The sequence below is a fragment of the Halopseudomonas laoshanensis genome (assembly GCF_008365385.1).
GTDB classification, from domain to species: Bacteria; Pseudomonadota; Gammaproteobacteria; order Pseudomonadales; family Pseudomonadaceae; genus Halopseudomonas; species Halopseudomonas laoshanensis.
In genome coordinates this window covers 286949-342839 of the sequence record NZ_QOVF01000003.1, presented here as the reverse complement: position 1 = coordinate 342839, position 55891 = coordinate 286949, and the positions used below count along the sequence as shown (strand labels likewise).

General features: G+C 59.2%; 58 protein-coding genes (2 of these 58 cut by a window edge). 32 read left to right on the top strand and 26 right to left on the bottom strand.

Annotation, left to right across the window (positions count from 1 at the left end; all coding sequences use genetic code 11):
* The 7 genes from DT594_RS12400 to DT594_RS12370 all read left to right on the top strand — a co-directional run.
* Positions 1-712, top strand: partial view of an ATP-binding protein gene (locus DT594_RS12400; protein ID WP_149332950.1) — the 3' portion only. The gene continues 314 nt to the left of window position 1, outside the view; only the last 712 of its 1026 coding nucleotides appear in the window; its start codon lies off the left edge, out of view; it ends in the stop codon at positions 710-712.
* Positions 713-1028: 316 nt separating this feature from the next.
* The gene (locus tag DT594_RS12395) at positions 1029-1685 is read left to right on the top strand and encodes a Fe(II)-2OG oxygenase family protein (RefSeq protein WP_149332949.1); all 657 of its coding nucleotides are present in this window, start codon (positions 1029-1031) and stop codon (positions 1683-1685) included.
* Between the two features lie 10 nt (positions 1686-1695).
* Positions 1696-2670, top strand: coding sequence for a hypothetical protein (locus DT594_RS12390; protein WP_246164629.1), 975 nt, complete (start codon positions 1696-1698; stop codon positions 2668-2670).
* Positions 2671-2977: 307 nt separating this feature from the next.
* Complete coding sequence (locus DT594_RS12385) at positions 2978-3418, top strand: MaoC/PaaZ C-terminal domain-containing protein (protein WP_178091516.1); 441 nt, start codon at positions 2978-2980, stop codon at positions 3416-3418.
* A gap of 72 nt (positions 3419-3490) precedes the next feature.
* A complete protein-coding gene (locus tag DT594_RS12380; protein ID WP_149332947.1) occupies positions 3491-4204 on the top strand; it encodes an NAD(P)H-binding protein in 714 nt (237 codons plus the stop codon).
* Between the two features lie 17 nt (positions 4205-4221).
* Complete coding sequence (locus DT594_RS12375; RefSeq protein ID WP_149332946.1) at positions 4222-4818, top strand: class I SAM-dependent methyltransferase; 597 nt, start codon at positions 4222-4224, stop codon at positions 4816-4818.
* 85 nt (positions 4819-4903) lie between these two features.
* Positions 4904-5677: a TSUP family transporter gene (locus DT594_RS12370; protein ID WP_149332945.1), complete on the top strand. Its 774-nt coding sequence runs from the start codon at positions 4904-4906 to the stop codon at positions 5675-5677.
* A gap of 122 nt (positions 5678-5799) precedes the next feature.
* Here DT594_RS12370 and DT594_RS12365 read toward each other — a convergent pair whose 3' ends face one another.
* Positions 5800-6867 (bottom strand): class I SAM-dependent methyltransferase, encoded by a 1068-nt coding sequence (locus DT594_RS12365; protein WP_149332944.1) that lies wholly within the window; start codon positions 6865-6867, stop codon positions 5800-5802.
* 148 nt (positions 6868-7015) lie between these two features.
* On the opposite strand from DT594_RS12365, the gene DT594_RS12360 reads away from it, so the two are divergent.
* Together DT594_RS12360 and DT594_RS12355 are read left to right on the top strand one after the other, a co-directional pair.
* Positions 7016-8065 carry a GlxA family transcriptional regulator gene (locus DT594_RS12360; RefSeq protein WP_149332943.1) on the top strand — a complete coding sequence of 350 codons (1050 nt, stop codon included), beginning with the start codon at positions 7016-7018 and terminating at the stop codon, positions 8063-8065.
* Positions 8066-8220: 155 nt separating this feature from the next.
* On the top strand, positions 8221-8544 hold the full coding sequence (locus DT594_RS12355; protein WP_149332942.1) for a hypothetical protein: 324 nt from the start codon (positions 8221-8223) through the stop codon (positions 8542-8544).
* 37 nt (positions 8545-8581) lie between these two features.
* Here the strand turns inward: DT594_RS12355 and DT594_RS12350 are convergent, their stop codons facing one another.
* The gene (locus DT594_RS12350) at positions 8582-10195 is read right to left on the bottom strand and encodes a methyl-accepting chemotaxis protein (RefSeq protein ID WP_149332941.1); all 1614 of its coding nucleotides are present in this window, start codon (positions 10193-10195) and stop codon (positions 8582-8584) included.
* Positions 10196-10403: 208 nt separating this feature from the next.
* Between DT594_RS12350 and DT594_RS12345 the strand changes: the two genes are divergently transcribed.
* Both DT594_RS12345 and DT594_RS12340 read left to right on the top strand, forming a co-directional pair.
* Positions 10404-11180, top strand: coding sequence for an SDR family oxidoreductase (locus tag DT594_RS12345; RefSeq protein WP_149332940.1), 777 nt, complete (start codon positions 10404-10406; stop codon positions 11178-11180).
* A gap of 60 nt (positions 11181-11240) precedes the next feature.
* Positions 11241-11891: a cytochrome b/b6 domain-containing protein gene (locus tag DT594_RS12340; RefSeq protein ID WP_149332939.1), complete on the top strand. Its 651-nt coding sequence runs from the start codon at positions 11241-11243 to the stop codon at positions 11889-11891.
* A gap of 2 nt (positions 11892-11893) precedes the next feature.
* Here the strand turns inward: DT594_RS12340 and DT594_RS12335 are convergent, their stop codons facing one another.
* From DT594_RS12335 to DT594_RS12320, 4 genes are read right to left on the bottom strand one after another with little or no spacing between them, the layout of a single operon-like run.
* On the bottom strand, positions 11894-13639 hold the full coding sequence (locus tag DT594_RS12335) for a SulP family inorganic anion transporter (RefSeq protein ID WP_178091515.1): 1746 nt from the start codon (positions 13637-13639) through the stop codon (positions 11894-11896).
* A complete protein-coding gene (locus tag DT594_RS12330; protein WP_149332937.1) occupies positions 13639-14058 on the bottom strand; it encodes a YeeE/YedE family protein in 420 nt (139 codons plus the stop codon). Before DT594_RS12330 ends, DT594_RS12335 begins: the two co-directional genes overlap by 1 nt.
* A 3-nt stretch (positions 14059-14061) precedes the next feature.
* A complete protein-coding gene (locus DT594_RS12325; RefSeq protein ID WP_149332936.1) occupies positions 14062-14496 on the bottom strand; it encodes a YeeE/YedE family protein in 435 nt (144 codons plus the stop codon).
* Positions 14493-14822, bottom strand: coding sequence for an ArsR/SmtB family transcription factor (locus DT594_RS12320; RefSeq protein WP_149332935.1), 330 nt, complete (start codon positions 14820-14822; stop codon positions 14493-14495). The genes DT594_RS12325 and DT594_RS12320 overlap by 4 nt, the downstream gene beginning before the upstream one ends.
* A gap of 94 nt (positions 14823-14916) precedes the next feature.
* On the opposite strand from DT594_RS12320, the gene DT594_RS12315 reads away from it, so the two are divergent.
* The 5 genes from DT594_RS12315 (at position 14917) to fhuF (ending at position 19261) form a co-directional block, all read left to right on the top strand.
* Positions 14917-15381, top strand: a complete 465-nt coding sequence (locus DT594_RS12315; protein WP_149332934.1) for an OsmC family protein — start codon at positions 14917-14919, stop codon at positions 15379-15381.
* A gap of 117 nt (positions 15382-15498) precedes the next feature.
* Positions 15499-16272 carry an SDR family NAD(P)-dependent oxidoreductase gene (locus DT594_RS12310; protein WP_149332933.1) on the top strand — a complete coding sequence of 258 codons (774 nt, stop codon included), beginning with the start codon at positions 15499-15501 and terminating at the stop codon, positions 16270-16272.
* Between the two features lie 15 nt (positions 16273-16287).
* Entirely contained in the window at positions 16288-16668 is a 381-nt protein-coding gene (locus DT594_RS12305; protein WP_149332932.1) for a response regulator, read from the top strand.
* An 82-nt stretch (positions 16669-16750) separates the two neighbouring features.
* Complete coding sequence (locus tag DT594_RS12300; protein ID WP_149332931.1) at positions 16751-18403, top strand: multidrug ABC transporter permease/ATP-binding protein; 1653 nt, start codon at positions 16751-16753, stop codon at positions 18401-18403.
* Between the two features lie 96 nt (positions 18404-18499).
* A complete protein-coding gene (gene fhuF, locus DT594_RS12295; protein ID WP_149332930.1) occupies positions 18500-19261 on the top strand; it encodes a siderophore-iron reductase FhuF in 762 nt (253 codons plus the stop codon).
* 4 nt (positions 19262-19265) lie between these two features.
* Here the strand turns inward: fhuF and DT594_RS12290 are convergent, their stop codons facing one another.
* Both DT594_RS12290 and DT594_RS12285 read right to left on the bottom strand, forming a co-directional pair.
* The gene (locus DT594_RS12290; protein ID WP_149332929.1) at positions 19266-20303 is read right to left on the bottom strand and encodes an NAD(P)H-dependent flavin oxidoreductase; all 1038 of its coding nucleotides are present in this window, start codon (positions 20301-20303) and stop codon (positions 19266-19268) included.
* Positions 20304-20338: 35 nt separating this feature from the next.
* Complete coding sequence (locus DT594_RS12285; RefSeq protein ID WP_149332928.1) at positions 20339-21238, bottom strand: LysR substrate-binding domain-containing protein; 900 nt, start codon at positions 21236-21238, stop codon at positions 20339-20341.
* Between the two features lie 99 nt (positions 21239-21337).
* On the opposite strand from DT594_RS12285, the gene DT594_RS12280 reads away from it, so the two are divergent.
* Positions 21338-22534: an MFS transporter gene (locus tag DT594_RS12280; RefSeq protein ID WP_149332927.1), complete on the top strand. Its 1197-nt coding sequence runs from the start codon at positions 21338-21340 to the stop codon at positions 22532-22534.
* 35 nt (positions 22535-22569) lie between these two features.
* Positions 22570-23370 (top strand): 2,5-didehydrogluconate reductase DkgB, encoded by an 801-nt coding sequence (gene dkgB, locus DT594_RS12275; protein WP_149332926.1) that lies wholly within the window; start codon positions 22570-22572, stop codon positions 23368-23370.
* Here the strand turns inward: dkgB and DT594_RS12270 are convergent.
* The 6 genes from DT594_RS12270 to DT594_RS12245 all read right to left on the bottom strand — a co-directional run bounded on the left by DT594_RS12270 (position 23367) and on the right by DT594_RS12245 (position 31498).
* Positions 23367-24248 carry a DMT family transporter gene (locus tag DT594_RS12270; RefSeq protein WP_149332925.1) on the bottom strand — a complete coding sequence of 294 codons (882 nt, stop codon included), beginning with the start codon at positions 24246-24248 and terminating at the stop codon, positions 23367-23369. The genes dkgB and DT594_RS12270 overlap by 4 nt on opposite strands.
* A gap of 401 nt (positions 24249-24649) precedes the next feature.
* A complete protein-coding gene (locus DT594_RS12265) occupies positions 24650-25660 on the bottom strand; it encodes a zinc-binding alcohol dehydrogenase family protein (protein ID WP_149332924.1) in 1011 nt (336 codons plus the stop codon).
* Between the two features lie 85 nt (positions 25661-25745).
* Complete coding sequence (gene fhuB / locus DT594_RS12260) at positions 25746-27725, bottom strand: Fe(3+)-hydroxamate ABC transporter permease FhuB (RefSeq protein WP_149332923.1); 1980 nt, start codon at positions 27723-27725, stop codon at positions 25746-25748.
* Positions 27718-28626, bottom strand: a complete 909-nt coding sequence (fhuD, locus tag DT594_RS12255; protein ID WP_246164628.1) for a Fe(3+)-hydroxamate ABC transporter substrate-binding protein FhuD — start codon at positions 28624-28626, stop codon at positions 27718-27720. The genes fhuB and fhuD overlap by 8 nt, the downstream gene beginning before the upstream one ends.
* A gap of 24 nt (positions 28627-28650) precedes the next feature.
* The gene (locus DT594_RS12250; protein ID WP_149332922.1) at positions 28651-29421 is read right to left on the bottom strand and encodes an ATP-binding cassette domain-containing protein; all 771 of its coding nucleotides are present in this window, start codon (positions 29419-29421) and stop codon (positions 28651-28653) included.
* Positions 29422-29539: 118 nt separating this feature from the next.
* Complete coding sequence (locus DT594_RS12245; protein ID WP_149332921.1) at positions 29540-31498, bottom strand: acetoacetate--CoA ligase; 1959 nt, start codon at positions 31496-31498, stop codon at positions 29540-29542.
* A gap of 122 nt (positions 31499-31620) precedes the next feature.
* On the opposite strand from DT594_RS12245, the gene DT594_RS12240 reads away from it, so the two are divergent.
* A complete protein-coding gene (locus DT594_RS12240; RefSeq protein WP_149332920.1) occupies positions 31621-32571 on the top strand; it encodes an adenosine deaminase in 951 nt (316 codons plus the stop codon).
* An 8-nt stretch (positions 32572-32579) separates the two neighbouring features.
* On the opposite strand, the gene DT594_RS12235 is transcribed toward DT594_RS12240, so the two are convergent.
* Positions 32580-33476 (bottom strand): LysR family transcriptional regulator, encoded by an 897-nt coding sequence (locus tag DT594_RS12235; RefSeq protein ID WP_149332919.1) that lies wholly within the window; start codon positions 33474-33476, stop codon positions 32580-32582.
* Between the two features lie 100 nt (positions 33477-33576).
* Between DT594_RS12235 and trpB the strand changes: the two genes are divergently transcribed.
* Positions 33577-34788, top strand: a complete 1212-nt coding sequence (gene trpB, locus DT594_RS12230; RefSeq protein WP_149332918.1) for a tryptophan synthase subunit beta — start codon at positions 33577-33579, stop codon at positions 34786-34788.
* Positions 34785-35597 carry a tryptophan synthase subunit alpha gene (trpA, locus tag DT594_RS12225; protein WP_149332917.1) on the top strand — a complete coding sequence of 271 codons (813 nt, stop codon included), beginning with the start codon at positions 34785-34787 and terminating at the stop codon, positions 35595-35597. Before trpB ends, trpA begins: the two co-directional genes overlap by 4 nt.
* A gap of 39 nt (positions 35598-35636) precedes the next feature.
* On the opposite strand, the gene aroE is transcribed toward trpA, so the two are convergent.
* From aroE to DT594_RS12200, 5 genes are all read right to left on the bottom strand, one after another.
* Positions 35637-36443, bottom strand: coding sequence for a shikimate dehydrogenase (gene aroE / locus DT594_RS12220; RefSeq protein ID WP_149333148.1), 807 nt, complete (start codon positions 36441-36443; stop codon positions 35637-35639).
* Between the two features lie 2 nt (positions 36444-36445).
* Positions 36446-37369, bottom strand: coding sequence for an oxygen-dependent coproporphyrinogen oxidase (hemF, locus tag DT594_RS12215; protein WP_149333147.1), 924 nt, complete (start codon positions 37367-37369; stop codon positions 36446-36448).
* Positions 37370-37387: 18 nt separating this feature from the next.
* Positions 37388-37945, bottom strand: coding sequence for an L-threonylcarbamoyladenylate synthase type 1 TsaC (tsaC, locus tag DT594_RS12210; protein WP_149332916.1), 558 nt, complete (start codon positions 37943-37945; stop codon positions 37388-37390).
* Between the two features lie 75 nt (positions 37946-38020).
* Complete coding sequence (dprA, locus tag DT594_RS12205) at positions 38021-39133, bottom strand: DNA-processing protein DprA (RefSeq protein ID WP_149332915.1); 1113 nt, start codon at positions 39131-39133, stop codon at positions 38021-38023.
* Between the two features lie 69 nt (positions 39134-39202).
* The gene (locus tag DT594_RS12200; protein ID WP_149332914.1) at positions 39203-40228 is read right to left on the bottom strand and encodes a LysM peptidoglycan-binding domain-containing protein; all 1026 of its coding nucleotides are present in this window, start codon (positions 40226-40228) and stop codon (positions 39203-39205) included.
* A 139-nt stretch (positions 40229-40367) separates the two neighbouring features.
* Between DT594_RS12200 and def the strand changes: the two genes are divergently transcribed.
* From def to DT594_RS12175, 5 genes are all read left to right on the top strand, one after another.
* Positions 40368-40880 (top strand): peptide deformylase, encoded by a 513-nt coding sequence (gene def / locus DT594_RS12195; protein WP_149332913.1) that lies wholly within the window; start codon positions 40368-40370, stop codon positions 40878-40880.
* Between the two features lie 63 nt (positions 40881-40943).
* A complete protein-coding gene (gene fmt / locus DT594_RS12190) occupies positions 40944-41897 on the top strand; it encodes a methionyl-tRNA formyltransferase (protein ID WP_149332912.1) in 954 nt (317 codons plus the stop codon).
* Positions 41894-43246 (top strand): 16S rRNA (cytosine(967)-C(5))-methyltransferase RsmB, encoded by a 1353-nt coding sequence (gene rsmB, locus DT594_RS12185; protein ID WP_149332911.1) that lies wholly within the window; start codon positions 41894-41896, stop codon positions 43244-43246. The genes fmt and rsmB overlap by 4 nt, the downstream gene beginning before the upstream one ends.
* Entirely contained in the window at positions 43243-44616 is a 1374-nt protein-coding gene (gene trkA / locus DT594_RS12180; protein WP_096345500.1) for a Trk system potassium transporter TrkA, read from the top strand. Before rsmB ends, trkA begins: the two co-directional genes overlap by 4 nt.
* A 39-nt stretch (positions 44617-44655) precedes the next feature.
* On the top strand, positions 44656-46104 hold the full coding sequence (locus DT594_RS12175) for a TrkH family potassium uptake protein (protein WP_096345501.1): 1449 nt from the start codon (positions 44656-44658) through the stop codon (positions 46102-46104).
* Positions 46105-46106: 2 nt separating this feature from the next.
* Here the strand turns inward: DT594_RS12175 and DT594_RS12170 are convergent, their stop codons facing one another.
* The 4 genes from DT594_RS12170 to DT594_RS12155 all read right to left on the bottom strand — a co-directional run bounded on the left by DT594_RS12170 (position 46107) and on the right by DT594_RS12155 (position 48866).
* Positions 46107-46391 carry a PilZ domain-containing protein gene (locus DT594_RS12170; protein WP_149332910.1) on the bottom strand — a complete coding sequence of 95 codons (285 nt, stop codon included), beginning with the start codon at positions 46389-46391 and terminating at the stop codon, positions 46107-46109.
* 40 nt (positions 46392-46431) lie between these two features.
* On the bottom strand, positions 46432-47319 hold the full coding sequence (locus DT594_RS12165) for a lysophospholipid acyltransferase (protein ID WP_149332909.1): 888 nt from the start codon (positions 47317-47319) through the stop codon (positions 46432-46434).
* Between the two features lie 83 nt (positions 47320-47402).
* Positions 47403-47990 (bottom strand): DNA-3-methyladenine glycosylase I, encoded by a 588-nt coding sequence (locus DT594_RS12160; protein WP_246164627.1) that lies wholly within the window; start codon positions 47988-47990, stop codon positions 47403-47405.
* Positions 47991-48029: 39 nt separating this feature from the next.
* A complete protein-coding gene (locus DT594_RS12155) occupies positions 48030-48866 on the bottom strand; it encodes a CvfB family protein (RefSeq protein WP_149332908.1) in 837 nt (278 codons plus the stop codon).
* 201 nt (positions 48867-49067) lie between these two features.
* On the opposite strand from DT594_RS12155, the gene glyQ reads away from it, so the two are divergent.
* The 5 genes from glyQ (at position 49068) to DT594_RS12130 (ending at position 54623) form a co-directional block, all read left to right on the top strand.
* Positions 49068-50015 carry a glycine--tRNA ligase subunit alpha gene (glyQ, locus tag DT594_RS12150; protein ID WP_096345508.1) on the top strand — a complete coding sequence of 316 codons (948 nt, stop codon included), beginning with the start codon at positions 49068-49070 and terminating at the stop codon, positions 50013-50015.
* Positions 50015-52069, top strand: a complete 2055-nt coding sequence (gene glyS, locus DT594_RS12145) for a glycine--tRNA ligase subunit beta (protein ID WP_149332907.1) — start codon at positions 50015-50017, stop codon at positions 52067-52069. Before glyQ ends, glyS begins: the two co-directional genes overlap by 1 nt.
* Before the next feature lie 65 nt (positions 52070-52134).
* Complete coding sequence (gmhB, locus tag DT594_RS12140) at positions 52135-52683, top strand: D-glycero-beta-D-manno-heptose 1,7-bisphosphate 7-phosphatase (protein WP_149332906.1); 549 nt, start codon at positions 52135-52137, stop codon at positions 52681-52683.
* Positions 52671-53408: a lysophospholipid acyltransferase family protein gene (locus DT594_RS12135; protein WP_149332905.1), complete on the top strand. Its 738-nt coding sequence runs from the start codon at positions 52671-52673 to the stop codon at positions 53406-53408. The genes gmhB and DT594_RS12135 overlap by 13 nt, the downstream gene beginning before the upstream one ends.
* Before the next feature lie 48 nt (positions 53409-53456).
* Positions 53457-54623 (top strand): PilT/PilU family type 4a pilus ATPase, encoded by a 1167-nt coding sequence (locus DT594_RS12130; protein ID WP_149332904.1) that lies wholly within the window; start codon positions 53457-53459, stop codon positions 54621-54623.
* Between the two features lie 36 nt (positions 54624-54659).
* Here the strand turns inward: DT594_RS12130 and DT594_RS12125 are convergent, their stop codons facing one another.
* Complete coding sequence (locus DT594_RS12125; protein WP_149332903.1) at positions 54660-54863, bottom strand: hypothetical protein; 204 nt, start codon at positions 54861-54863, stop codon at positions 54660-54662.
* Between the two features lie 38 nt (positions 54864-54901).
* Complete coding sequence (locus tag DT594_RS12120; RefSeq protein WP_149332902.1) at positions 54902-55300, bottom strand: 3-phosphoshikimate 1-carboxyvinyltransferase; 399 nt, start codon at positions 55298-55300, stop codon at positions 54902-54904.
* A 338-nt stretch (positions 55301-55638) separates the two neighbouring features.
* Between DT594_RS12120 and DT594_RS12115 the strand changes: the two genes are divergently transcribed.
* Positions 55639-55891: the 5' portion of a hypothetical protein gene (locus DT594_RS12115; RefSeq protein WP_149332901.1), read on the top strand. The gene runs 155 nt beyond the window's last position; only the first 253 of its 408 coding nucleotides appear in the window; it begins with the start codon at positions 55639-55641; its stop codon lies beyond the right edge, outside the window.

Genomic DNA, 55891 nt, shown 5'->3' with positions numbered 1-55891 from the left:
AGTAGGCGGTGTAAATCTCGGTGTTTTTAGAATATATGAATCCGCAGCGAAACCCGTAATAGCTAAGAAAGACGAAGGGAAAGACCAAAGCATAAAAAACGGCGAAATATATTATAGGTACGGCGGCAGGACTCAGAAAATACAATCTGCTGAGTTAGAAAATATCATCAATAAACGTATTGAACAAAACAATCAACAGTGGCTTGACTTAATGTCAAAAATTGGACAGGCAGGCCCCCAAAATGCAGCGATCCTCGATACAGAAAGAGCTTTAATCGAAAAAGGCGATTCAAGAGTTCTTGTGTTAGATGAGGTGCTTGCCAGTAAACTTAAATTTGTTAAAGAAGGGCAGTTCGTCGAAAAAGGCGGTGCAGCGACTCTCAAGCTCGTAGGTGATGTTGTGCCAATAGATAGAGTAGAGGTCGTTCGTCGTGTAAAAGAGAATCTAACAAAACTCTACCCACTTTCAGCCATGGAGCTCATCCCAGAGGTCCAGAAAATGTATCCACCTGCAAAGCAATCTGATGTTTGGAAAGTAATAGCTGAAACTGATCTTAAAAACAACGCTGATTACTCTGCATATAATTTTAGAAGCAAAAAGCAGGAGGACACTTTTAATGAAACTGGAGTATTACCCAAAGCAATGCCGAGTATTTATAATGACAAAGCCGTGTCATTTATCGCTAAGGTAATACGTGATGGCGGCATATAAAAACGCGTCAAATGCGACGATCCTACCTCGCGCGCTTTACGCGGTCGTTAGGCCCGCCACCGAACATTGGATTATCGAGAATTAACCTATGAGCGTTCCACAGAACATAAAGGGAAGGCATGTACAAAATCGGCAAAATCGGGGTCAGATGAAGTTTTTTGCATTAATATTCATCTGACCCCAATTATATTCGGGACGGTATTCGGAAAACAATTCAATCGAGCATGTTTAATCAGTCGCGAAAAATCATAACAGAGCATTTCAGCGAGCAATTTGGTAATCGCGATGCCAGGGATAAAAATTTACTTGAGCGCATATGGATATAAAAAAAGAATTAGCAGAAAACGGGTTCGTATTCATTCCGAAGTGGAAGCCGGACTGCTCAATCAAATCATTAGCGGCGTCGCTTGGAACAATTGTAAAAATTTCCAGTTATTTTAATCATTCGATGATCTCTGATGTTCAAGTGATTTACCCAAAAGATATAAGCTTTTCTTCTAATAACCAATACAGCGGTAAATTCGGGCTAAATGCTTTCCCATTGCACACAGATCTCGCGCATTGGTCTACACCTCCAAAATACTTAATGTTAAGGTGTGTATCGGGCTACGAAGAAGTGTCTACTAAAGTCTTACCGCTAAATCTCGTTGCGGACCTAATGTTTGATCAAGGTTTAAGGCGCGCTGTAGCAAAGTCTCGTGGCAAACAAAGCGTCCTCCTTCCCCTGCTGTTTACAAATGAGGGCGAGAATTGCATTCGTTGGGATTCATTATTTTTAGAGCCTGTCAATGAAAACGCTAAATCGATTAAAAACTTAATGTCGGATTACAATTTTTGGAATATGGCTATCGATTTAAAGCTAATTAACTTTGGTGATACGCTTGTTATAAACAACCACCTGAACTTTCACGCTCGATCTAGCGTTCCATTGGAACTTATTGATCGTCAAATTGAACGAATTTATTTTAACTAGAGTAATATAAATGCTAAGCAAAATAACGAATAGCCCTTGGGAAGCCGACTCTCTTTTTGCTAAATCCTTAACTTATGTACAGCAAATGGAAGCAAGTGTGGCTGATGACTGGCAATATGGGCTCTGGTCTTCATTGAGTCTCGAGCTATTGGCAAGAGCTGCTTTGTCAAACATATCTCCCGTACTATTGGCTGATTCAAAGAATTGGAGAAATATTACTTTTGCCCTAGGTAATGCACCTACAGCAAAGAAATTCAATCCGATTTCGATTTCAACAAAAGAAGTGTTGGCTAGACTGACAGAGCTTTTGCCAGAGTTCACAGAAGAAATGGCTGGTTTTTGCTCTAAGCACACAGATGACCGTAACGCAGAGCTCCACACGGGTGAAGTTATCTTCGGTCAAAATGGGACTGCACGTTGGCTGCCCCGTTTTTATCAATCGTGCGACACTTTGCTTAGATCTATTGGGAAAAATTTGTCAGACTTTGTTGAAGATGCTAAACATGCTGAATCATTAATTCAATCATTGGGTGATGATGCCGCAAGAAGTGTTAGCCAAGACATTTCGGCTCACTCCAAGGTTTGGGCAAATAAACCAGATACAGATAAAAAAGATGCCGTACTCCAAGCTACTACCTGGGCTACAAGACAGTCAGGCCACCGGGTAGAGTGCCCGTCTTGTGCTTCCGTAGCGTTACTTCATGGTGCGCCAGTCGGAGCTGTTTCTACAGAAATCAACGATGAAGAAGATGAGGTTGTTCAAAGGCAATCTATGCTGCCATCAAGCTTTGAGTGTATTGCATGCGGACTTAAAATCTCAGGTTTTTCCAAGCTATCCGCTTGTGACCTGGGAGATACATTTTCGGCTAAGACTATTTACACTCCTGCCGAATATTTTGGATTGTACACCGAAGATGAGCTGCAAGAAGCTAGAGACGAGGTAGAAGCGTCTTATACATATGAACCTGATTTTAACGAATATTAAAGCCACAAGAGGTCAATCAAGCCAACCGCTAACCACTCGGCTGACTAGGGTGTTCAGAACCTAACCGGAATTTGGGCAAAAACAAAGAGGGTGATTGGGGTCAGTTAAGATGAACTTAATTCTTCTGATCCTGCTACCTCGCTAACCGATCTAATTCCCTTCACTGACTGATTGCCAGCTCAGAGTCACTATTTCGCGCTTAGACTTGTCGTTACCCTGGGTAGTTGGGGTCAGATGAATATTACCTCTTCTGAACCGTATGGAAACAGGGTGTGAGTCGCTTGCCATCAGGCAGAGTGAGGAATTTATGAGGTACTTCGACGACATCAGCCCGGGTGAGATGCTGACGCTGGGCCCAAGGCCATTGACCGAAGAAGACTCCTTGCGCTTCTGCAACGAGTTTGATCGTCTCCCGGTCCAACTCGATCCGACGCAGGCTGATAACTCGATCTACGGTCAACTGATTGCCAGCGGTCTGCATACGCTCTCGCTCACCGCGTCCATTGTTGTCGACGGCTTTCTGATGCAAACGTCCATGACTGGGGCATCAGGAATGGAGAACGTGCGGTGGCATCGCCCGGTTACGCTCCCCAACTCTCTTAGCGTGCGAGTATCCGTGCTGGAGAAGAAACCACCAAAGCCGGGCAAGAGCTACGGCGTGGTCAAATGCAAGCTTGAGACATCGGATCAGAACGGCGAGCTTGTCATGTCTGCAACGGTTGATTATCTCTTGGCGGTGAGAGCGTGACGCTTTGAATGTGGCCTATGATGGACGTTGAACGACTCCTCCCCGGATCAACATCAGAGCACAAGCCACAACATGAGCAATAAAACCACCATCATTCTCGGCGCCTCCGGCTCAGTCGGCCAGGCGCTCCTCGACGAGCTAATCCGCTGCAGCGCTTTTAGCCACATCATCGCCCTCACCCGTCAGCCCCTCGACGTGCTAGCAGAGGCGAAAGTGAAGCAGCGGCTAGTACCCGATATGACCCCAACCCACCTTGAGCAAGCCGTTATTGAAGCGCTCACCGAGTGCAAAAATGACGCGGTGGGCTTCAGCGTTCTGGGCGTGGGTGCCGGTACGGCAAAGCTATCACTTGAGCAGCACCGAGCGGTGGATGTTGAGCTTAACGCAGCTTTTGCGCAGGGTTTGAAAGCCTCCGGCAAGGTGCAGCACTTTGCGTTTATGTCGGCTATAGGCGCGAATATCAAAGCCAGAACCAGCGGCTCTGGCGCACCGGGGTTGCCGCGTTATGCGCGCGTCAAAGGCGAGGCAGAAGCGGCGGTGCTGGAACAAGGCCCAGCGGTGGTGAGTATTTTCCGGCCGGCGATGATTATTGGCTCGCGGCATACGCCGCAATTGCTATCATCGGCTCTGTCCCTTTTCACCCCATTGATGCCCGCAAAGTATCGCTCCATTCGCACAACCGAAATCGCACAGGCTATGGTCGCGGCTGCGCTGCAGGCACCGAAGAAAAGTGCGATATACAGCTACCCGGAAATGATGGAGCTGATTGAGACAATCTCTCCATAGAACAGAGCTTTTGCATCATGGATAACAACACCGACGTCTGGCAGCAGTATTACCAGAAGGCCTTGAACCGCCCTCACTCTGCTCGTACCGAACTGGCCGTGAACTTGAATACTTCGGGCCTGCAAGTGGCTGTTGATTGCGGCTGTGGCACTGGAAGCGATATCGCCTTTCTCTCGGCGCACGGTTACCAGGTGCATGGCTTTGATGTGAACTCCGATTCGGTTTCGCTATGCCGGGAACGTTTTGCCGGTGACGCGCAGGTGAGCATTTCCCAGGCGGCGTTTGAAGACTTTGCCTACCCGCGATGCGGGGTGATGATCGCCCACTCCAGTCTGTTCTTTGCTGATCCGGCGCGCTTTGCCGCTACCTGGCAGGCGATGGCGTCGAGCCTAGCAGCTGGCGGTGTATTTTCCGGTGACTTTATGGGTATGGATGATAGTTGGGCCACCGGTTACCGGACCGCGACGGCACCGATGACCCGGCAGCAGGTTACCGATCTGTTTGCGGGCTTTGACATCATTCAGCTGCATGAGCGAAACGAGCAGGGTATAACTGCGCTGGGCAGAACCAAGCAGTGGCATATTTTCTCGGTGGTCGCGGTGAAGCGCAGTTAAGCAGGCCTTTGCCACCCTGGGTATCCGCAGCGGAATATCCAGCACCTTGCCGGGGCATCAGTAGTTCAAAGCATATCGAGCGTATATGGAAATCTCATTCGAGCTGATCGGGTTGCTGTTTGCTGTGGCGGTAGTAGCGGGAACCATTGATACGCTGGCGGGGGGAGGCGGGTTAATTACCATTCCGGCGTTGATGCTCTCGGGCATGTCGCCGATCAATGCGCTGGGCACCAACAAGTTGCAGGGTTGCCTGGGCACTGGCACAGCCACTGTGCTGTTACTTAGAAAATCCAAGATCCGTCTGCGGCACATTCGCCCGCTGGTGATCGGCGCCTTTCTGGGCTCGGCACTGGGTACGGTAGCGGTGCATTTTGTAGATCAGCAGTACCTGTCCCTGGCCGTTCCGCTGGTGCTGACCTTTATTGCGGTCTACTTCATCCTGTACAAACCCGGCAAAGCCGCGAACCTGGGCACCAAGGTCACTGGCAAAACCTTTACCTACGCGGTGATTCCCGGCATCGGTTTTTATGACGGCATGTTCGGGCCGGGCACGGGGTCTTTTTTCACCCTGGCCAATGTGATGCTGCGCAGGGCCAAACTGATTGCCGCCACGGCCACCGCAAAGCCGCTGAATTTCGCCACCAACTTTTCATCGCTGATCGTCTTTACCCTCTACGGCAACGTGGTGTGGCAGGTGGGGCTGGTGATGATGGTCGGGCAATTTATCGGCGCCTGGACCGGCGTGCACTTTCTCTACAAGATCGACCCCAACAAGCTGCGTTTGCTGGTGGTGATCATGTGCGTCGTTATGCTGGGCAAATACTTGGAGTCCAGTGGCTGGATCACGTTTGCCTTTTGACCGGGCGGGGCTGGGCAGTCAGACAGGCGACACTCCCTGAGTAGGTAATGCGCAACTTCAAGTCCAACTGCCTGGCCATAGGGACGCATGTGCAATTAACTGCCGCACCAACGGGACCCACCTTAGCGCCGCGCCTCCAGAATCAGATTGAAAGGCGTTTCAGCCGCGCGCCGGAAATGCTTGAAGCCGGCCTTGCAGAACACCTCGGCCAAGCGTGCCTCTCCGGCCTGCGCACCGAGCACCTCGGTACCACCCTCCGAAATTGCATGGGCGCAGCAGATGCAGGTGGAAGCGGAGTAATAAAGCTGGCCGACGGTCGATATGTTCTGCTCCAGCCGATCATTGGCGAAGGGCTCGACCAGCAATACCGCGCCATCCGGGGCCAGTACCTTGGCCGCGTACTGCGCCGCTGCCAGCGGGTCGCCGAGATCGTGCAAGCAGTCAAAAAAGCAGATTAGGCCATATTGCTTGTCCGGATAGTCCACCGCCTTGGCTACCTGAAACTCGACATGATCAGTGACCCCAGCTTTTATCGCATTTTGCGTGGACTCCTGGAGTGACGGCGCGTGCACGTCATAGCCGTAAAAGTGCGAGTTCGGAAAGGCCTTGGCCATCAACACGGTGGAATGGCCGTGACCGCAACCCACATCCGCCACGTTAATGCCTGCTTCGAGCTTCTCCACCACGCCTTCGAGCGCCGGCAGCCACTCAGGCACCAGGCTGCTGCGATAACCGTTGCGGTAGAACGCTGCTACGCCGCATTGCAGGCGATGATCATGCTCGCCCCAGTTCACGCCCTTGCCAGTGCGAAAGGCTTCCAGCGACAGCTCTTCATCGAACCACATGGACGCGGGCACCTGCCAGGCAGGCGGCAAGAACACCGGGCTTTCGTCATCCGCCAACACCATGGCCTGCTCGGGTGCCAGTTCATAGGTGTCGCTGGCAGGGTGATAATCCACATAGCCCGAGGCGGCCTGGGAATTCAGCCATTCGCGCACATAGCGTTCAGCACAGGTGCTGCGCTTGGCCACCTCCGCTGCGCTGAGCGGGCCGGCACCGGCCAGGGTTTTGTACAGGCCCAGTTTGTTGCCCAGGGTGATCATGATGCCGCCATAGCCGGCAGCCAGATCACCCATCGCTCGCATCACAAAGGCCTCCAGTTTACTTTCATCGATAACAGGCATATTCATGGTATTGCTCCTTCAGAGTTTGTTCACAGGGAGATTGGATTGCCCGCACATGATCGCTGCCGCTAGCGAGGTAACTGAAGAGCTGGAACGACCTGAAAACGGTCCATTTATGCCACGATGCTTGTGTGTAACGGCGAGGATCACCGCCATGAACGACACAACTCCCATTGATGAACGAAACGACCTGGCTGCGGGCGCCCCACAACATGTGAGCCTTGTGGCTTTTCCTGATGCGGTGATGTCGACCATCGCCGGCATCTACGACGTGTTGAACGCGATAACGCTGATGGGGATGGGCGACCCGGACTCGCCGCCACCCTTTCATATCGAGTTAGTGGGAGAAGCAGCAGGTACGATGACGCTGGCCAGCGGCGTGCCGATCACGGTGCAGCGCGCGGTCGACGCAATACAGTCCACTGACATTGTCATTGTTCCCGCCGTGCTGCTACGGGCAGAAGGCTGGCGGCAAAAGCGCTATCCAAAATTGGTTACCTGGCTGCAGTTGATGCATAGCCGCGGAGCGCTACTCTGCTCAGCTTGCTCCGGTATGTTTTTGCTGGCCGAAACCGGTCTGTTCGACGGTAAGGATGCGACCGTGCATTTTGGCTACGCCCAGACATTCGCCGCGAGCTATCCCGGCATCCCGATTCACCCTGAGCGGGTGCTGGTGGTATCAGGAGCGCATGAGGAACTGGTGAGCTCTGGCGCTTCCATGAGCTGGCACGATCTGGTGCTGTATCTGATTGTGCGCTTCGCCGGCGCCGCCACTGCGCAGGACGTGGCGCGCCTGTTCGCCTTGCAGTGGCACCAGGATGGCCTGACGCCTTACATCATGTTCGAGGGCAACCTGGAGCACGGTGATGGTGAGATTCTGGATGCGCAAAAGTGGTTGGCCGAGCATTTTTCCGTGGCGCATCCGGTAGAAGAAATGATCCGTCGTTCACGGATGGCTGAGCGGACCTTCAAGCGGCATTTCGCCAGCGCTACCGGCCTGACGCCGATTGCTTATGTGCAACGGCTGCGCATCGAGGATGCGAAACGGCGCCTTGAGCGCACAAGCTGTTCAGTTGACGAGATCAGTTGGCGCATTGGCTATGAAGATGCTGCGTTCTTCCGCCGCCTGTTCAAACGCATCACCGGCCTAACGCCCAGCGCCTACCGCAAGCGCTTTCGCATTCCGGGTTTTGCCCAGCGCTGAGTCAGGCGATTAGATAGCGTGTACTGCGGCGGCATGATTCGGAAGACCCATGGCTGCATGATATTCTCCAGGCCTGAACGCAGATAAAGCCTGTGCAGGCTTGTCTGCGATAGCCACCCGATACCCTTTATTGCAACCGGAGCAGGCCAGCCCCTATGACAGAAGCCCCGCTGAAAACCCTTTCAGATCTGGTTAGCGATGCTCATGCCCGGATTCAGGCGGCGCACGAGCATATCAACCCGGTAGTGGAAGTACGCCAGGGGATGCGTGATAGCGGCATACCTGCCGACGTTATATCCATCGATTGCCTGCGCACGCAGCGGCGCATCACTCTGGTTCTGCATGATCAGCAGCCGGGCACTGTGCTCTACCAGTTCGTTACCCGTGAAGAAGAAGTCAGCGGTGACTTCAAGCAGATCGATGTCACCGCACTAAGCAGCGATACCTTGTTTGACTGGATGCAGGATTACTTCGGCTGAGAGCTGGCAGGTACAAGGGCAGAGACGCCCCCCCCGTTTAGATCACAGCCGAACGAAACCGCTCAGTCAATTGGCGCATCGACAGCGACTCCTGGCGTAGCGATTCGCTGATCTCCCGGGACTGATTGACGCTGCCCATCAGCAGCACCGAGCTTTCTCTGAGCATGGCCGAGCGTTGCTTGATCAGGTTGAGTTCATCGCGCTGCAATGAGACGGAGTGCGAGACTTGGTGGCTGCTGGTTTCCATTTCTACAAACTGATCCGCCAGACGCGTGAGGTGGGTTTTCAGTTGGTCGAGATTGGTTCGGTTGTCGGCGCCGGCGGCGTGCATTTCGCCCAGTAGCGCATCCACGTCGCTGACCCCTTCGACCAGATCCATGACCCACTGACGAATATTGCGGGTGGAGTCGGCGGTGCGCTGGGACAAAGTTCTTACCTCATCGGCGACCACCGCAAAGCCGCGACCATGTTCGCCGGCACGTGCAGCTTCAATCGCCGCATTCAGCGCCAGCAGGTTGGTCTGGTCGGCGATGGCGGCAATCACGCCGATCACCTGCTCGATCTTGCTGGTGGATTCGCCCAGCGCCTGGATGGAAGTGGAGACCCGCACGATAACGTCAACAGCATTATTGGCGGCCGCCTCGCTGCTTTGCAGGCCCTGTTGAACCTGAGCGTTGGCCAGCACCGCTTCGCGTATTTTGGCGGCCGACAGCTCGGTGACCGACTCGATTTCCGACGCCTGACCGGCGATGGCGCCCATCGAGTTATTCACCTCTTCAATCTGCTCACGGGTGGCTTCGGAGGCGGCTTGCACTGCCTCCGCTTCGGCGTCCAGAGTGGCGGAGCGTTGATTCAAGCTGGCGGCGGAATGGCGGATATCGCCGACAAACTGATCAAAGCGCCCGACCAGACCATTGAGCGCGCGGGCCACGCCGGCAACTTCATCCTTGCCGGTGACCACCGGCGTGCGGCTGAGATCCGAGGTGGCGTCCATCTGCTTGATATCGCTTTCAATGTTCTGCAACCGGACGATCACCGTGCGCCTGAGCCACAGCGTCATCAGAATAATGGCGATCAGGAACACCGCAGAGCCGACAATCAGGAACGCCTGTTGCTCGCTGAGATAGGCCAGCAACTGCGATGAGTCCTGCTGAATCATGCTGCGGCTTGCGCGCTTTCGCTCTTCGATGGCGGCGAGCATCGGCTCCAGGGCCGGAAACAGCGAGAAGTCCACCACCTGGCCGACGCTGTAATAGCTCTGCTCACGGATCCCGGGCTCCAGCTTGGCCAACAACGCCAGCACTCCCTGAAAGTGCTCGCCATGGGTCACTGCCCACTCGCCCAGCTGCGGGCTCTGCTCGATCACCTGCCAATGCTCGGGCAGCGACACTGCCAGCTCTTCGAACGCCGGGGTAATCTCATTCCAGAGCAGCAGCTGCGCCTTGACCTTGTAGGCCAGATCCTGCAATTGCCGGTGATCCTGCTCCAGGTCCTCAAGCATCCAGGACTCCTGCAGGCCGGCAGTAATCAGGCGCTTGGAGGCCGTTTCCGCCTCGTTGATAATCAGCAGTGACAACACCGCCAACGCAGCCAGAGCGCTCACGGAAATAAAGGCAAAGCAGAGGATGCGCGTACGAACGGTGGAAAACATGGTCACCTCACAACAGGATAGGCTCACGCAGGCTAGTCCCGTGATGTGACATTGCCATGACAGGCCGTCTGGAATGGCCCTTTACTGCTCATAATCAGAATGATTGCCACCCAATCAGCTTAACTAGCGCTTGGCTCCCAGACTCGCCAGACAGTGCTAACGTGCTGGCAATCCCCACTCTCGCCGTTCAGATAAAAGGAAATCTCGCATGTCACAAGCCGCAGGTCGTCAGTCGATTTTCATTACCGGTGCTGCTTCCGGTATGGGCCGGGAAACCGCGCGTCTGTTTCAACAGCAGGGTTGGTTTGTCGGGGCCTTTGACTTGAATCAGAGCGGGCTGGAAGCGTTACAGGCTGAGTTGGGCGCCGAGAACTGCATGACCGGGCAACTGGACGTAAGCGACAAAGCGGCCTTCGAGCGGGCGGTCAACGCCTTCAGCGAAGCGACCGGCGAGCGCATGGATATTCTCTTCAACAATGCCGGGATCGCGATGCGCGGTTTCTTTGATGAGATGCCCTTCGACGAGCAGATGCGCATCGTGCAGGTGAACTTCATCGGCGTGTTGAACGGCATCTACACCGCGCTGCCGCTGCTCAAGGCCACGCCGAATGCGCTGTGCTTCACTACCTCTTCCTCCTCTGCGACCATGGGCATGCCGCTGATCGCGGTGTATTCCGCCACCAAGCATGCGGTCAAAGGCCTGACCGAGGCGTTGTCCAACGAATTCCGCCGCCATGACATTCGTGTCGCCGATGTGCTGCCTGGGCTGATCCGCACCGGCATGCCGGATGAAGCGTTATTGGCAGCCGCTGCCGAGACCGGTGCCTTCCGCGTGATCGAGGCGGTGGAAGTGGCGAAGGTGGTGTGGCAGGCCTACCAGGCCGACACTCTGCACTGGTATGTGCCGGAAGAACTGGCCGAACTGGACAAGGCCGCCGGCAACCATCCAGAGAAGCTCCGCGACAAGTTGGCGCGCCAGCTCTAGAGTTCTTGCTGCAACGTACTGCCAGCGTTAGCCTGCGCACTCATTCTGCGGAGGTGCGCTGTGCGGGTTACTGTCTGGGATCTGCCTACAAGGCTGTTTCACTGGCTGCTGGTGCTGGCGATCAGCGGCTCATTGATTAGCGCACAACTAGGCGGGGACTGGATGCTCTGGCATGGCCGCTTCGGCCTGAGCGTGTTCGGCTTGCTGGTGTTCCGCCTGCTGTGGGGCCTGCTGGGGAACCATTATGCGCGCTTCGCCAGCTTCTTCCCCACACCGAGCCGGATCAGCGCTTACCTGAAGGGCAGTTGGTCGGGGCTGGGTCACAATCCGCTAGGCGCACTCTCGGTTTTCGCGCTGCTGGGGCTGCTCGGCTTTCAGGCGCTGAGCGGCTTGATCAGCAGTGATGATGTCGCTTTCAGCGGCCCCTTGGCCTGGCAAGTGCCGGCGTGGCTGGGACGGCTAGCAAGCGACTGGCACCGCAGCACCGAGCTGTTTATCTATCTGCTATTAGGGCTGCATATACTGGCGGTGCTGGTGTATCAGTACCGCGGCCGGCCGCTGCTGGGCAGCATGATCCACGGCCAGCGCGAAGTATCCGTCGCAGCTGAGCCAGCGCGGCCTGCTAGAACCCGTGCGCTGATTGTGGCACTGCTGCTGACGGCGCTGGCCGTGTGGGCCGCCAGCGGCGTGTGGATAGCGCCCGTGGTTTAGCCTCAAGCTTGCTCGGGCAGGGCGCCGGGGCGTTTCAGGCTACCTAAGGTATTAAAGGCGATATGCGTGCTGGGGAAGACTTCACGCACCTGCAGCTTGAGCCAGTCGGTACTGTCCAGCCGATCCATCAATGGGCCTTTCACCTCGGCCAGATGTACGTGCACATCCCGCTCCAGCAAACCCTCGGTCAACTCGCTCAACATATCCAGCCCGGTACCATCGATATGGTTGACCGCCGAGAGAATCAGCAGAACCTCGCGGGTATCCGGGTAGTCGCGCAGGGCCTTCTGAATTGAAAACTCAATGGCCTTGGTATTGGCGAAGAAAATGTTCTCATCAATGCGCAGTGCCAGCGTATGCGGCGCCGTTTCCACCAGGTGGCGCTTGGTGTTGCGGAAATACTGCGTGCCCGGCACCCGGCCGACCACGGCCACATGCGGGCGACTACCGCGCCACAACTGCGCGGCAATCGACAGACAGATACCCAGCACGATACCGCCCTCAATACCCAGCAACAGCACGCCCGCAGCGGTGCTGAACAGCGTCAGCCCTTCGGCACGGTCATAGCGCCAGGCGCGTCGCAAGCTGGCCACATCGATCAGCGGTGTGACCGCTACGAGGATGATAACTGCCAGCACCACCAGCGGAAGATGAGCGAAAATCGGCGCAATAGTTAACAAAATCAGCCCAATTATCACTGCCGCCACAATTCCCGCCAGCGGCGTATTGGCGCCTGCTTCGACATTCACTACAGATCGGGAAAAGCCGCCGCACACCGCAAAGCCGCCGGTCAGGCCCGAGCCCAAGTTCGCAGCGCCCAGCCCAAGCAGTTCCTGGTTCGCATCGATACTCTGGCGCTTGTGCCGGGCCAGTGATTGGGCGATAGAGACACTCTCGACAAAGCTGACCAGACTGATCAGTGCCGCCGGTAGCAACAGCGAGCGCAGATTACCCAGATCCGGCGTGACCCAATACAGCGACGGCAGGCCCAGCGGCAGACTGCCCACCACTGGCACCCCGCGCTCGGCCAACTGACCCAGCACCGTGACCGTCATGGCCAACCCGACCACCACAATCGGTGCCAGCCGCGCCAACAGCGTCGCCAGCTCCGGTTTGAAACCCAGCTTTTTCAAATGGCCGGAGAGCAGGCTGCGCGCATACAACAGGAGCAATAGACAGATCAGCCCGAAGCCCAGCACCACGCTGTTGATTATCTGCCAGTCATTGAGCAACTGCAGTGGATTAGCCGGCAGACGCGGCACGCCAAGCAGATGCGGCAATTGGCTGAGCACAATCAGAATCGCTGCCCCGCTGATAAAGCCGCTGATCACCGGATGGCTGAGAAAGTTGGCCAGAAAGCCCAGACGCAACAGACCGAAGACAAACAGCATGACGCCCGAGAGCAGCGCCAGCCAGATTGCCAGTTGCAGATATTGATCACTGCCAATCGCCGCCATCGGCGCCAGCAGGGTCGCCGTCATCAGGCCGGTAACCGCGACCGGGCCCACCGACAGATTCATACTGCTGCCGAATATCGCGTAGGCAATCAAGGGTAGCAGGCTGGCATACAAGCCGATCTGCACCGGCAGGCCGGCGAGCATCGCATAAGCCATGCTCTGCGGGATGATCATCACGCTGACCACTAAACCGGCGGTCAAATCACCACTTAACCACGCGCGGCGATAATGTCGGGCCCACGCAAGAATGCCAGTACCACCGGGGGGCTGCAGGCGACGATTTTCCAGCATCAGGCAGTGGTCCATCTATCAAAGAATTTGAACAACAGCATACCTGCAAGCATCGCCACAACGAAGAGCAACGCTTGTGGAACGCCAGCGCCCAGGGCAACCAATGCCGGGCCTGGGCAGAAACCAGCAACGCCCCAGCCCGCGCCAAAAATCAGTGCGCCAAGCACCAAACGTCGATCAAGCCGATGGGTATCGGGCAACTGCATGGGTTCGCCGCTGAGTGAGCGAGAGGCGCGCTGGGCCCACTGCATTGGCAGGAAGGCCGCAACGATTGCGCCGGCCATGACCAGTGCCAGCGACGGATCCCAGGCGCCGAAGAGATCGAGAAACCCGAGCACCTTGGCCGGGTTGGCCATGCCCGCAATAATCAGCCCGAGCCCGAACAGCAGGCCACTGGCGAACGCTATGAGTTTACGCATCGCTCAGCCTCCCCAGACATGGCGCAGTAAGAACACGCTGACAAAGCCCGCACCCATAAAGGCCAGCGTCGCCACAAACCCGCGCAGAGAAAGGCGGGCCAGGCCACAAACCCCGTGACCACTGGTGCAGCCCGACCCCAGCCGCGAGCCGAAACCCACCAGCAAACCGGCCACCACCAACGCCACAGGGCCGGCCTCGATCACCATCGTCGGACGACTATGCACAACCCAGTAAATCAGCGGCGCCAGCAGCAGACCAAGCACGAACAAAAAGCGTTCCGCATTGCCGGCCTGGCGCGGCGTCAGCAGCCCACCGAGCATGCCGCTAATACCGGCGATACGGCCGTTGAATACCACCAACAGGGCAGCAGCCAGACCAATCATGACCCCGCCGATCAACGCTGACCAGGGGGTAAAACTCACCCAATCGACCGTCATTTCTGGCTCTCCTCGGCGCAAAACAATTGATACAGCGTCTCGATAATCGCCAGGGCTTCCTCACTGGCGATACGGTAAAAAATCTGTTTGCCCTCACGCCGGGTTGTCACCATACCTTCGCGCCGCAGCACGCCCAGCTGCTGAGACAGGGTTGGCTGCACAATGCCAAGGGTGGCTTCCAGCTCGCCAACATTGCGCTCGCCCTCGGTCAGATGACAAAGCAGCATCAGCCGGTCGCGATTGCCCAGCGCCTTGAGCAGAGTCAAAGCCTTGTCGGCAGCTTGCTGCAGGCGCAGCAGATCAACGGTGTCAGTAGTGGGTTGCATGAATCACTCGATAACAATCTATTGACTTACAATATATATAAAAATAGATTGTATTCAAGCCGCAATTTTTCAAGTCACCAGTGAGGAGCCATTTATGAGTGACGACATTGTTAGCGTTAGTCTGGAGCAGGAAGAGGCTTATCGTTTCAAGGTTCAATTCGGCAGTGAAACACCAGCGATCCTGACCGACGAGCCCGCGCCACTCGGCACCGCAGCAGGACCCAGTCCGGTCGAGCTGCTTATCAGCGCAGTGGCAAGCTGCCTGACCGACAGCCTGATATTCGCCCTGAATAAATTCAAACAACCCAGCGACGGTATGCGCACAGAAGCGAGCGGCGGGCTTGGCCGCAATGCGGACAATCGCCTGCGGGTAGCCAAGGTCAACGTCACCCTCCATCTGGGTCATGCTCAGGGAGAGATTGAACGGCTGGAGCGGATCCTCGACCAGTTTGAACAGTTCTGCACCGTCTCCCAGAGTGTCGCCCAATGTCTGCCCGTGCATCTGACGGTCATCGACAGCGAGGGCGTACAGCTCAAGCAGAGCGTGCTGGGTGGCTGAATACGTGACTGCGGGTAACAGGCGTGATCGCGGCCTATCACCCGTTGCAATGGGCTGGTGCGCGCGGCGCGCTTGGTCGATACTGCCGCTCTGACGATTTTTACAAGGACCCTGACAATGACCGAACAACGCTTTGACCTGACCGGCAAAACCGCCCTGATTACCGGCGCTTCCAGCGGCCTGGGTGAACATTTTGCCCGCGTGCTGGCCGCCGCTGGCGCACGTGTGGTGGTGGCCGCACGCCGGGCTGACCGTCTGGCACGGCTGGTTCAGGACCTGCAGGATCAAGGCTTTGAGGCGCTGGCTGTGACCATGGATGTAACCGATGCCGATAGCATCGATGCCGGCTTCAGCGCAGCCGAAGCGCAATTCGGTAGCGTCGATGTATTGATCAACAATGCCGGGATCGGCGAGGGCGTGCCCTTTCTGAAGATGACCGAGGGCAACTGGCGCAGCATGCTCGATACCAACCTTGACGGTGCCTGGCGCGTGGCGCATCGCGCCGCTGTGGCCATGGCCAAATCCGGGCAGGGCGGCAGCATTGTCAATATCGCCTCGATTCTCGGCCTGCGCGTCGGTCAGGGTTTGAGCCATTACGCAGTGGCCAAGGCTGGAGTGGTGCAATTGACCAAGGCGATGGCCATTGAGCTGGCGCGCGACAAGATCCGCGTCAATGCCATCGCGCCCGGCTACTTCCGCACCGAAATGAACAACGATTATTTTGAGTCGGAAAAAGGCCAGGCCTATATCAAGGACAAGGTGCCGATGCGCCGCCTGGGTCAACTCGAGGAGCTTAGTGGCCCCTTACTGCTGCTGGCCAGCGAGGCTGGTTCATTCATGACCGGTACCATCATCAATGTTGATGGCGGGCACGTAAATAACGGTCTCTGACCAAGGCGCCGCCTAGTGACCGAGCTGGAAAGAATCCTGCACATCGACGACCAAAAGGGCATGCTTGAGATTGCGCGCATCGCCCTGGAGATCATCGGCGGATTCTCGCTCAGAAGCTGCAGTTCGGGTGCCGAGGGATTAGCGCAGCTTGACGCGTTCGAGCCGCAATTGATTCTGCTCGACGTGAGCATGCCGGGCATGGATGGCCCGGCCACCCTGGCGCGCCTGCGTCAGTTGCCCGCCTGGGCTGACACGCCGGTGGTATTTACGGCCACCCGGGCGCAGGAACAGGATGCCCAGCATCTGCCGGGGGTGGTGGGCATGCTCATCAAGCCATTTGACCCCATGACCCTGGCGGACCAGGTCAACGCCATCTGGCTGCAGGGCCAGACCTGAGCCGGCGAAACGCCGCCGTTCCCTTTACTTTCAATCTGGTTGTTTTAAGCTGCGCCCATTCTGCTGACCGGATTACCCCCTGATGAAATTGCTGTCCCTGTTATTTCGCGATAATCGCTTGCCGCTACTCGGCATCATGCTGCTGAGCGTCGGCAGCGCCCTGCTCAGCGTCGCGGTGATCGCTTACGTCAACAATCGCCTGATCGCCGGCACGGAAGACCTCGGCCAGGCGCTGCTCGGCTTTGCCGGGCTGCTCTGCGCGCTGCTGCTGTGTGCCACGGGCGCGCAGATCGGTTTGCACCGTCTGAGTCACGGCTTCGTTTACCGGATGCGTCGCTCGCTGGTCAAACGCGTGCTGGATACCGACATAGAGCGTATCGAGCAGATCGGTGGCGCGCGTATTCTGGCCAGCCTGTCGACCGATATCCGCAATATCACTGTGGCTTTTGTCGGCCTGCCGGAAATGCTCTACGGCATGGCGCTGACGTTGGCCGCCTTTGTTTACCTGGCATGGCTATCCGGTCCGCTGTTTATCACCACGTTACTCTGGCTGGGCCTGACCTTCGTCGTTGGCTGGCTGCTGGTCAGCCGCGTGCATCGGCATATCCAGCGCATGCGCGAAGCGGAAGATCGCCTGTACGGCAACTATCAGGACGTGATTGAAGGGCGCAAGGAACTGGCGCTCAATCGACACCGCGCCAACCGGTTGTACCAGGAAGAATTTGACGACAACGCACGCCTGTACCGTGACGAGATCATCCGCGCCGATACCTTCTACGGGCTGTCCGGCAACTGGGCGAATATCATGGTGCTGGGGCTCATCGGCCTGGTGTTTTTCCTCGCCGGCGGCCTGGGCTGGGCCGAGCCGGCAGTGGCCGCTACCTATGCGCTGACCATGTTGTTTCTGCGCACGCCGATGGTCGCGGCGGTGAATACCCTGCCGCATCTGATCACTGCTCAAGTGTCGCTGAACAAGCTGGAAACCCTGGCGCTGACGCCACATACCGAAGCCTTCCACGAAGTCGCGCCGTTGAAATCCGACTGGAAGGAGCTGCGGCTGCAATCGCTGGTGTACCGCTATCCGGCGGAAGAGGGCGAAGGCTTTGATGTTGGCCCGCTGGATTTGACCGTGCGCCGTGGCGAAGTGATCTTCGTGATTGGCGGAAACGGCAGTGGCAAGTCAACCATGGCCCGTCTCCTCACCGGCTTGTATCGCCCGCACAGCGGTCAGATCAGCCTGGACGACCGGCCCGTGGCCGAACAGGAACTCAGCGCCTACCGGCAAATGTTCGCCAGCGTCTTCAGTGACTTTCATTTGTTCAGCCGGCTGCTGGGCAAGGACGGCAACGAAGTGCCCGATGCTGAAGTGGACAGCTGGTTGAGCAAGCTGCACCTGCAGCACAAGGTCGGCATCGTCGATGGTCGCTTGAGCGACATCCAGTTATCCCAGGGCCAGCGCAAACGCCTGGCGCTGCTGCTGGGCCTGCTTGAGCAACGCGACATTCTGCTGCTCGACGAATGGGCCGCCGATCAGGATCCGCTGTTCCGCCGGCTGTTCTATCGCGAGCTGCTGCCGCAGTTCAAGGCGGCGGGCAAAACCGTGATCGCGATTACCCATGACGACCATTATTTCGACCAGGCCGACCGCGTATTGAAGATGGACAATGGCCGCCTGTTGGAGCTGATTGGCGAGCAACGCGCCAGCGCCAGCGCCGATGCGCTCTTGAATATATGAATGATAATGGTTTAGATTGACGCCCTTCGCAGGCGCCTGCCACATTCTCTGGCGCCGCATCCCTTAGCCGGCTACCAAGGCCGGCCTGGAGACGCCATGCAACCCGCCCTGACAGCGCTATTTCCAGACCCTCTCGTAGCGCTGGGTGACACTCTGGTGTTCAGCGACGATCCGCGACCCTCGCTGTCGATGCAGGAATACCTGGAGCCAGCGCACGTGGAGGCCTGCCTGATGCGCTTTGCGCCGCAATACAGGGATGCTGATCGTCGCGCGCTGGTCTCTATCTGGATCAAATACCATTTCCTGCGACTGATCCCACCGGTGATCATTGCCAGCCTGAATGCCAACTGGAAACTGCCCGTGCGCGCCCAGGATCTGCGCATCATCATGGGCGAAGATGGCCTGCCCGCCGCGTTCCAATTGCCCGATGCAGGTCGCGCGTGGCCGAACGAGCCCAGAAACGCCTTTGAACGCTTCGCCGATCTGCTCGATGGGCACCTGGACCCGTTGATTCGCGCCCTGAGCAGCCAGGTGAAACTCTCACCCAAGGTGCTCTGGAGCAGCGCCGGGCACTATCTGGAATGGATCCTCGGTGAGCTGGGTAAATACCCGGTACGCCAGAGCTTGATGGACCAGACCGGGGAGTTGATCAGCCAGCGTTGCCGCCCGGATAGTTTCCGCAATCCACTGCATGACAGCATCCGTTATGTCTCCCGCGGGGGCGAGGCGCAGTTGCAACGCGAACGGCTGAATTGCTGCATCCGCTACAAACTGCCGGGCAAGACGCTGTGCAGTACCTGCCCTCACACCTGCAAACCACCGCCGGGTTACGATCCGCAGCCAATCGACCCGGCTTGACGCGCTAGTGCGCGCCCATCAGCAAGTGGGTCAGCTCAGTGGCGGATATCGGCTTACAGCCACGTACATTCTGCCCGGCCCAGAGCGGTGAGAAATCGCCACTGCCGCGCTTTTCCGCCGCGCCGCGCAGGGGTGTGATGGCGGTGCCGGCCAAGGGAAACGCTGGCGCTAGCTCACTGATCGGACCCAACTCGCGTATCACCCGATTGACGATGCCGCGTGCCGGGCGCCCGGAAAACACATTGGTTAGCGCCGTGTGCAGCGCTGCTTCACTTTGCAACGCCTGACGATGTACGGCGCTGGTGTTGGCTTCGGGGCACAGCAGGTAGGCCGTGCCGACCTGCACCGCCACTGCGCCCAGTGCCTTGGCGGCGCGCACCCCGGCGGCGTCGGCTATGCCGCCAGCGGCGATAACCGGCAGCCTGACGGCCTCTACCAGCTGCGGCAGCAAGGCGAAGGTGCTGACCTGGGTGGTGACGTCTTCGGTCAGAAACATCCCGCGATGTCCGCCAGCTTCCAGACCTTGCGCAATCACCGCGTCCGCACCATGGGCCTCCAGCCACAGGGCTTCGCCTACCGTGGTGGCAGATGAAAGCACAGTGGTGCCCCAGCTTTTCAGTTCATCCAGCAGTTCGGGCTGCGGCAGGCCGAAATGAAAGCTGACTACCGGCGGCTTGCACTCGCGTAGCAGCTCGAGTGCCTGGGCGTCAAAGGGCCGGCGTCCGGCGCCGCTGGGGATGCTCTCGATATCCAACCCCAGTTCCTGGTAATAGGGCGCCAGCGCCTGACGCCAGGCCGCTTCGCGCTGGTCATCCGCTGTCGGCGGGGTATGGCAGAAAAAATTCACATTCCATGGCCCCGCGGCCTGCTCGTGCATGGTCTTGAGTTCCGCGGCCAGTGCCTCGGGCCCAAGCATGGCGGCGGGGATCGAGCCCAACCCGCCGGCACGGCAGACCGCCAGCGCCAGCGTGCTGTCCTGAACCCCGGCCATGGGTGCCTGGATGATGGGGAGCTGGCTGCCCAGCAATGGGTGTGCGCTCATGGGTTTCTCCTGATGAAAGCAGATAGAAGGTTAGCCTAACGGTTTGCGTCAGTGCTCATCCAGTCCTGAACATGATCAAGGAAACAGGTGATGCGGGCGGCCAGGGCCGTATTGCGGTAATACACCGCGTGGATTGGCTGCTGATGGCCATTGTCGTACTCGGCAAGCACCTCCACCAAACGGCCCTGCCGACGATCTGCCAGCGTCATGAAATCCGACAGGCAGGCAATGCCCTGACCGTCCAGCGCCAGTTGCCGCAGGGTCTCGCCGTTGGACGCCTTGATCGCTGGCTCAATCGCGAAGCGATCGCCTAACGCATGGCGCAGCGGCCAGAGGTTCAGACTCTCCGGCTCGGTAAATCCGAGCAAGCTATGGGCGGCAAGCTCCTCTACCTGCAGCGGGATGCCATGCGCCTTGAGATAGCCAGGACTGGCAAGAATCCGCAGTCGGCTATGACCCAGCGAGCGCGCATGCAGCGTGGAGTCGCGCAATGTGCCGACACGAATAGCCACATCGGTACGCTGTTCCAGCAGGTCGATATACAGCTCGTCGCTGTCCAGCTCCAGATCGATGTCCGGATAGCGCGCGCGAAAACTCTCGAGCAACGGCACGATGATGTGCAGCATCACCGGCGTGGAAGCGTTAACGCGCAAACGCCCAGCCGGGCGCTGGCGACGCAGGGCGATCTGCTCCTCCGCCGCTTCCACCGCATCCAGAATCTGCCGCGCATCGGCGAGAAAGGCCACGCCTTCTTCAGTCAATTCCAGGCGCCGGGTAGTGCGCCGCAACAGCGTGGTGCCGAGTTTGTCCTCCAGCCGACTGAGCGCCCGGCTGATGCCGGAGGCGGTCTGCTGTACCTGCTCTGCCGCCGCGCTGATCGAGCCACTGTCCACCACCCGGACAAAGGCCTGCAACTCATCAAGTGTCGTTTTCATTCATGCATTTTAGTCAAAAATGAAATGCCCGCTACCCCCTTATTCGGCAAAGGTAAGGCGGGCACACTGCGCACCTGATCCACTCATTGAGAGATTGCCATGCCCATTGCCCTTCTGGCGCTGACCCTCAGCGCCTTCGCCATAGGAACCACCGAGTTCGTCATCGTTGGCCTGATCCCGACCATCGCCCTGGACCTGGGCGTCAGTGTGCCCTCGGCCGGCCTGCTGGTTAGCCTGTACGCACTCGGTGTGGCCATCGGTGCGCCCTTGCTGACCGCGTTGACCGGCCGGGTGCCGCGCAAGCTGTTGCTGCTGTCGCTGATGGTGATTATCACCCTGGGCAATCTGCTCGCCTGGCAGGCGCCCGGTTATGAATCACTGATTCTTGCGCGCTTGGTCACCGGCCTGGCCCATGGCGTGTTCTTCTCGATCGGCTCAACCATCGCTACCAGCCTGGTGCCCCGCGAGAAGGCCGCCAGCGCGATTGCCATCATGTTCACCGGCCTGACCGTGGCGCTGGTTACCGGCGTGCCGCTGGGCACCTTCATTGGTCAGCAGTTTGGCTGGCGCGAAACCTTTCTCGCCGTCTCTGCGTTGGGCGTGATCGCCTTTATCGGCAGCCTGCTGTTTGTTCTCAGGAGCATCCAGCACAACCCTCCCGCATCGCTGTTGCAACAACTCAGCGTGCTGCGCCAGCCACGCCTGCTGCTGGTCTACGCGATGACCGCAGTCGGTTACGGTGGATCCTTTATCGCCTTCACCTATCTGGCGCCGATCCTTCAGGAAATAAGTGGTTTCACTGCGGGAACTGTCAGCCTGGTGCTGTTGGTCTATGGTGTGTCGGTGGCCTTCGGCAATATTCTCGGCGGTCGGCTGGCTGACCGTTTGGGGCCGATCAAAGCGCTAGTGATGATTTTCCTCGGTCTGGCGGCGGTACTAATGGCGCTGACCTTTACCGCCAGTACGCCCTGGTTGGCACTGCTGACGGTGCTGCTCTGGGGCGCAGTCGCCTTTGGCAACGTGCCGGGCCTGCAGGTGTATGTAGTGCAGCAGGCCGAACGCTATGCGCCGCAGGCGGTGGACGTGGCATCCGGGCTGAATATCGCCGCCTTCAATCTGGGCATCGCCGGGGGCGCCTGGTTCGGCGGCTTGATTGTCGCTGGCCCGGGCCTGATACATACCACCTGGATAGGCGCACTGGTGGTACTCGGCGCCGTCGGCCTGACGCTCTGGAGCGGTCGACTGGATCGCGCCCCCACAGATTATTCCTCAGCGGCCTCTGCGGCTGAGTACTGATACGTTACTACTGACCATTATTTCGGAGACACAGAATGACGATTCCACCATTGGGTTTTGGTACTTTTCGCCTCAAGGGACAGGAAGTGATCGATGCGGTCACCATTGCCTTGGAGCTGGGTTACCGGCACATCGATACCGCGCAGATCTATGACAATGAAAAGGAAGTCGGCGAAGCCATCGCCGCCAGCGGTATCCCGCGCGATGAGCTGTTTATCACCACCAAGATCTGGATTGCCAACCTCAAGCCGGAGAAGCTGATTCCGAGCTTGCAGGAAAGCCTGCAAAAACTGGGTTTGAAGCAGGTCGATCTAACCTTGATTCACTGGCCATCGCCGGAGGACAAGGTGCCGATGGAAGAGTATCTGCCAATGCTGCTGGAAGCGCGCGAACAGGGCCTGACCCGCGCCATTGGCGTATCCAACTTCACCATCGAGCATCTGACCCAGGCGATTGATCTGGTTGGCGCCGAGAATATCGCCACCAACCAAGTCGAAATCCACCCCTTCCTGCATTACCGCAAGCTGGCCGGATTCGCCCGTGAGCAGGGCATTCAACTGACTGCCTATATGCCGCTGGCAGTAGGCAAGGTAATGCAGGATCCAGTGCTGCAGGCGATTGCCACCGCGCACCAGGTGACCCCAGCGCAAGTGGCCCTGGCCTGGTTACTGCAATCCGGTTACGTGGTGATTCCATCCTCGACCAAGCGCGCCAATCAACAGACCAACCTGGACGCAGCGAAGATTCAGCTCAGCCAGGAAGACGTGGCGGCCATCGCCGCGCTGGAACGCGGCGAGCGTATCGCCAATCCGGACTTCGCGCCGGCCTGGGACTAATCGGCCACCGGACGCCCGCTGGCAGCGGGCGTCCGGAACACCAACGCCAAACCAGCCAGAATCGCCAGCATGCCTAGCAAACTCAGCGGCGCCATGCGGTTACCCAGAAACAGATAATCCAGCCCTGCGGTCACACCCGGTACCAGGTAGAACAGACTGGTGACATTGACCAGATTGCCCGCTTGAATCAGCCGGTAGAGCAACAGCGTCGCCAGCACCGAAATCACCACGCCCATATAGATCAGCGGCACGATAAAGCCCACCGTCAGCTCATACTCGAATGGCTGAAAGGGTACAAACAGCAGGCACATCAACAGGCCGATCAGGTATTGCAGCGGCAGCACATCCATCGGTGCCTGCTGCAGGCCTTTCTGGAATATCGAGCCGAACGTGATACACGCCAGCGCGGCCAGAGTCAGGCTGATGCCCAGTAGCGAGAAGCGCGCGGCCAGCAGGCTTTCCAGCACTACCAGCGTTAACCCACCCAGCGCCAGCAGCAATCCAGCAATACGCATCCAGGACACTCGGCGCTCTACCAGCAGCAACGTCAGGATCGGTTGCACGCCCAACACCGTCGCCAGTACGCCCGGGGTAATGCCCTGGTCCAGCGACAGCAGGTAGAAGATGGTGTACCCGCCCGTCAGCAGAATACCAACCATCACTACCCGCCGCCGCGAACCCAAGGCGGGCAACCAGCGTCGCCGGTAACTTGCCAACAAGCCCAGTACCACGCAGGCCATAACGAAACGCAGAAATAGAAAAGCAAAGGCGGAGGCATGCTGCAGCCCCCAGGAAGAGAAGATCGCACCACTGCTCCACAGCATTACGAAGAGTGCGGTAGGGCCGAGAGCGACCCAGGTCGATTTGTTCAATAGCATGCTTATCACCTGTCAAAACACCGCGCTTCCCATGCCGACAGCCGCCCATTCACCGGCGACTACCTGGCCAGCAAGTCAGCCAGCCTTCAGGGGAAACGCAAAAAAGAGGGAGTGTGTTTTCAGATCACGCGCCGTGGCGGCGAAAGATCTGCAGCACCGATCAACGGCGGTGGCGCTGCGACAGGAGGCGCCGCCATGCAACAGGCGACGTCAAAGCTCTGCACCGGCACCGATGTCAGCCCACGAGCGGCTGCGCCCGAAAGGGCGATGACAGAGGCGACTGAGTGCGGTGCAAAGCTCATGATTCATGTTCCAGAGAAAAGAGGGAGCATCCCGAGGGATGAGCTAACCCTAGCAGCGGATAACAGAAGCGGCAAGCGCGAGGCGCCTGCCGCAACAGGTTAAAAACCTTCGAGTACCAGCTTGCCCCGGGCCTTGTGGCTTTCCAGCAATCGGTGCGCCTTGAGCAGATTGGCCGCATTGATAGTGCCGAAGTGCTCACCCAGGGTGGTTTTCAAGGTGCCCTTGTCTACCAGTTCTGCAACCCGGTTCAGCAGTCGGCTCTGTTCGATCATGTCCGGGGTCTGATGCAGGCTGCGGGCAAACATGAACTCCCAGTGCAGCGAAAGGCACTTGGGTTTGAGCTTGAGAACGTCCAGGCTGTCGAAATCATCGATCAGGCCCAGCTTGCCCTGCGGCGCCAGACATTCGATATATTGCTCATAATGCTCGGCGGTGTGGGTCAGCGAGGCAACCAGTTCAACCTGCTCTATGCCTATGGCCTGCAACTGCGCCAGCATGGGCTGATTGTGGTCAATCACATGCTGCGCGCCCAAGTCACTGATCCACTGCACACTTTCTGGCCGCGAGGCCGTCGCCACCACTGTCAGTTCGGTTAACTGACGCGCCAGCTGCACCAGGATTGAACCCACCCCACCGGCAGCGCCGATCACCAATAGAGTCTGGCCGGCGCCGCCGCCTTCGGTGACGCCCAGGCGATCAAACAGCAGCTCCCAGGCGGTGATGGCGGTCAGCGGCAGAGCAGCCGCCTGCGCATCACTCAGGCTGGCGGGCGCACGGCCGACAATGCGCTCGTCGACCAGATGGTATTCGGCATTGCAGCCGGGCCGATTAACCGCCCCGGCATAGTAAACCCGGTCACCTGCCTTGAACGCGCTGACCTCAGCGCCGGTAGCCTCAACGGTACCGACCGCATCCCAACCCAGCACATCATAGGCACCGGTCAGTGGCGCGCGGTTGCGGCGGATCTTCGCGTCTACCGGATTGACCGAGACGGCAGCGACCTTGACCAGCAGATCACGCGGACCCGGTTCGGGGCGGGGCAATTCGATGTCCACTAGCGCGTCTTCGCGATCAAGATCACCGGCTTGTTGATATCCAACAGCTTTCATATTCTGGCTCCCAGGCGGATTGATATGCCGCCCATTGTGGACCCATGAACGGGGCCAGGGAAGTCGACATAAGTGGCAGCCTGTTTCAGCGCGGGCGCCGGCTCAGGCCCCAGATCAGATAGGCGCCGCCGATCAGCGCCGCCAGCAGACCCGCCGGCAACTGCGTGGGGAACAGCAGATTGCGACCCAGCCAATCCGCAGCCACCATGACGCCAGCACCGAGCAGACCGGCCGCCAGTAGCTGCGTGCGCGCCTGATTGAAACCGAGCAGCCGCGCCAGGTGGGGCGCCATCAGCCCGATAAAGCTCAGCGGGCCCACCAGCAACGTGGCCGCCGCGGTCAGCAGCGCCGCCAGCAGCATGATGCTCAGGCGTGCCCGTGCCAGCGGCACGCCCAGGCTGCGCGGCGTGTCTTCACCCAGCGGCAGCAAGGTCAGCCAGCGGCCCAGCGGCAGGCAAAACAGCAACAACACAGCAGCAATAACCAACGCCATGATGCTGGTTGGCAGCTGCACATGGTAGGTCGAACCGGCCAGCCAGCCGAGCAGGCTCTGCCCACGCGGATCGTTCATCGACAGCACCAGCATCTGCACCGCATCGAACAGTGAGCTGATGGCAATACCCACCAGCAGCAGCCGTTCCGGCGAGAAACTCTGGCGCCGGGCAAAACCCATTATGATCAGCAAGGTCACCAGCGCACCCAGGCAGCCGAGCACCAGTCGCGCCGCCAGCGGTGCGCCCGGCCAGAGAAAGACCATAGCCATCAGGGCCATGGCTGCGCCAGCGCTGATACCCATGATCTCCGGGCTGGCCAAGGGGTTACCGGTCAGGCGTTGCAGCAGCGTGCCGGCCAGCGCCAGCATCAGGCCTGCGCCCGCCGCCGCCAGTACCCGCGGTGTGCGCCATTGCACCACCTGCGGATCCAGTATCCACTGCCAGCCCTCGGCGCCACGGCCGAACCACAGCGCCAGCGCGATCAGCGCAAGCAACAGGCCGCCGATCCACAGCAGCTTGAGCGGGCGGGCCGGGGCCGACAGCACCATCGCCGAGTTCAACTGCGGGCGACCGCCGCCCAGGCGCATGCGCGGCAGCAGCCACAGCAGCAGCGGCGCGCCGAGCAGCGCGGTAACGGCGCCGGTGGGCAGCATGTCATCCAGCTGGCCACTGAGTTGCTGAATTCCCAGGTCCGCTAGCCAAAGTAGCGCGGCGCCCAGCAAAGGCGTCCAGATCAAGCGCTGGCGCAGCGTTCTGGCGCCCATCAGCCGGCAGATAGCTGGCGCCGCCAGACCGATAAAGCCGATCAGACCGACGACGCTGACCACACAGGCGGTGAGGAAAACCGCCAGCGCCAGCCCACCCAGGCGCACAAGATCGAGCGACACACCCAGGCTGCGCGCGCCGGTTTCTTCCAGCTCCAACAGGCTTAAAGGGCGTATCAACCAGACCACCAGCACAGCGACCAACAGCAAGCGCGGGAGCAGAAACAGCACGCTGTCCCAGCTGTTCTGACTCAGCGACCCGGCGCTCCAGATAAACAGCGAGGTCAGCCCCTGTGGCTGCAGCATCATCAGCATCACATTCAGCGCGCCGAGATACAGGCTCAGCACCATGCCGGCCAGGATCAGACTCAGCGGCGACATGCCCCGGCGCTTTGCCAGGGCATAAACCAGCAACATGCTCAGCCCGCCACCGACCAGTGCGACCCACTCTCTGATCACCAACAGTCCGGGTGCATACAAGGTAGCCAGCGCCAACGCCAACTGGGCGCCGTTGGCCACGCCCAGCGTGGTTGGCGAGGCCAGCGGGTTGCGCAGCACTTGCTGCATCAGCAAGCCGGCCAGACCCAGGGCCGCGCCGCAGAGCAGGGCGACGAACAGCCGAGGCAACCAGCTGTAGTGCATCAGCAACTGGTCCAGATTATCCCGATCCGGCATCCAGAGCGCCTGCCACCACTGCGCTGGCGCCAGCTCCTGGCGCAGATCCAGTAACGCCAGCAGCAAGCCTAGCGCCAGCAATGCCAACACGCCTCTGCTGACTGAAAAGCGCCCCACCACGGCTTCACTCATCAAGCAGCGCCTCTTCCAGCAAACGGGCAAAACGCTGGGCTGACAGCAAACCGCCGTACTGCCAGGTCGGCGCAAACGCATGAACCCGGCCAGCACGTACGAAAGGCATCGCCTGCCAGAGTACGGAACGCTGCAGCGCGCGCTCTGCATCCAGCGGCATCGGCAGTAATTTGATCAGGGTCGCGTCAGGCTGGGTGGCTAGCTGTTCGATGCCGACCTGGGCATAGCCCCAATAGTTGTCGGTACCGGCCCAGGCGTTGGTCAGCCCTAGGCGCTTGAGAACCGCGGAAAAAAGGCTGCTGCCGCCGGATACCCGGACATGTCGATCATCGATAAAACTGACCAGCAGCAACGGCGGCTGCGGCTGGTCTTCCAGGCGCTGACGCAATGTGGCCTGCTGCGCGTCCAGCTCGGCAATCAGCGCTTCGGCCTCGGCCTGGTGACCGGTCAGCGCGGCCAGTTCGCGGGTGACGTTCACCGCGTTGTCATAGGGATCCGACTCGGGGCGATAGATCGACAGGCTTTTTACCGGGGCGATCTGCTCCAGCTTGCCGCGCAGGCCTTCGAACTGCGGGGTGATCAGAATCAGCGCCGGGTCGAGCTGCGCGAGCAATTCCAGGTTAGGTTCGGTGCGCAGGCCCAGGTCATGCACCGCATCAGGCATCACGGGTTCGCTGACCCAGCGCCGGTAGTTATCCAGATCCGCCACTGCCAGCGGGGTGACACCGATGCCCAGCAGGGTTTCGGCCAGACCCCAGTCAATCACCGCAATGCGCTCGGCGGCCGAAGATTCGGCGGCCGGCGCTCCGGCGGCCAGCGTTCCGGAGGCGGGCGCGGCCATCAGTCCCGACGCTGCTAACGTCAGACAGAAAGCCAGCAGCAAGCTACGCAGAGGGGTCATTTCAGCATATCCATACCGGCGGCTTCAGGCCTGGACCACCGCAAAGGGTACGGGTTGATGGGGATGCGCCATGACCGTCATGGGTACACCATAGATACTCTCCAGGTGCAGATCGGTCATCAGCTCGGTCGGGCTACCCTGCATCAGCAGGCGGCCGGAGTGCAGGGCAATCAGGTGATCGCAGTAACGCGCGGCCATATTGATATCGTGCAGTACCACGATGACGCCCAGCCCCAGTTCCTCGCTCAGATCACGCACCAGGGCCAGAACTTCTACCTGATGAGCAATATCCAGTGCCGAGGTCGGTTCGTCGAGCAACAGATAGCGGGTTTCCTGGGCCAGCAACATGGCCAACCAGACCCGCTGGCGCTCGCCACCGGAGAGACTGTCGACCATCCGCCCGGCAAAACCGCCGACGTCGGTCAGGTGCATCGCCCGTTCAACCTGCTGGCGATCGGTCTTGCCGAAGCGCCCAAGCAGCCCGTGCCAGGGGTAACGCCCGAAGCCAACCAGTTCGCGCACGCTGAGGTTTTCCGCGGCCGGCAACTGCTGCGGCAGGTAAGCCACCTGGCGGGCAAAATCACGGTCGGCCCAGGCGGCCATTGGCCGGCCATCAAGCATCAAGCGGCCAGCGGTGGGTGGCTGTTGGCGGGCGAGCAATTTGATCAGAGTCGATTTGCCCGAGCCGTTGTGACCGATCAGCCCGGTCATGCAGCCTTCATCCAGAGTCAGATCAAGCGGCTGGAGCAGGGTGCGCTGGGGCACGGAGAAGGTCACGCCTTCCAGTTGAAACATGCAGGCTCCGGACAGCAGGAGAGGAGTGGGATGAGTGCGGAATGTAAACTAAATCACAACCATTATCAATCCAACAGCCCGGCTCCAGCGGCTTGGGCCTGCGGCAAGAGGTCACGGATTAATGCCAGATCTCGGCATGCTCGGCGATCTGATCCAGTGCTTCAGGATTGGCCAATGCTTCCCGGTTGGTGACCGGCTCGCGTCGCAGCAACTTGGCCACCGCCAGCTCAACTTTTTTGCCGCTGCGCGTGTAGGGCACCTGCTCAATCTGGACGATCCGTGCCGGTACATGCCGGGGGCTGGCATGCTCGCGGATGCGCTGGCGGATGCGTTGGCGCAGCGCGTCATCGAGCTGTTGTTGTGGATTCATCACCACCAGCAGCAGCACGCGCACATCCCCTTCCCAATCCTGGCCGACCACCAGGCTGTCGGCGATCTCATCCAGGGTCTCCACCTGGCGGTAAATTTCCGCCGTGCCGATACGCACGCCGCCAGGGTTCAAGGTTGCATCGCTGCGGCCATGGATGATGCAGCCACCTTCGGCGTCGAACTCGATATAGTCGCCATGCGCCCATACCCCCGGAAACCGCTCGAAGTAAGCCGCGCGATAGCGGCTGCCGTCTTCATCATTCCAGAACCCCAGCGGCATGCAGGGTGCCGGCTGCAGGCAGACCAGCTCACCGCGCTCACCCACGAGCGCTGCTCCCTGTTCATCGAAGGCCTGCACATCCATGCCGAGCATGCGGCATTGAATTACCCCACGGCGCACCGGCAACAGCGGTGCAGCGCCGACAAAACAGGAGACGATGTCGGTGCCGCCGGAAATTGACGCCAGCAGCAGATCGGCCTTGACCGCCTGATAGACCCAGTCGTAATCCTCTGGCAGCAATGGCGATCCGGTGGAGAACAGCACGCGCATGGGCTTTAGATCAAATTGCTGGCCTGGTTGCAGATGGGCGTTCCGGCAACCGCCGAGAAACTTGGCGCTGGTACCGAAATGCGTGACGCGGTAATCCTCGGCCAATTGCCAGAGCGCGTCCAGATCAGGATGGCCGGGATTGCCATCGAACAGCACCAATTCGGCGCCGGTAACCAGTCCCGAGGCCAGCCAGTTCCACATCATCCAGCCACAGGTAGTGAAGTAGAACAGCACATCATCCGGCCCCAGATCACCGTGCAGCATCAGCTCCTTGCTGTGTTGTAACAGCGTGCCGCCAGCGCCGTGCACGATGCACTTGGGCACTCCGGTGGTGCCCGAGGAGTAGAGTATATACAGCGGATGATCGAAGGGCAGCGCGGCGAATTGCAGTTCGGCAGCGGCGTGCTGTTGCTGTACCGCAGACCAGTCGATCACCCCTTCTGGAAACGCCAGATCCGGCACATTGGCGATCATCAGCAACTGCTCAACCGAAGGCAGCTGGGAGCGCAACTCCAACGCCTGTTGCCGACGGTCGAATACCTTGCCGCCATAGCCATAACCGTTCACGCAGATCAGCACGCGAGGCTCGATCTGGCTGAAGCGGTCAAGAATGCCGCTGGTGCCGAAATCCGGTGAAGCGGAGGACCAGACCGCGCCGAGGCTGGCACAGGCCAACATACCGACGATCGCCTCGGGGATATTCGCCACCACGGCGGCAACACGATCGCCGGGTACCACGCCGCTCTCGCTTAACCAGGCCGCCAGGGCCGCCACCTGATTCAAAAGGTCGGCACGGCTGAGGGTGAAATCGGGCCGCGTCTCCGAGCGCGCATGCAAGGCTGGCGCTTGTGCGTCACCTTGCAACGCATAACGCAACAGATTCTCGGCGAAGTTCAAGCGCGCTTCGGGGAACCAGCGCGCACCGGGCAAGGCATGACTTTCCAGCACCTTGCCCGCAGGCGTGGCAGCGATCACGCCGGTATAGTCCCAGATGCTCTGCCAAAACGCCTCGATGTCCGCTATCGACCAGGCATGCAGCGTTTGATAATCCGTTCCGGGCGAGGCGCCTTGCGCCTGCAGCCAATCGCGGTAGCGCGCCATGCGGCTATGGGACAGCGCATGCTGATCAGGGCTATGCATTACGACAGGCAGGCTCATGCGGATTCTCCGGCAACATTCTTTGGGCTTAATCCTAGCATGAGCCTGATTCGCCACTGAGGACAGGGCCGCCGCAATTCAGTACATTGCCCTGAACGTCCCGAGATTGAATGAGGTTCCCCATGTACGACTGGCTCAACCGGCTGCCCAAGGCCGAACTGCATATGCATCTGGAAGGCTCGCTGGAGCCGGAACTGCTGTTCACCCTCGCCCGGCGTAACGCCATCGACCTGCCCTGGGCGGGCGTCGAGCAATTGCGTGACGCTTACGCGTTCAACAACCTGCAGGAGTTTCTCGACCTCTACTATCAGGGCGCTGACGTACTGCGTACCGAGCAGGACTTCTATGATCTGACCTGGGCCTATCTGCTCAAATGCCAGGCGCAGAATGTGGTGCATACCGAGCCTTTCTACGATCCGCAGACCCACACCGAGCGTGGCATACCCTTCGAAGTGGCGTTGAATGGCATCAGCCAGGCATTGCAGGACGGGCGCAAACAACTCGGCATCAGCAGCGGCCTGATCCTGAGTTTCCTCCGGCATTTACCCGAGGAAGAGGCGCTGAAAACGCTCAAGCAGGCGATGCCCTACCGCGATACGTTTTTTGCCGTGGGTCTGGATAGCTCGGAGATGGGCCACCCGCCAAGCAAGTTCCAGCGTGTGTTCGAGCAGGCTCGGGGGGAGGGCTTCGCGGCCGTGGCACATGCCGGAGAAGAAGGCCCGCCGGAATACATCTGGGAGGCACTGGACCTGCTCAAGGTTAGCCGCATCGACCACGGCGTGCGGGCGACGGAAGACCCGAAGCTGATTGATCGGCTGATCGAGGAGCAGATACCGCTGACCGTGTGCCCGCTGTCCAACACCAAACTGTGCGTCTTTGATGATATGGCCGAGCATCCGATTCTTGAGCTGCTGGAGCGTGGCGTCAAAGTCACGGTCAATTCCGATGACCCCGCCTACTTCGGCGGCTATGTGACGGAGAACTTCATGGCGCTGCACGACAGCCTGGGCATGACCCGCGAGCAGGCTCAGCGTCTGGCGCAGAACAGCCTGGATGCGCGAATGGCGCCCTAGCTGCCAGCTCAGCCAGCGTCAGTCTGGAGATTGACCCGCAACCACTCAGCAAGGCGCGCTGATTGGGTTTGCGACGCGCGAGCACTGGTCCAGAGTGTCAGGCAATTGGAGGTGCCGACAAAGCCCCAAGGCGCCAACAAGCGCCCAGCGGCGATGTCGTCAGCGACCAGTTGCTGCGGCGCGATCGCAACGCCCAGGCCGGCTAGCGCTGCTTCCAGCAGATAATACAGGTGCTCGAAGCCCTGGCCCTGATGCAGCTCGGCGGGATCGAGTCCGCAAGCCTGGGCCCAGTCTGGCCAGGCCTGCTCACGCGAGTGCGTGTGCAGCAATGCCTCGGTGAAGAGTTTGTCGGCAGGCTGATCCAACAGCGCCGCCGCGCCCGCATAGCGCGGGCTGAATACCGGGCCAATCCGCTCCTTGGCCAGCTCGTACACCTGCATATCCGCTGGCCACGGTGGTTCGGCGAAGAGCAGCGTGGCACTGACGCCAGGCTTGCGCGGATCCATCTCGCCTTCGCTGGCAGACAGATGCAGATTCAGACCCGGCAGTTCGCTATTCAACCGGTCCAGACGGGGAATAAACCAGCGCGCCAGCAGACTGCCGGGGCAGGCCAGCAAAAAGGGCGCGTGCGCTTGCGCCTGACGAATCTCTGCACAGGCGCTGCGCAGCCCATCGAAGGCCTCGCGGCTGGCATCGCGCAGCCGTCTCCCCGCCGGCGTCAGTTGCACGCCTCGGCCGACTTTTTCAAACAGGCTAACGCCTAGCTCTTCTTCCAATGTGCGAATCTGACGGCTGACCGCACCATGCGTTACATTCAATTGTTCTGCAGCCTGGCTCACGCTTTCCAGCTGCGCTGCCGCCTCGAAAGCCCTTAAAGCGTTGAGAGAGGGGAGATCACGACTCATATTTATATGTCACTTTTTCTCACAGGTTCATGCCATCTTATCGGTTTTTTTTAACGCCTGCCTCCCCTAGTCTGGCTGCAATTCAAAAGAGGTAGCGATTATGCAGACCAACACCAATTTCAGTCGCGGCGCAGACGCCCAGGGCCAATTCGGCTCCTTCGGTGGGCGCTTTGTCGCCGAGTCCCTGATGCCGCTGATTCTCGATCTTGAGCAGGCCTTCAACACCGCCCTGAGCGAGCCGAACTTTCTCGCCGAACTCGACCGCTTCCAGGCCGAGTTCGTCGGCCGTCCCAGCCCGCTGTATTTTGCTGAACGCCTGACCGAGCTGTATGGCGGTGCCAAGATCTACTTCAAGCGCGAAGAGCTGAACCACACCGGCGCGCACAAGATCAATAACTGCATCGGTCAGGTGCTGTTGGCCAAGCGTATGGGTAAAACGCGGATCATCGCCGAGACCGGCGCTGGCATGCACGGCGTGGCTACCGCCACTGTGGCCGCGCGCTTCGGCCTGCCCTGTGTGGTTTATATGGGCGCCACCGATATCGAACGCCAGCGGGACAACGTTTCACGCATGCGCCTGATGGGCGCCGAGATCGTGCCCGTGACCTCTGGCACCGGCACGCTGAAGGACGCGATGAACGAGGCACTGCGTGACTGGGTCACCAATGTCGACAACACCTTCTACATGATCGGCACCGTCGCCGGACCGCATCCCTATCCCACCATGGTCCGTGAATTTCAGGCGGTGATTGGTCGGGAAACGCGAGTGCAGATGCAAGCCCGCGAAGGGCGCCTGCCCGATAGCCTGGTCGCCTGCATTGGCGGCGGCTCGAATGCGATGGGCCTGTTTCACGCGTTTCTGGATGACCCCAGCGTGCAGTTGATTGGCGTGGAAGCAGCCGGTGAAGGCCTGGACAGCGGCAAGCATGCTGCCAGCCTCAAAGGCGGCGTGGCCGGCGTGTTGCACGGCAACCGCACCTACCTGCTGCAGGATAACGACGGCCAGATCACCGATGCGCATTCGGTCTCCGCTGGCCTGGATTATCCGGGTATCGGCCCGGAACACGCCTGGTTGCACGAACAGGGCCGGGTGGATTATGCCGCCGTGACCGACACCGAGGCGCTGGAGGCATTCCACGTCTGCTGTCGCCAGGAAGGCATTATTCCAGCACTGGAAACCGCCCATGCGCTGGCCGAAGTCGCCAAACGCGCGCCGCTGCTGCCCAAGGATCATCTGATGGTGGTCTGCCTGTCCGGGCGCGGTGACAAGGACATGCCGACCGTATTGCGTCTGATGGAGGAAAAAGCATGACCTCACGTTTAGCCGGACGCTTTGCCGAACTCAAAGCCGCCAACCGCTCCGCGCTGGTGACCTATATCTGTGCAGGTGACCCTGGCTATGACGCCAGTCTGTCGCTGCTCAAGCAATTGCCGGCGGCAGGCGCAGACGTGATTGAACTGGGCATGCCCTTCAGCGATCCGATGGCCGATGGCCCGACCATTCAGGCCGCTGCCGTGCGCGCCCTGAACGCGGGGCAGACGCAACTGAAAACCCTGGAAATGGTTCGCCAGTTCCGGCGCGATGATCAGACCACGCCGCTGGTGCTGATGGGCTATTACAACCCGATCTACCGCTATGGCCCGGAAGCCTTTATGCGTGACGCACGGGAAGCCGGAGTGGATGGTCTGCTGATTGTCGATCTGCCCGCCGAACACGACAGTGAACTGGGGCCCCTGGCTCGCGAAGCGGGGCTGGACATGATCCGTATGGCCACGCCGACGACCGACGCCAAACGGCTACCGGCGGTACTGGATCGCGCCAGCGGTTTCCTCTACTACGTATCGCTCAATGGCGTGACTGGGGTAGGGCAGGCGGATAACGCCACGGTGCGCGATGCGATTGGCGCAATTCAACAGCAAACCGAGCTGCCGGTCTGTGTCGGCTTCGGCGTACGCACGCCGGAACAGGCAGCGCGCTTCGCACTGGATGCACAAGGGGTGGTGGTCGGCTCGGCGCTGGTGGAACAGATCGCCAACGCGAATTCGCCAGAACAGGGCGTCAAGGATGTGCTGAGCCTGGTCTCGGCGTTATCGGCAGCCGTCAAACAGGCCAGAAACTAAAGAGCACGTCAGGCCGCGGGGAAACTCAGCCTCGCGGATTTAGCGCAACGCCGCCAGCACTGGCGCGGTATCCGGCCTTACCCCGCGCCAGAGCAGAAAGGCTTCCGCCGCCTGCTCGACCAGCATGCCCAGCCCATCCATACAGCGCGCAGCGCCAAGCTCGGCGGCCCAGTGATTGAAGGGCGTGGCACTGGCGGCATACATCATGTCGTAGCAGAGCGTATGCCCTGGCTGAATCAGCTTCGGCGAAATCTCCGGCACCTCGCCGCCAAGACTGGCTGAGGTGGCATTGATAATCAGATCGACCGGCTCTTCAATCCAGTTAAATCCCGCCGCACTGATCGGCCCCTGATCGACAAACAGCGCCGCCAGCTCTTCGGCCTTGGACACCGTGCGATTAACCACGCACAGCTGCTTGGGGCCCGCCTCCAGCAACGGTTGAATTACCCCCCGCGCCGCGCCGCCAGCACCCACCAGTAATACCTTCAGGCCCGCCAGCGACACCCCGGCATTGGCCTGAATATCACGTACCAGCCCTTTGCCGTCGGTGTTGTCACCCAGCAGCGTGCCATCTTCCAGACGCATGATGGTGTTGACGGCCCCGGCACGGTGAGCCGCCTTGCTGTGCTGATCAACCAGCACCCAGGCCTGCTCCTTGAAGGGCACGGTGACGTTGACGCCATGGCCCTCACGCAAAAACGCCCGCAGGCAGCCGGCAAAATCATCCAGCGGCGCCAATAACGCCTCGTAGGTCAGCTGTTCGCCGGTTTGCTCGGCGAACAGCCGGTGGATCAAGGGCGACTTGCTGTGGCCTATCGGATTGCCGATCACTGCATACCGATCAATGCTCATGGATGCAGCCCCAGCCAATCGCGCACCGGCAGAAATTCCGCAACCAGCCGCGCCTCTTCACTGCCGGGCTCCGGCTGCCAGTTGTAGCCCCAGCGTACGGTGGGCGGCAGCGACATCAGAATGGATTCAGTACGCCCGCCGGTCTGCAAACCAAACAGCGTGCCGCGGTCATAGACCAGGTTGAATTCCACATAACGCCCGCGGCGAAACTCCTGGAAAGCCTTCTGCTCGGCACTGTAAGGGGTATTGCGCCGGCGCTCGACAATCGGCAGATAGGCCTCGACATAGGCATCGCCGATCGCCCGCTGGAATTCGAAGCTGCGCTCGAAACCCCATTTGTTCAGATCATCGAAGAACAGCCCGCCCACACCACGGGCCTCCTGCCGATGCTTGAGGTAGAAGTACTCGTCGCACCAGGCCTTGTACGCCGGGTAGACATCATCGCCGAACGGCTTACAGGCATCGTGGGCGACCTGGTGCCAGTGCACGCAGTCTTCTTCATGGCCGTAATAGGGGGTCAGGTCAAAGCCGCCGCCGAACCACCAGACCGGATCGGCACCCGGCATCTCGGCGACAAAAAAGCGTACGTTGGCATGCGAGGTAGGGATATGCGGATTGTTCGGGTGCATGACCAGCGATACACCCATGGCCTGGAAAGAACGCCCGGCCAGTTCCGGGCGCTGCGCCGTGGCCGACGGCGGCATGCTGTCGCCGTGTACATGGGAAAAGCCCACGCCGCCCTTTTCCAGCATGCCGCCGTTTTCGATAATCCGCGAACGCCCACCGCCGCCGCCCGGGCGCTCCCAGCATTCCTCCTGAAAGGTCGCCTGGCCGTCGGCTGACTCCAGTGCGGCGCAGATGCGGTCCTGCAGCCCCATCAGGTAGTCTTTGACGGCGGCAACATCGGTGGCATCGGGCATATCTTTCACGGGCTTACCTCAGGACGGGCGGATGATCTGATCGGTCTGCAAGTCCCTGATGATACTGGGATTGCGCTGCCCACCCAATGCGCCAGGCACAATTGCATCCAGATTCTGATGAAAATACTGCTCCACGCGCAAACGCGAACGCGCCGCCGGCCGGCCTGAAGGGTTGGCCGAGGTCGACACCAGTGGCCCACACACGGCACACAACTGCCGAATCAATGGATGCGCGCTGACGCGCAACGCGACCGTCTCATGCTGCCCGGTGATCCACGGCGGCAGGCGATCCTGATGCGGTACCAACCAGGTATTGGCGCCGGGCCAGGACAGCCGCAGTTTGGCCAACTGACCATCCGGCAAATCCCACAGCAGGAAATCAAACTGCTCAATCTCACCGGCGACTAGAATCAGACCCTTCTCCACCGGGCGTTGCTTCAATTCCAGCAGCCGCTCGACCGCATCGGCCTTCCAGGGATGGCAACCCAGACCCCAAACCGCCTCAGTCGGATAGGCAATCACTCCGCCTGCATGAAGAATGCGTTCTACCTGTCTGATACGCCAGTTTGCCAACATGCTGTCCTCGATAAGCCATCAATGCTGTGACAGTATCCGAGCCACGCCGCAGGCTCAAGCGCTTAGGAGCGGAGATCAGCGGCGGGAAAACCCATGCGGGGTTTGCTGAACGTGGCCGGCCAGCTCCAGATCAAGCAGCTCGTACATCACCTGCTCCACCGCCAAACCACTGTGCTGGCTGAGCCAGTCAATACTCGCCGGCTGATGGTCCAGGCAGAGCCATAATGGGCTATCAGGCGCCTGTGTGACATCGTCATAACCTTCGGCCGCAGCCAGCGCGGCTTTCAGCGGCAGCTTCAATACGTCCAGCACATCCTGCACTGTCTCGACCAGATGCGCGCCCTGGCGCAACAGCTGATGGCAGCCCTTGGCCTGGGTGTTGTGGATTGAGCCGGGCATGGCGAAGACTTCGCGATTCTGCTCCAGCGCCAGGCGCGCGGTAATCAGCGAGCCGCTGTTAAGGCTGGCCTCGACCACCAGCGTGCCCAAGCTCAGACCGCTGATAATCCGGTTTCTTTGCGGAAACTGGCCCGGCTGCGCTGCTGCGTCCGGCGGCAATTCCGATACCAGCAAGCCGCCCTGTTCAACAATCTGCGCGGCCAGCGCTTTATGTCGCCTGGGGTAACAGTTGTCCAGCCCCGTGCCCCATACCGCGATCGTCTGACCCTCTGCATCCAGCGCGCCCTGATGGCAGGCACCGTCGATACCCAAGGCCATGCCACTGGTCACCAGCAAGCCACTGGCGGTAAAGCTGCGGGCAAAAGCGCGCGCTGTCGCGGCGCCGTGCGGGCCAGGGTGGCGGGTGCCGACCATCGCCAGTTGCGGATCATGCAGCAAGCCGGGATCACCGCGCAGATACAGCAGGGGTGGGGGATCAGCGATCTCTCTGAGCAAGGCGGGATAGTCCGGCGAGTCCAGACATAGCACGCTGCATCCGGATTGCTCCAACCAGGTCTGCACCCGCTCGAAACGCGCCAAAAGTGCCGCATCACCGCGTTGCCAGGCTTGCACTGATTCGATTGCGCGCGGTTTGAGCCCGAGTGATTGCAGACGCAACAGATCGGCGTCGAGCACATCGGCGAGGCAAGGGAAGTGCGGCAAGAGGCGGGTGACGGCGCGTGCGCCAAACCCATCAAGCAGAGACAGAACCACAAAGGCCTGTCGGCTATCGGACAGGGGGTAGTGCATGGATCATCCTTGATCAGAACGCGGCACCGCCCGTTTCAGGCGGTGCCGCAAGACTTTAACATTCCAGTCTCAGGGATTGCGGACCTTGTCCATGATCGCCATCTGACGGCTGGCTTCCAGCACGATGCCATAGCTCATCTTGTCATAGGCGCGGAACACCATCATCAAACCGGCGTGCTCATCGGGCAGGCTGACCTGATCATTCTGCACGCGGTCACGTACCACTTCACCGGTCTTGAAGATCGACAGCACGCTGCCTTCCTTGAGACCGTCCCGAGCGCCCTTGTTGATCAGCACCACATCGTACTGGCCAATCTGAGTGACGCCATTGGGTACGTCCAGAATCAGGCCATCAATCTCGCCGGCCGGCTCACTGGGGAAGAAGGTGGACGCCAGCGGGCGTTCCTCGGTAGGCAGGAGGCGATCGTTAACGCGAATTTCCTGGCTGCTGCGCGAGATATCCAGGGTTGCGATATCGCGCTCGGTTGCCGCTACTTCGCCATGGCCCAGCTCCTGGGCGTGAATCCCGAGAAACTCACCGGTCTGCGGATCGGTATAGGCCTTCTCACGGCGGTAGATGCCATAGCCCGGAATCGACGGATCGATGTTGCCACGCGCATAAACGCGACTGCCCGCACCTGCCACCACACTCTCCGCCTGGCCGCCGATAACGTAGGGCGCGGCTTCCAGTACAGCGGGGTCATCAATAATGCGGCCGGCTCTGAGAAAGGCGTTGATCGCTTCCAGCGGAATGGTCGGAATCGCTTCGGCAATTGGCTGGGAACGTACGGTAGGAGACAGTTTGATGTTGCCGCCCTGACCGCGATTGACCATCAGCCGTGGCTGGCCATCGATGTACACCAGCGAGATCATATCGCCGGGATAAATCAGATGGGGGTTATTGATCTGCGGGTTCGCATGCCATATTTCTGGCCATTTCCATGGCAGGTTAAGGAAGCGCCCGGCGATATCCCAAAGTGTATCCCCCTTCACAACCTGGTACCGTTCCGGATGACCATCCCTAAAAACGGGCTCCTGTGCCTGCGCCCAAAAACTGATTGAGAGCAGCAGAAGGCCGAGTAATGTTTTCCTCATGACATGAATCCCTTTATTATAGAGGCCAGCAACCAGGTTTGACGGAGACTTTAATACGTCAAATCCGTTCTATTTCCAAGCTGCTCATCATCTTAGCAGCACAAATTAGATTTATTCCACAATTGCGTCACAAACAGACATGGCCATATTAAACATTTTAGAATTTCCTGACCCACGCCTGCGGACCATTGCTAAACCAGTGGTGGCGGTGGATGCGCGCATCCGTCAGTTGGTCGACGATATGTTCGAAACCATGTACGACGCTCCGGGTATTGGCCTGGCAGCGACCCAGGTGAATGTGCACGAACGGGTGGTGGTGATCGACATTTCCGAGGACAACAACGACCCGCGGGTATTTATTAACCCCGAACTAGAGCCGTTGACCGAGGACCTGGAGGAAATGCAGGAGGGTTGCCTGTCAGTCCCCGGCTTCTATGAAACCGTTACCCGTCCCGAACGCGTGCGGGTCAAGGCGTTGAACCGCGAAGGTGAGCACTTTGACGAGGTTTGCGAGGGTTTGCTGGCGGTGTGTATTCAACACGAATGCGATCACCTGAACGGTAAGCTGTTCGTCGATTACCTTTCTAACCTGAAACGTGACCGGATTCGCAAAAAACTGGAAAAGTTGCACAAGCAACAGGCCAGCGCCTGACGTCCAACCGCATCGCAAGGCTTGCTTCGGCAAGCCTTTTTATTTAGCCGTATCAGGAACAGCATGGACTCCTCTTCTCTACGTATTGTTTTCGCTGGCACCCCGGAATTTGCCGCTGCCCACTTGCAGGCGCTGATAAACGCCAACTTGCAGGTCGTTGGCGTATACAGTCAGCCTGACCGCCCCGCCGGCCGTGGGCAGAAGGTGGCCATGAGCGCGGTCAAGCAACTGGCGCTGCAGCATGGGCTACCGGTGTTCCAGCCTGCCAGCCTGCGTAATGAAGAAGCACAGGCGGAACTGGCCGCGCTGAAACCCGACCTGTTCGTGGTGGTCGCCTACGGTTTGATCCTGCCGCAAGCGGTGCTGGATATTCCTCGCCTGGGCTGCATCAACAGCCATGCCTCGCTGCTGCCACGTTGGCGCGGAGCGGCGCCGATTCAACGGGCAATAGAAGCGGGAGACGATGAAAGCGGTGTTACCGTTATGCGCATGGAGGCCGGGTTGGATACTGGCCCGATGCTGCTCAAGGTTCGCACCCCCATCGCCGACGCTGACACCGGCGGCAGCCTGCATGATCGGCTCGCACAGCTGGGTCCCGATGCGATCATTCAAGCTATCGCTGGACTGGCGGCTGGCACGCTGGAAGGCGAGGTTCAGGACGATGCGTTGGCGACCTACGCGCACAAGCTTAACAAGGCCGAAGCGGCTATCGATTGGCAAAGGCCCGCGCTGGAGTTGAGCCGGCTGATACGGGCGTTCAATCCCTGGCCACTGGCCCACGCTGGCTGGCAGGGAAAAGCGCTGAAAGTGCACGCCGCCGAGCCGGAAACCGACAACGGCCAACCCGGTGAAATTCTCGACTGCAGCAAAGCCGGACTACTCGTCGGCTGCGGCACCGGAAGCTTGCGCCTGACCCGGCTGCAGCTACCCGGAGGCAAGCCTCTGAACTTCAGCGATATCTATAATGCACGGCGCGATCAGTTTGCCCCGGGGCAGCGGCTGGACAACGGCCTGTGAGCCCGCGCCTGGCTGCTGCCAATGCGTTAGCGACCGTGATGGCCGGCAAGGCATCCTTGGGTACCAGTCTGCCGGCGCAAATGCAGCATGTCGCCGAGCGCGATCAGGCGCTGACCCAGGAACTGGCGTTTGGTACCGCACGCTGGTTTCAACGTTTGGACGGCCTGGCGAACGCCCTGTTGGAAAAACCCCTGAAAGCCGCCGACCGGGATCTGCACGCACTGCTGCTGGTAGGCCTGTATCAACTGCTGTTTACGCGCATTCCAGCCCACGCCGCGATTGATGAAACAGTGAATGCCGCGAAAGCGCTGAAAAAGCCTTGGGCAAAAGGTTTGCTTAATGCCGTGTTGCGTCGCGCACAGCGCGAAAGCGAAGCACTACTGGAAGGGCTGGTACGCGACCCGACCATTCGCCTGGCGCATCCCCGCTGGCTGCAGAAGCAGCTCAAGGCCGACTGGCCGCAGCATTGGGAAGCAATCTGTGCCGCCAACAACCTGCACCCGCCGATGACCTTGCGCGTGAATGCGTTGCAAGGTACGCGCGAGGATTATCTGATCAGCCTGCTTGAAGCCGGCTTCGCTGCTACTGCCAGCGAGTTCAGCCCGGTGGGTATCAGCCTTGAGCAATCCTGCGACGTCTATCGTTTGCCTGCATTCAATAAGGGCCGGGTCAGCGTTCAGGATGAAGCCGCGCAGTTGGCTGCCCCCCTGCTTGAACTGCAACCCGGGCAACGCGTGCTGGATGCCTGCTGCGCTCCGGGTGGCAAGACTTGCCACATACTTGAACTGCAACCAGCACTGCAGGAGCTGGTGGCGCTGGACCTAGAGCCGCGGCGCCTGCAACGGGTGCGCGACAACCTGCAGCGTCTGGGCTTGAGCGCGACATTGAAAGCAGCAGACGGTCGCGACCTCGACGCCTGGTGGGATGGCCAGCCGTTCCAGCGCATCCTGCTCGATGCCCCCTGTTCCGCCACCGGTGTGATTCGCCGGCATCCGGACATCAAGCTGACTCGCCAGGCCGAAGATATTGCTGCACTGGCGACCCTGCAGGGCGAGCTGCTCGACCGCCTCTGGCAGACACTCGAAGTCGGCGGCATTCTGGTGTACGCCACCTGTTCGGTATTGCCCGAGGAAAACACTGAGGTGATTGATGACTTTCTTCAGCGCCAGCCCGGCGCGAGGGAGCTGTCTATCGTCGCCGACTACGGCCTGCCACAGCCGCATGGTCGGCAATTGCTGCCGCAAGAGAATGGCCATGATGGCTTCTATCTGGCAAAACTGATGAAAGTTAGCGCCAGCCACACGGCACGGAGCTACACTCCTGAGGATAAGGGGACAGCCGTTACATGAAAATTATTATTCTCGGTGCCGGTCAGGTAGGTGGCAGCCTGGCCGCCGAGCTGGCCAGCGAAGCCAATGACATTACTGTGATAGACACCGACGGCCCGCGCCTGCGCGAATTGAGCGACCGCCTTGATATTCGTACCGTGGTCGGCAAAGGCTCTTTTCCGACCGTTCTGCGCCAGGCCGGTGCCGATGACGCGGATATGCTGATCGCCGTTACCAGCAGCGACGAAACCAACATGATCGCCTGCCAGGTGGCTTACACGCTGTTCCGTACGCCCACCAAGATCGCGCGTATTCGCGAATCGGCGTACCTGACCCGCGGCGGGCTGTTCCATAACGAAGCCGTGCCGATCGACGTACTTATCAGCCCGGAGCAGGCGGTAACCACCTACGTCAAACGCCTGATCGAAAACCCGGGTGCCTTGCAGGTGCTGGATTTCGCCGAAGGCAAGGTGCAACTGGTCGCGGTACGCGCCTATTACGGCGGCCCGCTGGTTGGCCAGGAGCTGCGTTTTCTGCGCCAGCACATGCCCGGCGTCGATACCCGGGTAGCAGCCATCTTCCGCAAGAACCGGCCGATCATCCCCAAGGGCGACACCATTATCGAAGCCGATGATGAAGTCTTCTTCATTGCCGCCACCCACGATATTCGCGCGGTAATGAGCGAATTGCGGCGGCTGGAGAAGAACTACAAACGTATTCTTATCGCTGGCGGCGGCAACATCGGCGAGCGGCTGGCCGAAGCCATCGAAAGCCGTTACAACGTGCGCATTATCGAGAAGAACAAGGCGCGTGCGGACTATCTGTCGCAGAACCTGGACAAGACCATCGTGCTGCACGGCAGCGCTTCGGACAAGGAACTGCTGATCGAGGAAAACATCGAGGATGTGGACATCTTCTGCGCACTGACCAACGACGATGAAGCCAATATTATGTCCTCTATGCTGGCCAAGCGGCTGGGTGCACGCAAGGTCATGGCGTTGATCAACAACCCGGCCTACGTGGACCTGGTGCAGGGCGGCGAGATCGATATCGCCATCTCCCCGTCGCAGGCGACCATCGGCACCTTGCTCACGCACGTACGCCGCGGCGACATCGTCAACGTCTATTCGCTGCGCCGCGGGGCAGCGGAAGCGATCGAGGCGGTCGCACATGGCGACTCGCGCTCGTCCAAGGTGGTAGGCCGCAAGATCGGTGAGATCGACTTGCCCCCGGGCACTACCATTGGCGCGATCGTTCGCAACGAAGAGGTATTGATTGCCCATGACTCCACCTTGGTCGAGTCCGAAGATCACGTGATTCTGTTCGTTATCGACAAGAAGCATATTCGCGATGTAGAACGCCTGTTCCAGGTCGGGCTGACGTTCTTCTGATGATCATTTCTTCCTGATGTACGGCAGATAAGGACGCGCATGCAGTTCACACAGATCCAGCGCATTCTCGGCATTCTGCTGATGCTGTTTTCCACCAGCATGCTGCCCGCTGTGGCGGTCGGATTCTTTTACGGCGAGCAGGCCCGCGAAGCATTTATTGTCGCCTTCCTGATCACCATGGTTGCTGGATTGGTGATCTGGCTCCCGGCGCGCCATCAGCGCAATGAACTACGCACGCGCGACGGTTACCTGATTGTGGTGCTGTTCTGGCTGGTACTGGGTCTGTTCGGGGCGGTGCCCTTGTATCTGCTGGATATGCCCGACCTGAGTATCGCCGACTCGGTTTTCGAGTCCTTCTCCGGGCTGACCACCACCGGGGCGACGGTAATTACCGGGCTGGATACGCTGCCCCGCACCTTGCTCTATTATCGCCAGCAATTGCAGTGGTTCGGCGGGATGGGGATCATCGTACTGGCGGTGGCGATCTTGCCGATGCTGGGTGTTGGGGGCATGCAGCTGTACCGGGCGGAAATGCCTGGGCCGTTGAAGGAAAACAAGCTGACCCCGCGAATTGCCGAAACTGCGAAAGTACTCTGGTACATCTATGCCGGTCTGACGTTAGTCTGCGCCCTGGCTTACTGGGCCGCCGGTATGAGCTTGTTCGATGCCGTCGGCCACAGCTTTTCAACGGTGGCGATTGGCGGCTTTTCCACCCATGACGCTAGCATCGGCCATTATGACAGTTCGTTGATCGAACTGATCTGCATCCTGTTCATGCTGATTTCTGGTATCAACTTCGCCCTGCACTTTCTCGCCTGGCGCTTCCGCTCAGTCAAGAGCTATTGGCAGGATCCGGAGTGTCGCGCCTATATCCTGATCATCGCCGCGCTATTCATTGTCTGCGCGGTCATCCTGATCCACTTCCAGTATTACGATGTGTGGACATCGATTCGTTACGCGGCTTTTCAGACTGTCTCGATTGCGACCACCACCGGCTTTGGCGTCACTGACTTTTCGGCCTGGCCGACGGTTCTGCCGTTCCTGCTGCTGTACGCGAGCTTTATTGGCGCCTGCGCCGGTTCGACCGGCGGCGGCATGAAGGTTATCCGTGTGCTGCTGCTGTACAAACAGGGCTCGCGGGAAACCAAGAAACTGTTGCACCCGCATGGTGTGTTCCCGGTAAAACTGGGTAACAAGGCGGTGCCGGATCGGGTAGTGGAGGCGGTGTGGGGGTTCTGCGCGGTATACGTATTTGCCTTTGCCGTGCTGTTTCTGATTCTGCTCGGCACCGGGCTGGACTTTGTCACGGCCTTTTCAGCATTGACCGCCTGCATCAATAACCTGGGGCCGGGTCTGGGCGAGGTCTCCACGCACTACGGGGAGCTTTCATCGACAGTGAAGTGGATACTCAGCTTCGCCATGCTGCTCGGACGTCTGGAAGTCTTTACCCTGCTGGTGCTCTTCACCCCGATGTTCTGGAGACGCTGAGATTAGTCTTCAGCGTCCTCTTCAGCATCGATAAACGCCAAACCAATGCCTTCGCCCGGAATCGCCCGCTGCACCATCATTGCCAGCACCGGGGCTTCGATCGGCATGTCCTGAACCTGCCCGCGAACTTCAGTACCCGGTTGCAGGCAGGTCAGATCGGGATTCTCAACGAACACACCACCATCGGACAAATCGCGAGTGAAGCCATAGAGGTCACCGACATCAGGATGGCTGATCTTGATCCGGCAACGCATTGGCGTGCGCGGATGCTGGCGTTGATTGGGCATGGTCTATCCCCCCGACAATCCGGTTGTTGTTATTGATGGCTCAGTACCATTTCTTCTCGCCCGGCGGGCGTTTCTTGAAGCGCTTCATGCTCCACATATACTGACTCGGCCAGCGCCGCACATAACTTTCAATGGTCTTGCTCATGCTCGCTACGGCGGCGTCGGCATCGTCACTGTAAAGCGCTTCGGGCGCCGCTTCCACTACGACTTTGAAGCCGCCGTTATCCGGCAACCGCAGGCAATGTAGATAGATTGCCTGGGCGTCGTTACCCTTGAGCAGATTGGGCACAAACTTGCTGGTCAGTGCCTGCACGGCAAAGAAGGGTACAAACACGCCGCTCTTGAGCGCCGGCTCTGGATCGGCCGGAATGCCCACAGCGCCACCCTTACGCACTTCGCGCATGACGCTGATGATGCCTTCGCGTGTCGAGGGCGCCACCTTGTTGCCGAGTTGCACACGCTGCTTTTTCAGCAGCTCATCCACCGCTTTCTGCTTTGGCGGGCGATAGAAAATAACCGGCGAGCACTGTGAACAATACCAGTGATTCAACACTTCCCAGTTACCCAGATGGCTGGTGATGCCGACGATGCCCCTGCCGTTGGCCAATGCGGCCTGCAGCACTTCCAGACCCTCAACTTCCTTGACCAGACTCACGGTTTTCTGCGGCTTCCACATCCAGGCACACGCACTTTCTGCAAAGCTGCGGCCGGTATCGAGCATGGTTCTGCCCACCAGATCTTCGAGTTCTGCGGTGTTCAGCTCCGGCATGCAGTGGCGCAGATTGGTTCTGACTACCTCGCGTGAGCGATTCGGCAATTTCCACATCAGCCAACCGACGGCAGCGCCGAGACGCTGCGCTACGGCAAATGGCAAGCTGGAAAACAGCCGGAGAAATCCGACAATGATGGCGCCTTTAAGCCGCTCCACAAGCTACTCCCGTCATTTGATAATCGGCCATTGTAATGATCCGATAGCCGGGCGGCGAGACGCCCGGCGAAAACTCCGACTCATTACTCGGCGCCGCTAAGAACGGGGTAGCGAAAACAGTCGGTGGTGTGATCCATAACCATGCCGGTGGCTTGCATGAAGGCATAACAGATGGTTGGGCCGACAAAGGTAAAACCGGCTTTCTTCAGCGCCTTGCTCATGGCTTCCGCTTCAGCGGTTTTAACCGGCACCTGACTGATACTGGTGAAGTGATTAATCAGCGGCTGGCCGCCGACAAACTGCCACATCCATTCGCCAGGATCGGTCTGCTCGCTCAGCCGCAGCCAGGCCTGAGCATTCTGCCGTGCGCCTTTGACCTTGAGACGGTTGCGGATGATGCCGGTATCTTCAAGCAGATCAAGCAGGTCGTTATCGGTCTGGTTGGCCATGAACTGCGGATCAAAGTCGCGGTAAACCTCGCGATAACGATCGCGCTTTTTCAGAATGGTGATCCACGACAGCCCCGCTTGAAAGCCATCCAGCAGCAGCTTCTCAAACAAGCGCTGCGCATCGTATTCCGGCACACCCCACTCGCTATCGTGGTAAGCCTGGTAGATCGGGTCGGTGGAACACCATTGGCAGCGCTGCGGTACCATCTCGGAACTGGACATCACCCCTCCTGATACTGAATCGGGTGGTTATCCACCCGCTCAGACTTTTTCAATTCGATCCGGTTGAATGCGAATATGGCCGAGTTTCATAAGTCCGCCAATGGCCTTTTTGAAATTGCCTTTGCTCACGCCGAACTCCTTGGCGATCAATTCCGGCGGACTTTTATCGCTGATCATCAGTACGCCGTCATGCTCCTCAAGCCGTTGCATGATCTGCTGCTGCAATGCGTCGCCAGCATCACTACCCACCGGTTGCAGGCTCAGGCTGATCTTGCCGTCAGGGCGAATTTCCTTGATGTAGCCGACTTCCTGCATGCCGTTGCGCAGGAACTTGAAAGCTTCATTCTTGTGCACCAGGCCCCAGTGCTGACCATTGATGATCGCCTTGAAACCCAGATCGGTTACCCCGGCGATCAGCAGGTTAACCTGCTCCCCAACCTTGTAGCGCGGCGGCGTCTTGTCCAGATGCCGATCCAGATGCGCGGTCGCAGTAATGCGGCGGGTATGCTTATCCAGATACAGATAGACCACGCAATAATTGCCGACCTCAAGCGGACGCTTTTCTTCGGAATGCGGCAACAGCACATCTTTCGGCAGCCCCCAGTCGAGGAACAATCCGACCCGGTTGATCTCTGCCACCTTGAGGCTGGCAAACTCGCCGACCTGCGCCTTGGGCGTCTCGGTGGTGGCAATCAGCTTGTCTTCGCTGTCGAGGTAGATAAAGACGTTCAGCCAGTCCTCCACCTCGGTCGGGGTATCTTTCGGAATATAGCGGTTGGGTAGCAGAATCTCACCATCGGGCCCGCCGTCGAGGTAGAGGCCAAAGCCGGTGTGCTTGACGATCTGCAGGGTGTTGAAGCGCCCGATGGCGGCCATAGAGGTATTCCCGAATTGAAGTTGAACGCATTGTAGCAGCCTGCTTGGAAGGACCAACCGAAGACTGATCGCCTGTGCGCAAGTTCGCTATACATGGCCGGGTCTTGGGAGTGCCCGCCAAATCCACGCCATTCCTGTATGTCCGGGGCCGTCTGATTGTATACTGCGGCCTTTATTTTAAAGCCTAACCGGACAAATCACGTGACTCAGACCAATCCAGCCACGCAAAGCTTCCAAGGCCTGATCCTTGCCCTGCAGAGTTACTGGGCAGAGAAGGGCTGTGTGATCCTCCAGCCCTACGACATGGAGATGGGCGCCGGCACCTTTCACACCGCCACCTTCCTGCGCGCCATCGGCCCGGAAACCTGGCATGCCGCCTACGTTCAACCCAGCCGTCGCCCGGGTGACGGCCGCTACGGCGAGAACCCCAATCGCCTGCAGCATTATTACCAGTTCCAGGTGGTATTGAAGCCCAACCCCGGCGACATGCAGGAGCTGTATCTGGATTCGCTGAATCATATTGGCGTGGATACCAAGGTGCATGATGTGCGCTTCGTTGAGGACAACTGGGAATCGCCCACGCTGGGCGCCTGGGGTCTGGGTTGGGAAGTCTGGTTGAACGGGATGGAAGTGACCCAGTTCACCTACTTCCAGCAGGTCGGCGGGGTTGAATGCTATCCGGTGACTGGCGAGATTACCTATGGCCTCGAGCGGCTGGCGATGTACTTGCAGGGTGTCGATTCGGTCTACGATCTGGTCTATTCCGACGGCCCGTTCGGCAAGGTCACCTACGGCGATGTGTTTCATCAGAACGAGGTCGAACAATCGACCTACAACTTCGAACACGCCAATGTCGAGAAGCAGCTGGAACTGTTCGATTTCTATGAGAGCGAGGCCAACCGTCTGATGGCCGCCGAACTGCCGCTGCCAGCCTATGAAATGGTGATCAAGGCCTCGCATGCCTTCAACCTGCTGGACGCGCGCCGGGCCATTTCGGTAACCGCCCGGCAGCAATACATCCTGCGCGTGCGTACGCTGTCCCGCGCTATCGCCCAGAGCTATCTCCAAGCCCGAGCCAAACTTGGCTTCCCAATGGCCACGCCCGAACTCCGTGACGAAGTACTGGCCAAACTCAAGGAGGCCGAATAATGCAGGCTCAGGATTTTCTGGTAGAGCTGGGCACCGAAGAGCTGCCCCCCAAATCGCTGAAAACGCTGGCAGAAGCTTTTCTCGCCGGTGTAGAAAAAGGCTTGAACGAAGCCGGGCTGGAATTCCAGAGCGCGCGCTATTACGCCGCGCCTCGACGTCTGGCAATTCTGGTCGACCAACTCGCCGTGCAGCAGCCGGATCGCACGCAACAGATGGACGGTCCACCACTGCAGGCCGCCTTCGATAGCGAAGGCAAGCCGACCAAGGCCGCCGAAGGCTTTGCCAAGAAGTGCGGTGTGTCGGTAGCTGATCTGGATCAGAGTGGCCCCAAGCTGCGTTATGTCCAAAGCATTCCCGGCCAACCCGCCGCCGATCTGCTGCCGGACATTGTCGACCGCGCGCTGGCGGCGTTGCCGATTCCCAAGCGCATGCGCTGGGCAGCCAGCAAGACCGAGTTCGTGCGCCCGACCCAGTGGCTGGTGATGCTTCAGGGTGATTCAATCATTCCTGCGGAGATTCTCTCACAGCACGCTGCGCGCACCTCACGAGGGCATCGCTTTCATCACCCCGAAGAGATTCGCATCAGTATTCCCGCGAGCTACGCCGATGACCTGCGCAAGGGCCACGTGATTGCCGATTTCGCCGAACGCCGCGAGCTGATTCGTCAGCGCGTAGAAGAACTCGCGGCTGAGCAGCAGGGCACTGCCATCATGCCCGACGACCTGCTGGATGAAGTCACCGCGTTGGTAGAGTGGCCGGTACCTTTGGTCTGCAGCTTTGAAGAACGCTTCCTCGATGTGCCTCAGGAAGCCCTGATCTCGACCATGCAGGACAACCAGAAGTACTTCTGTCTGCTGGACGCCAATGGCAAACTGCTGCCGCGCTTTATCACCGTGGCCAACATCGAATCCAAGGACCCGGCGCAGATCATCTCCGGCAACGAGAAGGTCGTACGCCCGCGTCTGACCGACGCCGAGTTCTTCTTTCTGCAGGACAAGAAAACCCCGCTGGAGAGCCGTAACCAGCGCCTGGCCAATGTGGTGTTTCAGGCCCAGCTGGGCACGGTGTTCGACAAGGCCCAGCGCATTTCCAGCCTGGCCGCCTTTATCGCCGGGCAGATCGGCGGAGCGCCCGACAAGGCCGCGCGCGCCGGCCTGCTGAGCAAGTGCGACCTGGCCACCGAGATGGTCGGCGAGTTTCCCGAGCTGCAGGGCATTGCAGGTTATTATTACGCCCAGCACGATGGCGAAGCTGAAGATGTGGCGCTGGCACTCAACGAGCAATATATGCCACGCGGTGCCGGCGCCGAGCTGCCCAGCACCCTGACCGGTGCCGCTGTAGCGCTGGCAGACAAGCTGGACACCCTGGTCGGCATCTTCGGGATCGGCATGCTGCCGACCGGCAGCAAGGACCCTTACGCCCTGCGCCGCGCCGCCCTTGGCGTGCTGCGGATTCTGATCGAGAAAGGTCTGGAACTGGATCTGCATGCCGCGATTCAGGTGGCTGTGCAGCAGTACGGCGACAGCGTGAAGAGCGAAAACCTCGCGGGCCAGGTGCAGGACTTTATCTTCGACCGCCTGCGCGCACGCTACGAGGATGAGGGCATTGATGTTGCGGTGTACCAGGCAGTGCGCGCCGTCAGCCCGGCGTCGCCACTGGACTTTGATCAGCGCGTGCAAGCAGTCCAACTGTTCCGCCGCCTACCCGAAGCCGAGGCGCTAGCCGCAGCGAACAAGCGCGTGTCGAATATCCTGGCCAAAGCCGACAGTCCGGTCGCCGCCGAGATCACCCTGGTACAGTTGCAGGAACCAGCTGAACAGGCATTAGCCACCGCCATTGTCGAGGCTGAGCACGCGGTCACGCCGCTAGCGGCTCAACGCGAGTACAGTGCCGCGCTCGAGCGTTTGGCGAGCCTGCGTGAGCCGGTAGACGCCTTCTTCGACCAGGTATTGGTCAACGCCGAAGACCCGGCGGTACGCGCCAATCGCTACGCACTGCTGGCACGTCTGCGCGGGTTGTTTCTGGGCGTCGCTGATATTTCGCTGTTGGGATAAGGTACTTTTTGCGTTAACGCCAAACCGGCTACATGGCTCGGTTTGGCGCTTGCAGCCGGAGTTATATGAAACTGATCATTCTTGATCGCGATGGTGTCATCAACCAAGACTCGGACGCCTTCGTCAAAAGTCTCGACGAATGGGTGCCGCTGCCCGGTTCGATCGATGCCATTGCCCGTCTCAGCAAGGCTGGTTGGACCGTCGCGGTAGCCACCAATCAATCCGGACTGGGGCGTGGCTATTTTAGCCAGGTCACCTTGCAGGCGATGCATCAGCACATGATCGAGCTGGTCGCAGAGCAGGGCGGCAAGGTGGATCTGATTCGCTATTGCCCGCACACACCGGACGCCGGTTGTGACTGCCGCAAGCCCGCGTCAGGCTTGTTCAGACAGATAGCCGAGCACTTTGATCTATCCTTGCAGCAAGTACCTACCGTCGGCGACAGCCTGCGTGACCTGCAAGCCGGCGTGGCCGTCGGATGCAGACCTTTTCTGGTTCGCACCGGCAAGGGCGTATTGACCGAACAAAAAGCGTTACCTGAGGGCACGCTGATTTTCGACAACCTGGCCGCTGTGGTCGATTACCTTCTGGAAACTGAACCATGTCTGTGCTGATGCCCCTGCGCGTAATCCTGTTCTATCTGCTGCTGGCGGCCAGTGCCGGTATCTGGGGCTTTCTGATGTTGATCATCACGCCCTTTATACCCTCCGCCAAGCTGCGCTCAACGCTGATTATCAGTTGGTGGAGCCGCATGGCCATCTGGCTGACCAAGCACCTGGTAGGTATCCGCTACGAAGTGATTGGGCGGGAGAATATCCCCGACCAGCCAGGCGTCATTCTGGCCAACCACCAGAGCACCTGGGAGACCTTTTTCCTGCAACAGGTGTTTCAGCCGCAGACGCAACTGATCAAGAAGGAGCTGCTCTATGTCCCCTTCTTCGGTTGGGCTTTTGCGTTGGCTAAACCGATTGCGATTGACCGCAAGAATGGCCGTGATTCACTCAAGCAGTTGAGCCTTATAGGCGGAAAACGCCTGGCTGAAGGCTTCTGGATTCTGGTGTTCCCGGAGGGCACGCGCATGCTGCCGGGAACTACCATCAAATTCTCCCGGGGTGGGGCGGCACTGGCCTGTGCCAACAACGCGCCGGTAGTGCCTGTGGCGCACAATGCGGGTGAATTCTGGCCCAAGGTAGGCTGGGGCAAGCGCCCGGGCACCATCAAGGTCATGATCGGCCCGGCGCTGTACCCCAAAGGCAATGATCCGCGTGCTATTGTGGAAATCAACAAGCAGACTGAAGCCTGGATCAATCAGGCCCTGGCGTCCCAGCGCGGGGAATGACCGAAAGGTTACGCCTGAGTCTTTTGCATCGATAGGGAGCTGTGCCGTATGGAGGTCAACGAGTACTTGCGGCGTCTGGCCGAACTCAAGGGTTCGGATCTGTTTCTCAGCGTAGGTGCGCCGGCGACCATCAAGCGCGAGGGCGCGTTCGTTAAGCTCGGTGACGAGCCAATGGCGAAAGGCTCTGTAAAAACAATGGCTTATGCCTTGATGAGCGAAAAACAGATCGGCGAATTTGAGCGCGATCTGGAAATGAACCTCGCCGTCGGGTTGCAGGGCGTAGGGCGGTTTCGCGCCAATGTGTACGTGCAGCGCGGCGAAGTCGCCATGGTCATCCGCTATATCAATCACCTGATTCCCAGCTTCAGCGACCTGGGCGTGCCGCCGGTGCTCGGCAAGCTGGTGATGCTCGACCGTGGCCTGATCCTGGTCACCGGATCGACCGGATCAGGCAAGTCCACCACCCTGGCGTCCATGCTCGACTATCGCAACAGCAACCGCGCCGGGCATATTGTCTGTATTGAAGATCCGATCGAATTCCTGCACCAGCATAAGGAGTCGATCATCGATCAACGGGAAGTCGGCCTGGATACTCACAGCTTTGCCGATGCGTTGCACAACGTGCTGCGTGAAGCGCCGAACGTGATCATGATCGGTGAGATACGCGACCGCGCCACCATGCAACACGCACTGCACTACAGCGAGACAGGTCACCTGGTGCTGGCCACCATGCACGCAACGAATACCGTGCAGGCAGTGGACCGGATGGCCAATATGTTTCCGGAGGACTCCAGGAGTCAGGTGCTGGGTGATATCGCCGCCAACCTGGCTGCTATCATTGGCCAACGATTGGCTACGGGTATCAACAAACCCCGGCTGCCGGTCGTCGAGGTAATGGTGCGTACGCCCTATATCGTCAACCTGATTGCCCGGGACGAAACCCAGGACATCCGTGCGGCCATGACTCGCGCTACCGATGACAACACGCTGCAGACTTTCGACCAGCATCTGTTTCAGTTGCTAAGCGAAAAAGCCATTACGCTCAAAGAAGCCTTGCGCCTGGCTGACTCGCGCAACGATTTGATGCTTCGGGCAAAAATGGAGGCTTCGTCCGGGTCGTCCTCCGCTGCAGCTTCTGCACCTGTAGCAGCGCCCCGACCTGCTGAAAAAGCTGCCAGTTCCTTCGATTCTGACCTGACCGACGACTTCAAATAGCTCGGAGCTCCTGGGGCTGACCTTAATAAGTTCGGCTCAGGCAGATTCAACCCAGGCCAGATAGCTTGCTTCCAGCTGAGCTTTGACCTCTTTCCCGGATAGCCCCGCGCCCTGAAGCGATTGAAGCCGCTGGACCAACCAGCCGATAAAGATTGAGCGCGAGAAGGGGCAAGGCGCCAGCGCTTCCAACTGCTCTGAAAGCGTTTCGAGTTGACCGATGACCGAGGCTGTCTTATTCATGTGGTGCTGCTCTATATAAGGCGGAAGTGCTGGAGGCGTCAGCTTCCCTTTATCCAGTCCCATAAACCCAGGGAAAAACTGGGGAAAAGATTAATGCCTAAAGCCGATTTCAAGATATACAAAGCGACGAGCCCGACCAGCATCGAAAAAACCAAAAAGCCGAAAAATATCAGAGCCTTACCGGCCCGTGACAGCGACTCTTCGGTGCGTGAGAGATCACGATGGTTGCGGCCCAGCAGGAATACAAAGTAATAACGCGACCGCCATAAATTGACGGTGCCGCGCAGATCTATCGGATGCCGCCCCCACCGGCGGGCGCCGAAGGCAATCTTCAGTGCTTGCACCTGTTCGGGGGTGAAAGCATCGCGCATTTCCTTGGGCAACCGCTCCTTCAGCCCAGCGGCAAACCAATCTTGCTTATCAGGCCCTTTGCTCATCACTCGACTCCGCCCGGCCTGCGCCCGCCCATTTCACTCGACAGCCTACATCGACATTCTGCTGATATATTACAGCTTTACGTAGTTACAGGCAGTTGAAAATGCTCCTTAACGATCTTTGAGCGCACCGTAGATCGCGACGATGTTGCTCGCCGGCCAACTGAGGCTGGTGATGGCTAAGAAAGCTTGCGTTACTCATTGATAATGACCTCACATCTCTCTGCTGAGCAGCAGTCGTGTTTACTGACCGAATTTGACAACCACCAAAATGTCGCCTAGGGATATTTATACAGCAAGAGGCGCAACGCATTTGAAAGAGCGGCAGCAGGGAGCACACCATGTCCAGACTCACATCATATCTTTGGATCACGATTTTTCTCGCGCAACCCGCAGTAGCGAATGAGCGAAGCTTTATCTACACCAACGACTGGGGACGAGCACGTACGCTCATGAGTATCTGCACGACAGAGAAATTTGAACATGATGGCAAGCTCCTCTTCCGAGCGGTCTCAATGGAGACGAAGAAAATGGTCAGGGCAAGTGCGAAAGAGATTGGGTTTTCGGGCGGATCGTGCGGGAATCCGACCAGAG

Bases quoted from the DNA above. Each gene is read 5' to 3' on its own strand.
- DT594_RS12365 (WP_149332944.1), bottom strand. From the start codon at position 6,867: ATGAATATGCCTGTTATCGATGAAAGTAAACTGGAGGCCTTTGTGATG.
- DT594_RS12125 (WP_149332903.1), bottom strand. From the start codon at position 54,863: ATGAATAAGACAGCCTCGGTCATCGGTCAACTCGAAACGCTTTCAGAG.
- DT594_RS12375 (WP_149332946.1), top strand. From the start codon at position 4,222: ATGGATAACAACACCGACGTCTGGCAGCAGTATTACCAGAAGGCCTTG.
- DT594_RS12120 (WP_149332902.1), bottom strand. From the start codon at position 55,300: ATGAGCAAAGGGCCTGATAAGCAAGATTGGTTTGCCGCTGGGCTGAAG.
- fhuD (WP_246164628.1), bottom strand. From the start codon at position 28,626: ATGACCCCTCTGCGTAGCTTGCTGCTGGCTTTCTGTCTGACGTTAGCA.
- fhuB (WP_149332923.1), bottom strand. From the start codon at position 27,725: ATGAGTGAAGCCGTGGTGGGGCGCTTTTCAGTCAGCAGAGGCGTGTTG.
- DT594_RS12245 (WP_149332921.1), bottom strand. From the start codon at position 31,498: ATGAGCCTGCCTGTCGTAATGCATAGCCCTGATCAGCATGCGCTGTCC.
- fmt (WP_149332912.1), top strand. From the start codon at position 40,944: ATGGACTCCTCTTCTCTACGTATTGTTTTCGCTGGCACCCCGGAATTT.
- DT594_RS12240 (WP_149332920.1), top strand. From the start codon at position 31,621: ATGTACGACTGGCTCAACCGGCTGCCCAAGGCCGAACTGCATATGCAT.
- DT594_RS12265 (WP_149332924.1), bottom strand. From the start codon at position 25,660: ATGAAAGCTGTTGGATATCAACAAGCCGGTGATCTTGATCGCGAAGAC.
- trpB (WP_149332918.1), top strand. From the start codon at position 33,577: ATGCAGACCAACACCAATTTCAGTCGCGGCGCAGACGCCCAGGGCCAA.
- DT594_RS12360 (WP_149332943.1), top strand. From the start codon at position 7,016: ATGAACGACACAACTCCCATTGATGAACGAAACGACCTGGCTGCGGGC.
- DT594_RS12175 (WP_096345501.1), top strand. From the start codon at position 44,656: ATGCAGTTCACACAGATCCAGCGCATTCTCGGCATTCTGCTGATGCTG.
- DT594_RS12350 (WP_149332941.1), bottom strand. From the start codon at position 10,195: ATGTTTTCCACCGTTCGTACGCGCATCCTCTGCTTTGCCTTTATTTCC.
- glyS (WP_149332907.1), top strand. From the start codon at position 50,015: ATGCAGGCTCAGGATTTTCTGGTAGAGCTGGGCACCGAAGAGCTGCCC.
- DT594_RS12300 (WP_149332931.1), top strand. From the start codon at position 16,751: ATGAAATTGCTGTCCCTGTTATTTCGCGATAATCGCTTGCCGCTACTC.
- DT594_RS12160 (WP_246164627.1), bottom strand. From the start codon at position 47,990: ATGTCCAGTTCCGAGATGGTACCGCAGCGCTGCCAATGGTGTTCCACC.
- DT594_RS12355 (WP_149332942.1), top strand. From the start codon at position 8,221: ATGACAGAAGCCCCGCTGAAAACCCTTTCAGATCTGGTTAGCGATGCT.
- DT594_RS12135 (WP_149332905.1), top strand. From the start codon at position 52,671: ATGTCTGTGCTGATGCCCCTGCGCGTAATCCTGTTCTATCTGCTGCTG.
- DT594_RS12250 (WP_149332922.1), bottom strand. From the start codon at position 29,421: ATGTTTCAACTGGAAGGCGTGACCTTCTCCGTGCCCCAGCGCACCCTG.
- DT594_RS12325 (WP_149332936.1), bottom strand. From the start codon at position 14,496: ATGACGGTCGATTGGGTGAGTTTTACCCCCTGGTCAGCGTTGATCGGC.
- DT594_RS12385 (WP_178091516.1), top strand. From the start codon at position 2,978: ATGAGGTACTTCGACGACATCAGCCCGGGTGAGATGCTGACGCTGGGC.
- gmhB (WP_149332906.1), top strand. From the start codon at position 52,135: ATGAAACTGATCATTCTTGATCGCGATGGTGTCATCAACCAAGACTCG.
- dkgB (WP_149332926.1), top strand. From the start codon at position 22,570: ATGACGATTCCACCATTGGGTTTTGGTACTTTTCGCCTCAAGGGACAG.
- DT594_RS12380 (WP_149332947.1), top strand. From the start codon at position 3,491: ATGAGCAATAAAACCACCATCATTCTCGGCGCCTCCGGCTCAGTCGGC.
- DT594_RS12345 (WP_149332940.1), top strand. From the start codon at position 10,404: ATGTCACAAGCCGCAGGTCGTCAGTCGATTTTCATTACCGGTGCTGCT.
- hemF (WP_149333147.1), bottom strand. From the start codon at position 37,369: ATGCCCGATGCCACCGATGTTGCCGCCGTCAAAGACTACCTGATGGGG.
- DT594_RS12320 (WP_149332935.1), bottom strand. From the start codon at position 14,822: ATGCAACCCACTACTGACACCGTTGATCTGCTGCGCCTGCAGCAAGCT.
- DT594_RS12280 (WP_149332927.1), top strand. From the start codon at position 21,338: ATGCCCATTGCCCTTCTGGCGCTGACCCTCAGCGCCTTCGCCATAGGA.
- def (WP_149332913.1), top strand. From the start codon at position 40,368: ATGGCCATATTAAACATTTTAGAATTTCCTGACCCACGCCTGCGGACC.
- DT594_RS12335 (WP_178091515.1), bottom strand. From the start codon at position 13,639: ATGCTGGAAAATCGTCGCCTGCAGCCCCCCGGTGGTACTGGCATTCTT.
- DT594_RS12310 (WP_149332933.1), top strand. From the start codon at position 15,499: ATGACCGAACAACGCTTTGACCTGACCGGCAAAACCGCCCTGATTACC.
- tsaC (WP_149332916.1), bottom strand. From the start codon at position 37,945: ATGTTGGCAAACTGGCGTATCAGACAGGTAGAACGCATTCTTCATGCA.
- DT594_RS12395 (WP_149332949.1), top strand. From the start codon at position 1,029: ATGGATATAAAAAAAGAATTAGCAGAAAACGGGTTCGTATTCATTCCG.
- DT594_RS12330 (WP_149332937.1), bottom strand. From the start codon at position 14,058: ATGCGTAAACTCATAGCGTTCGCCAGTGGCCTGCTGTTCGGGCTCGGG.
- dprA (WP_149332915.1), bottom strand. From the start codon at position 39,133: ATGCACTACCCCCTGTCCGATAGCCGACAGGCCTTTGTGGTTCTGTCT.
- DT594_RS12200 (WP_149332914.1), bottom strand. From the start codon at position 40,228: ATGAGGAAAACATTACTCGGCCTTCTGCTGCTCTCAATCAGTTTTTGG.
- DT594_RS12370 (WP_149332945.1), top strand. From the start codon at position 4,904: ATGGAAATCTCATTCGAGCTGATCGGGTTGCTGTTTGCTGTGGCGGTA.
- DT594_RS12235 (WP_149332919.1), bottom strand. From the start codon at position 33,476: ATGAGTCGTGATCTCCCCTCTCTCAACGCTTTAAGGGCTTTCGAGGCG.
- DT594_RS12290 (WP_149332929.1), bottom strand. From the start codon at position 20,303: ATGAGCGCACACCCATTGCTGGGCAGCCAGCTCCCCATCATCCAGGCA.
- fhuF (WP_149332930.1), top strand. From the start codon at position 18,500: ATGCAACCCGCCCTGACAGCGCTATTTCCAGACCCTCTCGTAGCGCTG.
- DT594_RS12130 (WP_149332904.1), top strand. From the start codon at position 53,457: ATGGAGGTCAACGAGTACTTGCGGCGTCTGGCCGAACTCAAGGGTTCG.
- DT594_RS12270 (WP_149332925.1), bottom strand. From the start codon at position 24,248: ATGCTATTGAACAAATCGACCTGGGTCGCTCTCGGCCCTACCGCACTC.
- trkA (WP_096345500.1), top strand. From the start codon at position 43,243: ATGAAAATTATTATTCTCGGTGCCGGTCAGGTAGGTGGCAGCCTGGCC.
- DT594_RS12285 (WP_149332928.1), bottom strand. From the start codon at position 21,238: ATGAAAACGACACTTGATGAGTTGCAGGCCTTTGTCCGGGTGGTGGAC.
- trpA (WP_149332917.1), top strand. From the start codon at position 34,785: ATGACCTCACGTTTAGCCGGACGCTTTGCCGAACTCAAAGCCGCCAAC.
- DT594_RS12155 (WP_149332908.1), bottom strand. From the start codon at position 48,866: ATGGCCGCCATCGGGCGCTTCAACACCCTGCAGATCGTCAAGCACACC.
- DT594_RS12390 (WP_246164629.1), top strand. From the start codon at position 1,696: ATGCTAAGCAAAATAACGAATAGCCCTTGGGAAGCCGACTCTCTTTTT.
- DT594_RS12315 (WP_149332934.1), top strand. From the start codon at position 14,917: ATGAGTGACGACATTGTTAGCGTTAGTCTGGAGCAGGAAGAGGCTTAT.
- DT594_RS12170 (WP_149332910.1), bottom strand. From the start codon at position 46,391: ATGCCCAATCAACGCCAGCATCCGCGCACGCCAATGCGTTGCCGGATC.